At 59.9% G+C, this 57671-nt stretch carries 51 protein-coding genes; 22 read left to right on the top strand and 29 right to left on the bottom strand.

All coding sequences use genetic code 11. From position 1 onward, the window contains the following. Nucleotides 1-181: 181 nt before the first annotated feature. Nucleotides 182-1072, top strand: a complete 891-nt coding sequence (locus ACIPLA_RS10560; protein ID WP_123499372.1) for a DMT family transporter — start codon at nt 182-184, stop codon at nt 1070-1072. 118 nt (nt 1073-1190) lie between these two features. On the opposite strand, the gene ACIPLA_RS10555 is transcribed toward ACIPLA_RS10560, so the two are convergent. The 4 genes from ACIPLA_RS10555 to ACIPLA_RS10540 form a co-directional block, all read right to left on the bottom strand. Further along, a complete protein-coding gene (locus ACIPLA_RS10555) occupies nt 1191-2405 on the bottom strand; it encodes an SAM-dependent methyltransferase (RefSeq protein WP_218398250.1) in 1215 nt (404 codons plus the stop codon). Nucleotides 2406-2667: 262 nt separating this feature from the next. Beyond that, entirely contained in the window at nt 2668-3285 is a 618-nt protein-coding gene (locus ACIPLA_RS10550; protein WP_218398252.1) for a TPM domain-containing protein, read from the bottom strand. 46 nt (nt 3286-3331) lie between these two features. Continuing rightward, nucleotides 3332-4081 carry a YgcG family protein gene (locus ACIPLA_RS10545; RefSeq protein ID WP_218398254.1) on the bottom strand — a complete coding sequence of 250 codons (750 nt, stop codon included), beginning with the start codon at nt 4079-4081 and terminating at the stop codon, nt 3332-3334. Between the two features lie 43 nt (nt 4082-4124). Then, nucleotides 4125-4736, bottom strand: coding sequence for a LemA family protein (locus ACIPLA_RS10540; RefSeq protein WP_218398256.1), 612 nt, complete (start codon nt 4734-4736; stop codon nt 4125-4127). A 232-nt stretch (nt 4737-4968) separates the two neighbouring features. On the opposite strand from ACIPLA_RS10540, the gene bglX reads away from it, so the two are divergent. Next, nucleotides 4969-7260: a beta-glucosidase BglX gene (bglX, locus tag ACIPLA_RS10535; RefSeq protein WP_401173085.1), complete on the top strand. Its 2292-nt coding sequence runs from the start codon at nt 4969-4971 to the stop codon at nt 7258-7260. Nucleotides 7261-7402: 142 nt separating this feature from the next. Here bglX and ACIPLA_RS10530 read toward each other — a convergent pair whose 3' ends face one another. The 5 genes from ACIPLA_RS10530 to ACIPLA_RS10510 all read right to left on the bottom strand — a co-directional run bounded on the left by ACIPLA_RS10530 (nt 7403) and on the right by ACIPLA_RS10510 (nt 11875). Further along, a complete protein-coding gene (locus ACIPLA_RS10530) occupies nt 7403-8560 on the bottom strand; it encodes a phosphatidylserine/phosphatidylglycerophosphate/cardiolipin synthase family protein (RefSeq protein WP_401173084.1) in 1158 nt (385 codons plus the stop codon). A gap of 1 nt (nt 8561) precedes the next feature. Beyond that, on the bottom strand, nt 8562-9152 hold the full coding sequence (locus tag ACIPLA_RS10525; protein ID WP_008074532.1) for a YceI family protein: 591 nt from the start codon (nt 9150-9152) through the stop codon (nt 8562-8564). Between the two features lie 233 nt (nt 9153-9385). Further along, a complete protein-coding gene (locus ACIPLA_RS10520; RefSeq protein WP_401173083.1) occupies nt 9386-9715 on the bottom strand; it encodes an amidase in 330 nt (109 codons plus the stop codon). Continuing rightward, nucleotides 9712-10803 (bottom strand): serine hydrolase domain-containing protein, encoded by a 1092-nt coding sequence (locus ACIPLA_RS10515; RefSeq protein WP_401173082.1) that lies wholly within the window; start codon nt 10801-10803, stop codon nt 9712-9714. Before ACIPLA_RS10515 ends, ACIPLA_RS10520 begins: the two co-directional genes overlap by 4 nt. A 190-nt stretch (nt 10804-10993) precedes the next feature. Next, nucleotides 10994-11875 (bottom strand): acyl-CoA dehydrogenase family protein, encoded by an 882-nt coding sequence (locus tag ACIPLA_RS10510; RefSeq protein ID WP_218398266.1) that lies wholly within the window; start codon nt 11873-11875, stop codon nt 10994-10996. Nucleotides 11876-12029: 154 nt separating this feature from the next. Here ACIPLA_RS10510 and olsB point away from each other — a divergent pair, with 154 nt between their 5' ends. Together olsB and ACIPLA_RS10500 are read left to right on the top strand one after the other, a co-directional pair. Further along, nucleotides 12030-12785 carry an L-ornithine N(alpha)-acyltransferase gene (gene olsB, locus ACIPLA_RS10505; RefSeq protein ID WP_218398268.1) on the top strand — a complete coding sequence of 252 codons (756 nt, stop codon included), beginning with the start codon at nt 12030-12032 and terminating at the stop codon, nt 12783-12785. Next, nucleotides 12785-13576 carry a lysophospholipid acyltransferase family protein gene (locus ACIPLA_RS10500; protein WP_401173081.1) on the top strand — a complete coding sequence of 264 codons (792 nt, stop codon included), beginning with the start codon at nt 12785-12787 and terminating at the stop codon, nt 13574-13576. The genes olsB and ACIPLA_RS10500 overlap by 1 nt, the downstream gene beginning before the upstream one ends. 101 nt (nt 13577-13677) lie before the next feature. On the opposite strand, the gene ACIPLA_RS10495 is transcribed toward ACIPLA_RS10500, so the two are convergent. Further along, nucleotides 13678-14253: an ACP phosphodiesterase gene (locus ACIPLA_RS10495; protein ID WP_401173080.1), complete on the bottom strand. Its 576-nt coding sequence runs from the start codon at nt 14251-14253 to the stop codon at nt 13678-13680. Between the two features lie 154 nt (nt 14254-14407). On the opposite strand from ACIPLA_RS10495, the gene ACIPLA_RS10490 reads away from it, so the two are divergent. Genes ACIPLA_RS10490 through ACIPLA_RS10480 form a run of 3 tightly spaced genes read left to right on the top strand, consistent with a single transcriptional unit; the run spans nt 14408 to nt 16969 of the window. Continuing rightward, complete coding sequence (locus ACIPLA_RS10490; RefSeq protein WP_007903797.1) at nt 14408-14728, top strand: helix-turn-helix transcriptional regulator; 321 nt, start codon at nt 14408-14410, stop codon at nt 14726-14728. Nucleotides 14729-14730: 2 nt separating this feature from the next. Beyond that, nucleotides 14731-15897 (top strand): MFS transporter, encoded by a 1167-nt coding sequence (locus ACIPLA_RS10485; protein ID WP_008010859.1) that lies wholly within the window; start codon nt 14731-14733, stop codon nt 15895-15897. A 22-nt stretch (nt 15898-15919) separates the two neighbouring features. Then, nucleotides 15920-16969 carry an alkene reductase gene (locus tag ACIPLA_RS10480; RefSeq protein ID WP_192344313.1) on the top strand — a complete coding sequence of 350 codons (1050 nt, stop codon included), beginning with the start codon at nt 15920-15922 and terminating at the stop codon, nt 16967-16969. A gap of 109 nt (nt 16970-17078) precedes the next feature. Here ACIPLA_RS10480 and ACIPLA_RS10475 read toward each other — a convergent pair whose 3' ends face one another. Both ACIPLA_RS10475 and emhR read right to left on the bottom strand, forming a co-directional pair. Then, nucleotides 17079-17963, bottom strand: a complete 885-nt coding sequence (locus ACIPLA_RS10475; RefSeq protein WP_218398275.1) for a DMT family transporter — start codon at nt 17961-17963, stop codon at nt 17079-17081. A 162-nt stretch (nt 17964-18125) separates the two neighbouring features. Further along, nucleotides 18126-18758: an efflux system transcriptional repressor EmhR gene (emhR, locus tag ACIPLA_RS10470; protein ID WP_192344311.1), complete on the bottom strand. Its 633-nt coding sequence runs from the start codon at nt 18756-18758 to the stop codon at nt 18126-18128. 264 nt (nt 18759-19022) lie between these two features. On the opposite strand from emhR, the gene emhA reads away from it, so the two are divergent. From emhA to ACIPLA_RS10450, 4 genes are all read left to right on the top strand, one after another. After that, nucleotides 19023-20180 carry an efflux RND transporter periplasmic adaptor subunit EmhA gene (emhA, locus tag ACIPLA_RS10465; protein ID WP_192344310.1) on the top strand — a complete coding sequence of 386 codons (1158 nt, stop codon included), beginning with the start codon at nt 19023-19025 and terminating at the stop codon, nt 20178-20180. Between the two features lie 3 nt (nt 20181-20183). Further along, nucleotides 20184-23345, top strand: a complete 3162-nt coding sequence (gene emhB / locus ACIPLA_RS10460; protein ID WP_218398277.1) for an efflux RND transporter permease subunit EmhB — start codon at nt 20184-20186, stop codon at nt 23343-23345. Continuing rightward, the gene (gene emhC, locus ACIPLA_RS10455) at nt 23345-24805 is read left to right on the top strand and encodes an efflux RND transporter outer membrane subunit EmhC (protein WP_218398279.1); all 1461 of its coding nucleotides are present in this window, start codon (nt 23345-23347) and stop codon (nt 24803-24805) included. The genes emhB and emhC overlap by 1 nt, the downstream gene beginning before the upstream one ends. 310 nt (nt 24806-25115) lie before the next feature. Further along, the gene (locus ACIPLA_RS10450) at nt 25116-26375 is read left to right on the top strand and encodes an OprD family porin (protein WP_401173079.1); all 1260 of its coding nucleotides are present in this window, start codon (nt 25116-25118) and stop codon (nt 26373-26375) included. 111 nt (nt 26376-26486) lie between these two features. Here ACIPLA_RS10450 and pcaC read toward each other — a convergent pair whose 3' ends face one another. The 11 genes from pcaC to pcaR form a co-directional block, all read right to left on the bottom strand. Then, nucleotides 26487-26879, bottom strand: a complete 393-nt coding sequence (gene pcaC / locus ACIPLA_RS10445) for a 4-carboxymuconolactone decarboxylase (RefSeq protein WP_017336845.1) — start codon at nt 26877-26879, stop codon at nt 26487-26489. A gap of 10 nt (nt 26880-26889) precedes the next feature. Further along, nucleotides 26890-27681 carry a 3-oxoadipate enol-lactonase gene (pcaD, locus tag ACIPLA_RS10440; protein WP_401173078.1) on the bottom strand — a complete coding sequence of 264 codons (792 nt, stop codon included), beginning with the start codon at nt 27679-27681 and terminating at the stop codon, nt 26890-26892. A gap of 11 nt (nt 27682-27692) precedes the next feature. Beyond that, on the bottom strand, nt 27693-29057 hold the full coding sequence (locus tag ACIPLA_RS10435) for a 3-carboxy-cis,cis-muconate cycloisomerase (RefSeq protein ID WP_218398285.1): 1365 nt from the start codon (nt 29055-29057) through the stop codon (nt 27693-27695). A 45-nt stretch (nt 29058-29102) separates the two neighbouring features. Then, the gene (locus ACIPLA_RS10430) at nt 29103-30398 is read right to left on the bottom strand and encodes an MFS family transporter (RefSeq protein ID WP_008074560.1); all 1296 of its coding nucleotides are present in this window, start codon (nt 30396-30398) and stop codon (nt 29103-29105) included. 187 nt (nt 30399-30585) lie between these two features. Beyond that, nucleotides 30586-31152, bottom strand: coding sequence for a protocatechuate 3,4-dioxygenase subunit alpha (gene pcaG, locus ACIPLA_RS10425; RefSeq protein WP_008074562.1), 567 nt, complete (start codon nt 31150-31152; stop codon nt 30586-30588). 1 nt (nt 31153) lies between these two features. Further along, on the bottom strand, nt 31154-31858 hold the full coding sequence (pcaH, locus tag ACIPLA_RS10420; protein WP_401173077.1) for a protocatechuate 3,4-dioxygenase subunit beta: 705 nt from the start codon (nt 31856-31858) through the stop codon (nt 31154-31156). Between the two features lie 51 nt (nt 31859-31909). Further along, nucleotides 31910-33115 (bottom strand): 3-oxoadipyl-CoA thiolase, encoded by a 1206-nt coding sequence (pcaF, locus tag ACIPLA_RS10415; RefSeq protein WP_218398578.1) that lies wholly within the window; start codon nt 33113-33115, stop codon nt 31910-31912. Further along, the gene (locus ACIPLA_RS10410) at nt 33112-33891 is read right to left on the bottom strand and encodes a CoA-transferase subunit beta (protein ID WP_008005876.1); all 780 of its coding nucleotides are present in this window, start codon (nt 33889-33891) and stop codon (nt 33112-33114) included. Before ACIPLA_RS10410 ends, pcaF begins: the two co-directional genes overlap by 4 nt. After that, a complete protein-coding gene (locus ACIPLA_RS10405) occupies nt 33891-34748 on the bottom strand; it encodes a CoA transferase subunit A (protein WP_007903838.1) in 858 nt (285 codons plus the stop codon). The genes ACIPLA_RS10410 and ACIPLA_RS10405 overlap by 1 nt, the downstream gene beginning before the upstream one ends. Before the next feature lie 287 nt (nt 34749-35035). Further along, entirely contained in the window at nt 35036-36382 is a 1347-nt protein-coding gene (locus ACIPLA_RS10400) for an MFS transporter (protein WP_123499215.1), read from the bottom strand. A gap of 287 nt (nt 36383-36669) precedes the next feature. Next, nucleotides 36670-37512, bottom strand: coding sequence for a pca regulon transcriptional regulator PcaR (gene pcaR, locus ACIPLA_RS10395; RefSeq protein WP_008074568.1), 843 nt, complete (start codon nt 37510-37512; stop codon nt 36670-36672). A gap of 666 nt (nt 37513-38178) precedes the next feature. Here pcaR and ACIPLA_RS10390 point away from each other — a divergent pair. After that, nucleotides 38179-38379: a hypothetical protein gene (locus ACIPLA_RS10390; protein WP_007903846.1), complete on the top strand. Its 201-nt coding sequence runs from the start codon at nt 38179-38181 to the stop codon at nt 38377-38379. A 377-nt stretch (nt 38380-38756) separates the two neighbouring features. Beyond that, entirely contained in the window at nt 38757-40232 is a 1476-nt protein-coding gene (locus ACIPLA_RS10385; protein ID WP_063342708.1) for an inorganic phosphate transporter, read from the top strand. Between the two features lie 269 nt (nt 40233-40501). Here the strand turns inward: ACIPLA_RS10385 and ccoM are convergent, their stop codons facing one another. From ccoM to ACIPLA_RS10370, 3 genes are all read right to left on the bottom strand, one after another. Continuing rightward, nucleotides 40502-40618 carry a cytochrome c oxidase subunit CcoM gene (gene ccoM, locus ACIPLA_RS10380; protein ID WP_007906619.1) on the bottom strand — a complete coding sequence of 39 codons (117 nt, stop codon included), beginning with the start codon at nt 40616-40618 and terminating at the stop codon, nt 40502-40504. Between the two features lie 144 nt (nt 40619-40762). After that, on the bottom strand, nt 40763-40924 hold the full coding sequence (locus tag ACIPLA_RS10375; RefSeq protein WP_007906621.1) for a hypothetical protein: 162 nt from the start codon (nt 40922-40924) through the stop codon (nt 40763-40765). 103 nt (nt 40925-41027) lie between these two features. Beyond that, nucleotides 41028-41369: a hypothetical protein gene (locus ACIPLA_RS10370; protein WP_052966937.1), complete on the bottom strand. Its 342-nt coding sequence runs from the start codon at nt 41367-41369 to the stop codon at nt 41028-41030. Between the two features lie 229 nt (nt 41370-41598). Between ACIPLA_RS10370 and rapA the strand changes: the two genes are divergently transcribed. Next, the gene (gene rapA / locus ACIPLA_RS10365) at nt 41599-44445 is read left to right on the top strand and encodes an RNA polymerase-associated protein RapA (protein ID WP_218398289.1); all 2847 of its coding nucleotides are present in this window, start codon (nt 41599-41601) and stop codon (nt 44443-44445) included. Nucleotides 44446-44620: 175 nt separating this feature from the next. Here the strand turns inward: rapA and ACIPLA_RS10360 are convergent, their stop codons facing one another. After that, nucleotides 44621-45970: an MFS transporter gene (locus ACIPLA_RS10360; RefSeq protein WP_192344298.1), complete on the bottom strand. Its 1350-nt coding sequence runs from the start codon at nt 45968-45970 to the stop codon at nt 44621-44623. 370 nt (nt 45971-46340) lie between these two features. On the opposite strand from ACIPLA_RS10360, the gene ACIPLA_RS10355 reads away from it, so the two are divergent. Together ACIPLA_RS10355 and ACIPLA_RS10350 are read left to right on the top strand one after the other, a co-directional pair. Further along, the gene (locus ACIPLA_RS10355; protein ID WP_033036882.1) at nt 46341-46706 is read left to right on the top strand and encodes a YkgJ family cysteine cluster protein; all 366 of its coding nucleotides are present in this window, start codon (nt 46341-46343) and stop codon (nt 46704-46706) included. A gap of 148 nt (nt 46707-46854) precedes the next feature. After that, nucleotides 46855-49137 (top strand): bifunctional diguanylate cyclase/phosphodiesterase, encoded by a 2283-nt coding sequence (locus tag ACIPLA_RS10350; protein ID WP_218398580.1) that lies wholly within the window; start codon nt 46855-46857, stop codon nt 49135-49137. Here the strand turns inward: ACIPLA_RS10350 and ACIPLA_RS10345 are convergent. Next, nucleotides 49028-49924 (bottom strand): NAD(P)-dependent oxidoreductase, encoded by an 897-nt coding sequence (locus ACIPLA_RS10345; protein ID WP_218398293.1) that lies wholly within the window; start codon nt 49922-49924, stop codon nt 49028-49030. The two genes, ACIPLA_RS10350 and ACIPLA_RS10345, sit on opposite strands and share 110 nt — an antisense overlap. 197 nt (nt 49925-50121) lie before the next feature. Between ACIPLA_RS10345 and ACIPLA_RS10340 the strand changes: the two genes are divergently transcribed. Then, on the top strand, nt 50122-52317 hold the full coding sequence (locus tag ACIPLA_RS10340; RefSeq protein WP_401173076.1) for a hypothetical protein: 2196 nt from the start codon (nt 50122-50124) through the stop codon (nt 52315-52317). A 308-nt stretch (nt 52318-52625) separates the two neighbouring features. Here ACIPLA_RS10340 and ACIPLA_RS10335 read toward each other — a convergent pair whose 3' ends face one another. After that, on the bottom strand, nt 52626-52931 hold the full coding sequence (locus tag ACIPLA_RS10335; RefSeq protein ID WP_218398299.1) for a DUF2288 domain-containing protein: 306 nt from the start codon (nt 52929-52931) through the stop codon (nt 52626-52628). A 27-nt stretch (nt 52932-52958) separates the two neighbouring features. Between ACIPLA_RS10335 and ACIPLA_RS10330 the strand changes: the two genes are divergently transcribed. The 5 genes from ACIPLA_RS10330 (at nt 52959) to livG (ending at nt 57584) form a co-directional block, all read left to right on the top strand. Further along, nucleotides 52959-53105, top strand: coding sequence for a hypothetical protein (locus ACIPLA_RS10330; protein ID WP_157173008.1), 147 nt, complete (start codon nt 52959-52961; stop codon nt 53103-53105). A gap of 177 nt (nt 53106-53282) precedes the next feature. Next, complete coding sequence (locus tag ACIPLA_RS10325) at nt 53283-54410, top strand: branched-chain amino acid ABC transporter substrate-binding protein (RefSeq protein WP_218398302.1); 1128 nt, start codon at nt 53283-53285, stop codon at nt 54408-54410. A gap of 233 nt (nt 54411-54643) precedes the next feature. Next, nucleotides 54644-55567: a high-affinity branched-chain amino acid ABC transporter permease LivH gene (gene livH / locus ACIPLA_RS10320; protein ID WP_008074580.1), complete on the top strand. Its 924-nt coding sequence runs from the start codon at nt 54644-54646 to the stop codon at nt 55565-55567. After that, nucleotides 55564-56820 (top strand): high-affinity branched-chain amino acid ABC transporter permease LivM, encoded by a 1257-nt coding sequence (locus tag ACIPLA_RS10315; protein WP_123499229.1) that lies wholly within the window; start codon nt 55564-55566, stop codon nt 56818-56820. Before livH ends, ACIPLA_RS10315 begins: the two co-directional genes overlap by 4 nt. Then, nucleotides 56817-57584, top strand: a complete 768-nt coding sequence (livG, locus tag ACIPLA_RS10310; RefSeq protein WP_401173075.1) for a high-affinity branched-chain amino acid ABC transporter ATP-binding protein LivG — start codon at nt 56817-56819, stop codon at nt 57582-57584. The genes ACIPLA_RS10315 and livG overlap by 4 nt, the downstream gene beginning before the upstream one ends. Nucleotides 57585-57671 lie beyond the last annotated feature (87 nt).

Below are 57671 nucleotides of genomic sequence, written 5' to 3'. Positions count from 1 at the left end.
TCGCTCCTACAGGTCTTGTGCCGTTCTTGCGGCCGATGCAAAACCTGTAGGAGCGAGGCTTGCCCGCGAAGGCGTCCGCAAACTGTACGGATAACTCTGCGCCTATCTGTAACAGAGCAGCGCCTGCGGTTTATGGCTAGATAAAGAAACTTCCCCGCCATTCTTAATTCTGGTTGCCATCATGTCCTCGCGCGAAAACACCGGCATGGCCCTCGGCCTGCTCGGCGTCGTTATCTTCAGCCTGACCCTGCCCTTCACCCGGATCGTCGTGCAGGAACTTCATCCGCTGCTCAACGGCCTGGGCCGTGCGTTGTTCGCGGCGATTCCGGCAGCGCTGTTATTGCTGTGGCACCGGGAGAAGTGGCCCACCTGGAAACAAGTCAAAGGCCTGACGCTGGTGATCGCGGGGGTCATCCTTGGTTTCCCGGTGCTGTCGGCCTGGGCCATGCAGACCTTGCCCGCCTCCCATGGGGCACTGGTCAACGGCCTGCAACCGCTGTGCGTGGCGCTGTATGCCGCGTGGCTGTCCCATGAACGTCCGTCGAAAGCCTTCTGGGCCTGCGCCGCGTTGGGCAGTGCGTTGGTGCTCGGTTATGCGCTGATCAGCGGCGCGGGCAGTATTCAGGCCGGTGATTTGCTGATGCTCGGCGCGATTGCCGTGGGTGGGTTGGGTTATGCCGAAGGCGGCCGGTTGGCCAGGGAGATGGGTGGCTGGCAGGTGATCTGCTGGGCGCTGGTGCTGTCGACGCCGCTGCTGATCGGGCCGGTGGTGTATCTGGCGCTGCAACATCAGGGCGAGATCTCAGCCAAAACCTGGTGGGCGTTTGGTTACGTCTCGCTGTTTTCGCAGTTCATCGGGTTCTTTGCCTGGTACGCCGGCCTGGCCATGGGCGGCATTGCCCGGGTCAGTCAGATCCAGTTGCTGCAGATCTTCTTCACCATCGCGTTTTCGGCGCTGTTCTTCGGTGAACACGTCGAGCCGATTACCTGGCTGTTTGCCGCCGGGGTGATCGTGACGGTGATGTTGGGGCGCAAGACGGCGGTGCAACCCGCGCGTGTTGCCACGGCCTAACCCTGTAGGAGCCAGGCTTACCGGCGAAGGCGTCCTCGCAATCGCCTTCGCCGGCAAGCCTGGCTCCTACAGAATTAGCGGCGACCGTCATCCCGCAACTGCCGTCCCATAGCAGCGATCAGAGGTAACCATCAGCCCGCAGCAGGGTTTCCAGGCAATGTTCGCTGATGTGGTAGAAATCCTTCAGTTCCTGGATCTTCACCAACAGCTGAGCCGGGTCCACCGGTTCAGCGCGTTTGACCGCCAGGATCATCTTGTTCTTGTTGGTGTGGTCCAGTGAAATGAACTCAAAAACCTTGGTCTCATAACCGCAGGCTTCCAGGAACAGTGCACGCAAACTGTCGGTGACCATTTCCGCCTGCTGGCCCAGGTGCAGGCCGTATTGCAACATCGGCTTGAGCAGCGTCGGGCTCTGGATCTGCAGGCGGATCTGCTTGTGGCAGCACGGTGAGCACATGATGATCGAAGCGCCGGAACGAATACCGGTGTGAATCGCATAGTCGGTGGCGATGTCGCAGGCATGCAACGCGATCATCACGTCCAGCTCGCTCGGCGCGACGCTGCGCACGTCACCGCATTTGAACACCAGCCCCGGATGCTCCAGCTTCGCCGCCGCGCTGTTGCACAGGTTGACCATGTCTTCGCGCAGCTCGACGCCGGTCACCTCGCCCTCGGCCTTCAACGTGTTGCGCAGGTAGTCGTGGATCGCGAACGTCAGGTAGCCCTTGCCCGAACCGAAATCCGCCACCCGCACGGGTTTGTCCAGCGCCAGCGGCGACGAGGTCAGCGCATGGCTGAAGACTTCGATGAACTTGTTGATCTGCTTCCACTTGCGCGACATCGCCGGGATCAGCTCATGCTGCGCGTTGGTCACGCCGAGGTCTTTGAGAAACGGCCGGCTCAGGTCGAGGAAACGGTTCTTCTCGCGGTTGTGCTCGGCGGACGGCACTTCGCGCAATTGCTGAGGTTTGCTCTTGAACAGCGAAGATTTGCCCTTTTTGCTGTATTCGAGCTGGGCTTCGTCAGTCAATGACAGTAAATGCGCATTCTTGAACGATGCGGGCAACAGCGCAGCAATGGTCGCCACGCCCTCGGCAATTGGCAGGTTCTTGGTGATGTCGCGGGTTTTGTAGCGGTAGACGAAGGACAGGCACGGCTGATCCTTGACCGTCAGTTGCTTGATGATCAGCCGCTGCAAGTCCGCTTCGCCACCGACGTATTTGGCCAGCACCAGTTTGATGAAGGCGTTCTGGTCGAGGCTGGTTTGCAGCAAGTCGATGAACTGGGCGTGATGATCCGGCGCGAGGCTGGCGGGAGTGGCGGTGACAGACATGGGAAAAAACGGCCTCGGGCGGTGCGGATCGGGGAATGGTGGGTATTTTAGGGGGGATGGCCGTTCGGGACACGCAGTTATTTGCCGAACGGTGCGATCCGTAGCAGCTGGCGCAGCCTGCGTTCGGCTGCGCAGCAGTCATAAAATCAAAATACGCGGTGTATCAGATAGACCGTGCCAAGCAAATTTACGACTGCTTCGCAGCCGAACGCAGGCTGCGCCAGCTGCTACAAGGAATGAGTCGCAGCCAAAATGCTGGTTGTCAGCTCAACACCACCAACCGATTCGGCAACTCATTGCGCACATGGGTCACCGGCACATGCACCTTGAGCAACTCGCCGCATGCCTCGATGCATGTCACAAACCCCTGCAACGTCTGCCCCTGTTTCACCTGTTGCGTAAACGCCGCCACAATCGCGTCCCAGTTTTTGTTGTCCAGCCGTTTGGAAATACCTTCATCCACCAGAATCTCCACATAGCGCTCGGCCTCGGAGACGAAAATCAGCATGCCGGTGCTGCCGACGGTATGGTGCAGGTTTTGCTCAAGGAACTGCCGACGCGCCAGGTTCGACGCCCGCCAGTGACGCACCGAGCGCGGGATCAGGCGCGTGGTGACTTTCGGAATCCGGAACACCAGGCACAACACGATGAAACTGAACCATTGCACCAGCAACAGGCTGTGCATGGTCAGCCAGCCCGTCAGGTAATGCACGATACCCGGCACCACCAGCGCCAGCAGACTGGCCCAGAGCAGCGGGATATACGCGTAATCGTCGGCGCGGGCCGCAAGCACCGTCACCAGTTCGGCATCGGTATCGCGCTCGACCCGGGCAATCGCCTCGGCGACTTTGCGTTGTTCGTGTTCAGTCAGTAATGCCATGTTTATGAATGCCTGCTCGCTATTGTTGTTTTTACCTGCAGTGTTATCACCAGCCGCCCGACGAACCGCCGCCCCCGAAACTGCCCCCGCCGCCGCTGAAGCCCCCGCCGCCACCGCCGCCGAAACCTCCGCCGCCGAAACCGCCTCCCGAGCCGCCACGGCCTCCTCCGCTTGGCAGAATACCGAACATCTGGCCGATGAAGATCGTCAGGATGAACAGCAACACCAGGAACACGAACAACCCCGGCGGCCGTTCAACGGAATCACTCTCCTGATCACCACGCGGTTCAAACACTGTCGACGGCTCGTCCAGTGGATTGCCGCCCAGCACCACCAGCATCGCCGCGACCCCGTCGCTGATGCCTTTGCTGAAGTTGCCGGCCTTGAACGCGGGCGTGATCACCTGATGGATGATCACCGAACTCTGCGCATCGGTCAGGCGCCCTTCCAGGCCATAACCGACTTCGATCCGCAACTTGCGCTCGTCACGCGCGACGATCAGCAGCGCGCCGTTGTTCTTGTCCTTCTGGCCGATGCCCCAATAGCGTCCCAGCTGATAACCGAAATCCGCGATGTCGGCGCCCTGCAAGTCCGGCAACGTGACCACCACCAACTGCTCGCCGGTGGTTTTTTCGTGGGCGTTGAGCTGTTGCGTCAGCTGCTCGCGCACCGCAGGCTCGATCATCTGGGCGTTGTCCACCACCCGCCCGGTCAATTCCGGGAACTTCAACTCGGCCTGGGCCGTCAGGGTAAACACCCAGAACACCAGCACCAGGCCCACTTTCAACACGCGCATTGGCAACCTCATCCTTGGTGACGCTTCAAGCCCGTTCCGGCGCTTACTGGAACTTCACTTCAGGCGCTTTCTCGGCATCGGGGCTGGTAGCCTCGAAGGTTTCGCGGATCGGCAGATCGCTATACAACACGGTGTGCCACAGGCGACCGGGAAAGGTGCGGATCTCGGTATTGTATTTCTGCACCGCCAGGATGAAGTCGCGACGCGCCACGGCGATGCGGTTCTCGGTGCCTTCAAGTTGCGATTGCAGCGCCAGGAAGTTCTGGTTGGCCTTGAGGTCCGGGTAGCGTTCGGACACCACCATCAACCGACTCAGGGCGCCAGTCAGCTGATTCTGCGCCTGCTCGTACTGTTTTAGCTTTTCCGGATTGTCCAGCGTGCTGGCATCCACCTGAATCGAGGTGGCCTTGGCGCGGGCTTCGATCACCGCGGTCAGGGTTTCTTGCTCATGTCGGGCATAACCCTTGACGGTTTCCACCAGGTTGGGAATCAGGTCGGCGCGACGCTGGTACTGGTTCTGCACCTGGCCCCAGGCGCCCTTGGCTTGTTCGTCGAGGGTCGGGATATTGTTGATGCCGCAGCCGGTCAGCAGTGTTGTCAGCCACATCAAGGCTGCAACCTGCAGGCTCGACCGATAGTGAAGTCGTACATTCATCTGGTTGATGCTCCCTTGCACATTCCGTTGATGAAACAACCTGCGAACTTTGAACCCGGCTCTTGGGGCATAATCTGCGCCGCTACTGGATTGCAACGAGCCAATGGGCTAAAAGATGCCCCGGCGCTAACACATAAGTGTGCTGCATTCACCTGAACAACAATAGTCGCTCCCAAAATTTTGGCTGACCGGCGTGTATTCACTGCCGTTTAGGCTTTTGAGAAAACCATTCATGAAGAAGCTGTGTTTGCTGGGCCTGTTCGTCAGCCTGGCCAGTCATACCGTATTGGCCGCCACGACGCCCGCACCTATAGAGAACAAGGACGCTTTCATCAGCCACCTGATGAAGCAAATGACCCTCGATGAAAAGATCGGCCAGTTGCGCCTGATCAGCATCGGCCCGGAAATGCCGCGGGAGATGATCCGCAAGGAGATCGCTGCCGGCAATATCGGCGGCACGTTCAACTCGATCACCCGCGCAGAAAACCGCCCGATGCAGGACGCGGCCATGCGCAGCCGGTTGAAGATCCCGATGTTCTTCGCCTATGACGTAATTCACGGCCACCGCACCATTTTCCCGATTCCACTGGCCCTGGCCTCGAGCTGGGACATGGACGCCATTGGTCGCTCCGGGCGCATCGCCGCCCAGGAAGCGGCGGCTGACAGCCTCGACATCACCTTCGCGCCGATGGTCGACATCTCCCGCGACCCACGCTGGGGCCGCACGTCCGAAGGCTTCGGCGAAGATACCTATCTGGTTTCGCGGATCGCCGGCGTCATGGTCAAGGCGTTCCAGGGCACCGGCGCGAACGCGGCCGACAGCATCATGGCCAGCGTCAAGCATTTTGCCTTGTACGGCGCGGTCGAGGGTGGTCGCGACTACAACGTCGTCGACATGAGCCCGGTCAAGATGTACCAGGATTACCTGCCACCGTACCGCGCCGCCATCGACGCCGGTGCCGGCGGGGTGATGGTTGCTCTGAACTCGATCAACGGCGTGCCGGCCACCGCCAACACCTGGCTGATGAACGACCTGCTGCGCAAGGAATGGGGCTTCAAGGGCCTGGCGGTCAGCGACCACGGCGCGATTTTCGAGCTGATCAAGCACGGCGTCGCCGCTGACGGGCGCGAAGCCGCGAAGCTGGCGATCAAGGCCGGCATCGACATGAGCATGAACGACACCCTCTATGGCAAGGAATTGCCAGGGCTGTTGAAGGCCGGTGAGATCGAACAGAAAGACATCGACAACGCCGTGCGTGAAGTGCTCGCCGCCAAGTACGACATGGGCCTGTTCAAAGACCCGTACCTGCGCATCGGCAAGGCCGAGGATGACCCGGCCGACACCTACGCCGAAAGCCGTCTGCACCGCGCCGAGGCCCGTGATGTGGCGCGTCGCAGCCTGGTGTTGCTGAAGAACCAGGGCGACACCCTGCCGCTGAAGAAAACCGCGAAAATCGCGCTGGTCGGTCCACTGGCCAAGGCGCCGATCGACATGATGGGCAGTTGGGCTGCTGCTGGCCGTCCCGAGCAATCGGTGACGTTGTTCGACGGCATGACCAATGCGCTTGGCGCACAGTCGACTCTGATCTACGCCCGTGGCGCGAACATCACCAGCGACAAGAAGATCCTCGATTACCTGAACTTCCTCAACTTCGATGCGCCGGAAGTGGTGGATGATCCGCGTTCGGCCAATGTGTTGATCGATGAAGCGGTCAAGGCTGCCAAGCAAGCTGATGTGGTGGTGGCAGCGGTGGGCGAATCCCGTGGCATGTCCCACGAATCGTCAAGCCGTACCGACCTGAACATTCCGGCCAACCAGCGCGAGTTGATCAGGGCTTTGAAAGCCACCGGCAAACCGCTGGTGCTGGTATTGATGAACGGCCGTCCGCTGTCGATTCTCGAAGAGAACGAGCAAGCTGACGCGATTCTGGAAACCTGGTTCAGCGGCACCGAAGGCGGCAACGCCATCGCTGACGTGCTGTTCGGCGACTACAACCCGTCGGGCAAACTGCCGATCACCGTCCCGCGCTCGGTGGGTCAGATTCCGACCTACTACAACCACCTGAGCATTGGCCGGCCATTCACTCCGGGCAAACCGGGCAACTACACCTCGCAGTATTTCGAAGACACCACCGGGCCACTGTTCCCGTTCGGCTTCGGCCTGAGCTACACCCAATTCAGCCTGACCGACATGGCCCTGTCGTCGACCACACTGAACAAGACCGGCAAGCTCGACGCCAGCGTCGTGGTGAAGAACACCGGCAAGCGTGACGGCGAAACCGTGGTGCAGCTGTACATCCAGGACGTGACCGGTTCGATGATCCGCCCGGTCAAGGAACTGAAGAACTTCCAGAAAGTCATGGTCAAGGCCGGCGAACAGAAAGTCGTGCACTTCACCATCACCGAGGACGACCTGAAGTTCTACAACGCCCAGCTCAAGTACGCCGCGGAACCGGGCAAGTTCAACGTACAGATCGGCCTGGACTCCCAGGACGTGACGCAGCAGAGCTTTGAGTTGCTGTAATCCCCGACACACCGCAAAACAAATGTGGGAGCGGGCTTGCTCGCGAAGACGGCTTAGCATTCAACGAAGATGCTGAATGTCAGACCGCTTTCGCGAGCAAGCCCGCTCCCACATTAGGTTTAGGGTGTTGCGAAAATTGGGCTCAGCCCCGCCGATCCAGCAGATTCACCACCAGCCGATCCACCCATCCCCACACCCTCTGCTTGACCCGCCGCCACAACGGTCGGCGCTTCCATGCTTCGAGGCTGACTTCCTGGCTCAGGGCAAAGTCATTTTCGAAACTCGCCGCCACCGCCCGGGTCAGTTTGGGGTCCAGGGCTTCGAGGTTGGCTTCCAGATTGAAACGCAGATTCCAGTGATCGAAGTTGCAGGAGCCGATGCTCACCCAGTCATCGATCAACACCATCTTCAGATGCAGGAAACACGGCTGGTATTCGAAGATCTTCACCCCGGCCCGGAGCAGACGCGGGTAGTAGCGATGCCCGGCGTAGCGCACCGACGGATGATCGGTGCGTGGCCCGGTCAGCAGCAGACGTACATCGACGCCACGAGCCGCCGCCCGGCGCAGTGAGCGACGGACTTTCCAGGTCGGCAGGAAATACGGCGTGGCCAGCCAGATTCGGCGCTGGCCACTGTTCAGCGCGCGAGTCAGTGATTGCAGAATATCGCGGTGTTGGCGGGCGTCGGCATAAGCGACCCGGCCCATGCCCTCGCCCATGACTGGCACTCGCGGCAAGCGCGGCAAACCGAAGTGTGCAGTGGGTTTCCAGGCGCGCCGATAACGGTTGGCGATCCATTGGCGGTCGAACAGCAACTGCCAGTCGATGACCAAGGGACCGGTGATTTCCACCATCACTTCGTGCCATTCGCTGGTGTCTTCGCCCGGGGTCCAGAACTCATCGGTGACCCCGGTGCCGCCGACCACCGCCAGGCATTGATCCACCAGAAGCAGCTTGCGGTGATCGCGATAAAAGTTGCCCACCCAACGGCGCCAGCTCAGGCGATTGTAGAAACGCAACTCAACACCGGCGGCCATCAGGCGCTGACGCAAGGTCAGGGTAAAGGCCAGGCTGCCGTAGTCATCGAACAGGCAGCGCACCCGCACGCCGCGTTCGGCAGCCTGGACCAGCGCCTGAACCATGGCCTCGGCGCAGGCCCCCGCCTCCACCAGGTACAGTTCCAGTTCGACTTGTTCTTCGGCACGGGCAATCGCCACCAGCATTCGCGGAAAAAACTGCGGGCCATCGATCAGCAGTTCAAAGCGGTTGCCTTCGCGCCACGGGAAAATTGCGCCGCGCATCTCAGCGCGCCGTGAAAATCAGCACCGCACCCACCGGCACCGACAGACTGATGGCCGACAAACCGGCAACCTTGCGCAAGCTTTCCAGGCCCGGGGCCAGGTCGAAGTCTTCAGCGTTGATCACCAAAGGTTCAAGAGTCACCACTTGGAAGCGCCGGTCATCGAGACGGGTCGCCAGCAGTTCGGCGTTGTATTGGTGTTGTTTGCCATGCAGGTTGACGGTCAGCGGCAAGCGCAACTCCAGTTGCGCACCGGGCGCCAGGTCGTTGATCGGCCGTAGATCGATTTGCGTGCTGATCAGCGCTTCAGGGAACGTCTGGATATCGAACAGCTCCTTGCGCATGCGTTCGTCGCGCAACGGAATGCCGCTGTTGACCGACTCCAGCTCGACCTCCACCTGCGCGAGGCCCTTGGGATCGACCTTGCCGTGCAGCACCAGAAAGCGCTGCACTTCGGAGATGTTGGCGTTTTTAGTGCTGATGAACGACAGCCGCGAGGACTCGCCGTCCAGGTACCAATTGGCCTGGGCCGACACGGTGACACCGGCCAGCAGCAGGGAGGCGAGGGTTTTGCAGACAAAGCGGTTGAACATAGAGACTCATGGGCAGATAAACCTGAGCGAACCTTAACTGGCCTGAGGCAGGTTGCAAACTTTCTGTTGCTCCGACCCAACCTTTGTGGCGAGGGAGCTTGCTCCCGCTGGAGTGCGAAGCGCTCCCAAAATCAGACAATGAGTTCTTCCAGTAAGACCTCGGCCGCTGGCATTACGACTGCTTCGCAGCCGAGCGGGAGCAAGCTCCCTCGCCACAAAAAAACTGACCGCTTTCACGGTTGCAGGCGACATCCCTGCCGTTCACCACCCCAAACAGCGCTATGGCTGCGCCCCATACCACCCACCGTCACGCGCTTGTTCGCGGCGTCATCGACGAACCCGCTGGTGGGCAAATACTGCTTCACATAGCCCTGGCAATACTCGGCCGGATTGTTCATCACATAGCGGCACGAGCAGTATTCCTTGGCGGTGTAGGCGCTGATGATGTCCGGGAAAGCCCATAGCGTCACCCGCTCCTGCCAGCCCCAGCCAAGCAAGGCGATCAGCAGCACCAGCAACAGCGTGCTGAACGGCCGACGGCGAATAAAGCTGCGGCGGCTCATGGCTGCACCTGCATGGCAAACGCCTTGAGCGCGAGTCTGAGCAATTCGTTGTGCCGATAACTCCCATCGCGATCATCGCCGTAGCGCACGATCACCAAGTTTTCGCTGGGAATCACGTACATCGCCTGACCCCAATGGCCCAGCGCGGCAAAGGTTTCGACAGGGGCGTCGGGCCAGGGTTGCGTCGCGCCATCCACGGCGCGATTGAGCCACCAGTGACCGCCGGGCACCGCTTCATCCTGGTTGGCCTGATAGCGGGCGAAAGGTTCACGACTGAAATCGACCCAATCCTTGGGCAGCAATTGCTGCTCACGCCAACGACCGTCGCGCGCCATCAACAGGCCGACCCGCGCCAGGTCCCGGGCAGTGAGATAGGCGTAGGACGATGCGACAAACGTGCCCGTGGCATCCGCTTCCCACACCGCACTACGAATCCCCAAGGGTTCGAACAGCGCGGTCCATGGATAATCCGGATAACGGGCCGGGCCGACGATGGTTTTCAGCGCGGCGGACAGCAGGTTGCTGTCGCCGCTGGAATAGCGGAATGCCTGACCGGGTTTGGCGTACTCGTCGTGCTCAACAGTGAACGCGGCCATGTCGCGGTGTCCACGGGTGTAGAGCATGGCCACCACCGAGGACTTCAATGGGGCATATTCGTAGTCTTCCTGCCAGTCCAGGCCCGAGGCCCAGTGCAACAGATCGGCCATGGTCATGGCCGAGTGTTTTTCCAGCGCAGGATAGAATTTCTGCACCGGATCCTGGAGTTTGAACAGCCCTTCGCCATAGGCCACACCGAGCACCGCGCCCATCAGGCTTTTGCTGATCGACCAGGTCAGGTGCGGCGTTTGCGCAGTGGTCGGGCCGGCGTAGCGTTCGTAGATCAGTTGGCCGTCGCGGATCACCAGCAAGGCATCGGTGCGAATGCCTTGGTGAGTGGCATCGTCGCGGGATGGGAAAGCGTAGTTTTCCAGAACCTGAAGTGCCGGGCCGGTGACTTTCGGGCCGGGCGACCATTGCTCGGCCGGCCAGTTTTCGGCCTGGGCTGTGAGGCTGAGCAGCATGAGAATCAGGGACAAGCCTTTGAACATGAGGGGCGCTCGGAGGGATGAACCTGCAGAGCCTAGTCGAGCTTGATGACAGTTTTGGAATTTGCGTCGTCCAAGAGATCGCCTTCGCGAGCAAGCCCGCTCCCACAGTTGATCTGCGGTGTTCACACATTTTGTGCTCACCACAAATCCCCTGTGGGAGCGGGCTTGCTCGCGAAGGGTCCCTTCAGCCTTACAACAATCCCGCCAACGCCTTGGCCAACCGCTTGCCCCGCGCCCCTGCCGCCAAATCCATCACGGTCTGATCGCGCTGCCACATCGCCGCCCATTGTGGCGGGCCATCGGCCAGGGCCTGATTCACTTCAGCCTTGAGCCCGTCGAACTGCGCAAACAACCCGCCCAGCAACACATGCCCGGCCGGATTGTTCGGCGCCTGGCGGCTGACTTCCGCGCACCCGGCCAGCAGCGCCAGCAAGCGCAGTTGCAAGGTTTGCGGCCAGTCGCTGTCTTGGCCAACGCCAAACAGCCACGCAATCATGGCGCTCAGCACATAGATGTCTTCCAGGGTTCGGAACGGTTTGACGTAAGCGTCCCAGCCATCCCCTGCGAGCAATTCACACAGCGCGTTGTCGAGAAACAAGCGGCCGTGGCTGATGTCCGGCATCAGCGGCATGGGCGCGAGCTTTTCCAGACGCACACCCGGTTCGCCGGGGTAAACCACCGCAAGGTTCAAGCGCGGCACTTCGCCGGGTTCTTCACTGCGAGCAGCGACCAATAGCCAGTCGGCGGCATCGCCAGCGGTGACGAAATCCTTGCGCCCGCTCAGACGTAAATCGCGCAGCCGGGTCTGCATGTCCGCCACCCGCAAACTGCGCTGTTCGGTCGCGCACAACGCGCCGAGGCTCAGTGGCGCGCTCGGCCAGAGCATGCGCAACGCCGCCTGATAGCCCACCAGAAACGCCAGCCCCGGCGTCGCCATCAGCCGTCCGCCGGCCACCGCCAATTCGAACGGCGACACCGCGCCCAACTGTTGCAACAAGGTTGCAAAGCCTTCACCCAGGTCAGGGTCGGCGGGCAGGCGATCGCGGCGTTTCAACAGGGTTTGCCAGGGCATAAGAGGCTCCTCATGGGCTGTCATATAAGCATCACCAAAGCTTCATGGCGATGACACCGGGGCTACATAGCCTGACTTTGCACAACACGGCTGCATAAAGAAAGTCGATCGGCTGCAACCCAAGACGGGTGGCCAGCCCGCACGGAGACTCACAATGACTCAGATCGCCCGCATCAGCGACACCGGCAATGAACGCCGCCTGCAAGCCGAACGCCTGGTGGGCGCCGAGGCCTTGCAGGAAGCCCAGGCCTTGCGCTTCAACGTGTTCAGCGGCGAATTCAACGCCAAGCTGAAAGGCGCGGAGCTGGGTCTGGACATGGATGACTATGATGTTCACTGCGCCCACATCGGCGTGCGTGACTTGAACACCGGGCGCCTGGTGGCGACCACCCGCTTGCTCGACCACACAGCGGCCAGCAGCCTGGGCAAGTTCTACAGCGAAGAAGAATTCCGCCTGCACGGTCTGGTCCATTTGAAAGGCCCGATCCTGGAAATCGGTCGCACCTGCGTCGACCCGGCCTACCGCAACGGCGGCACTATCGCCGTGCTTTGGGGTGAACTGGCCGAAGTGCTGAACCAGGGCGGCTACAGCTATTTGATGGGTTGCGCGAGCATTCCAATGCAGGACGGTGGCATCCAGGCCCACGCGATCATGCAGCGCCTGCGCGAACGCTACCTGTGCACCGAACACCTGCGAGCCGAGCCGAAGAAGCCATTGCCGACGCTCGATATTCCGTCCAACGTCATCGCCGAAATGCCGCCGCTGCTCAAGGCCTACATGCGCCTGGGCGCGAAAATCTGCGGCGAGCCGTGCTGGGACGAAGACTTCCAGGTGGCCGACGTGTTCATCCTGCTCAAGCGCGACGAGCTCTGCCCGCGCTACGCCAAGCACTTCAAGGCGGCTGTGTAATGAGCCGCTTGCGGGTGTACGCGCGAATTGCGCGAGTGCTTTTGGTGGTGGCGCTGGGTTTGAGCATGGCCAGTGTGTTCGGGTTGTTCGAGCGACTGGGAATTGCCCACTCGATGGTCCGTCGCCAGCGCTGGTCGCGGTTTTTCATGGCTCGGTTGAGCAATGCCCTGCCCTTTCGCGTCACCGTCCATGGTGAATTACCAAAGGCGCCAATGCTCTGGGTGAGCAATCACGTGTCCTGGACCGACATTCCGCTGCTGGGCATGCTCACGCCGCTGTCGTTCCTGTCCAAGGCCGAAGTGCGCACCTGGCCGGTGGCGGGCTGGTTGGCAGCCAAGGCCGGCAGCTTGTTCATTCGCCGTGGTTCAGGTGACAGTCAGTTGATCCGCAAACAGATGACCCGCCATCTGGAGCAGGAACATCCACTGCTGATGTTCCCGGAAGGCACCACCACCGATGGCCGCTCGCTGCGTACGTTTCATGGCCGCTTGCTGTCCGCGGCGATCGATTCCGAAGTGGCGTTGCAACCGGTGGCGATTCGTTATCTGCGCGATGGCGAGCTCGATACCCTGGCACCGTTCATTGGCGATGATGATTTGCTCTCGCACCTGATGCGCTTGTTCGCCAATGATCGGGGTGAGGTGGAGATTCATCTGCTCAAACCGATCGAGTGCCAGGACCGGGAACGTGCGGCGCTGGCGTTCGAGGCGCAGCAGGCGGTGCAGAAGGCGTTGTTCGGGGCGATTGCGCAGACACAACAGGAGCCGCTACGCCCTGCGATCGCGGCCTGACACAAATCCCCTGTGGGAGCGGGCTTGCTCGCGAAAGCGGTTTGACAGTCAGCACATGTGTTGAATGTGAAGCAGCTTTCGCGAGCAAGCCCGCTCCCACATTAGATTCGCGGTGTCGCAGCGAATGCCTGCAACTCGGGATAGAACAACCGGAAATCCTCGCTCAACGGTTCATACAACCCCCGCAACTCCCGCATCGCCCCCGCCAATTCCTCCGGCCGGGTCAACCTGCGCGAAATCCCCCGTAATACCTGCTCAAGCACTTCGAATTCCTGATATGAACCCAGCCAATCATTGGCCACCATGTGCGGTGCAATCCGCGCCAGGCGCTCCGGCAGCTGCGGTTCGGCGGACAGCACCCGATAAACGTGCGCGGTGAACTGCTCAAGCGGTTGATCTGCGTAAAGCGTCCAGTCCCGCGCCAGGCAGTGGTCGAAAAACACATCGAGCACAATCCCGGCGTAACGCCGGCGCGTGATGGAAAACCGCGACAAGGCGATGTCCACCCGCGGATGGCGATCGGTAAACACGTCGATGCTGCGGTGCAACTGAATGGCCGCTTCGATCTCCGGATCGAACTGCCCTTGCAGCCGTCCTTTGACGAAATCGCCATACAGACTGCCGAGCATTTGACCGGGGCGCTGGCCACCGAGGTGCAGATGTGCGAGATAGTTCATGCGCGCAGCTTAACACTGCGCCATCCATATCGTTATAACCCGATATACCGATTCACGCGGTCATCAGACCAAAATCATATTGGTATATCGCGAAGTACCGATTTAAAGTTCGCCTCATCGCGATATAGCGTTTTACTCATCACGAGCCCAAACCATGACCATCGACCTCGACGAAATAATAAAAGCGCTGGCACACCCAGTACGCCGAGACATCCTCATCTGGCTGAAAGACCCCAAGGTCCAGTTCCCGGAACAACTCCACAACCACGAGTACGGCATTTGCGCCGGACAGATCGATCAACGCTGCGGCCTGTCGCAGTCGACCGTGTCCGCCCATTTGGCGACCTTGCAACGGGCGGGACTGATCAGCAGCCAGAAAGCCGGTCAATGGCACTTCTTCAAACGCAACGAGGACGTGATTCAGGCGTTCCTCGACGCCATCGACAAGGAGCTCCGCGCTCCGACAAGGAACTGACAATGCCCCTCTCGCTACTCATTCTGGCCTTGAGCGCCTTCGCCATCGGCACCACCGAGTTCGTCATCATGGGCCTGTTGCCCGAGGTGGCGGCCGATCTCGGTGTGTCGATCCCCGGCGCCGGCTGGCTGGTGACCGGTTACGCCTTGGGCGTGGCCATCGGTGCACCGTTCATGGCACTGGCCACCGCCAGGCTGCCGCGCAAGGCCGCTTTGGTAGCGTTGATGGGCATTTTCATTATCGGCAACCTGCTCTGCGCCCTGGCCAGTGACTACAACGTTTTGATGTTTGCCCGTGTGGTCACCGCGCTGTGTCACGGTGCCTTCTTCGGCATCGGTTCGGTGGTGGCGGCAGGTCTGGTGCCGGCCAACAAACGTGCATCGGCCGTGGCCCTGATGTTCACCGGCCTGACTCTGGCCAACGTTCTCGGCGTGCCGCTGGGCACCGCGCTCGGTCAGGAAGCCGGCTGGCGTTCGACCTTCTGGGCGGTGACCGTGATCGGTGTGATTGCACTGATCGGCCTGATCCGCTTCCTGCCGGCCAAGCGCGATGAAGAGAAACTCGATATGCGCGCCGAACTGCGCGCCCTCAAGGGCGCCGGCATCTGGCTGTCCTTGAGCATGACTGCGCTATTCGCTGCCTCGGTCTTCACCTTGTTCACCTATGTCGCCCCGCTGTTGGGCGAGGTCACCGGAGTCTCGCCACGCGGCGTGACCTGGACCTTGATGCTCATCGGCCTGGGCCTGACGGTCGGCAACATCATCGGCGGCAAGTTGGCTGACAAAAGCCTGGCCGCGACGCTGATCGGTGTGTTCATCACCATGGCGGTCGTGTCCACCGTGCTGACCTGGACCAGCATTGCCGTGATCCCGACCGAAATCACTCTATTCCTCTGGGCCACCGCGTGCTTCGCCGCCGTACCCGCGCTGCAAGTGAATGTTGTGACCTACGGCAAGGCGGCACCGAATCTGGTGTCGACCCTGAACATCGGCGCTTTCAACGTCGGCAACGCACTCGGTGCCTGGGTCGGCGGCAGCGTCATCGCCCACGGCTTCGGTCTCACCCGCGTGCCGCTCGCGGCAGCCGCACTGGCTGTACTTGCCCTGCTGGTGACCCTGATTACTTTCCGTCAGAGCGGCAATGCCGAACTGGCCCCTGTTACTAACTGATCTTTAACGAGGGTTGTATTAAATGACGACTATTTTCGATCCGATCAAACTGGGCGACCTCGAGTTGGCCAACCGTATCATCATGGCACCGCTGACCCGCTGCCGCGCCGACGAAGGCCGTGTGCCGAATGCGCTGATGGCCGAGTACTACGTGCAGCGCGCCTCTGCCGGTCTGATCCTCAGCGAAGCCACGTCGGTCACGCCAATCGGCGTGGGTTACCCGGACACTCCCGGTATCTGGTCCAACGACCAGGTGCGCGGCTGGAGCAACGTGACCAAAGCGATCCACGGCGCTGGCGGCAAAATCTTCCTGCAACTGTGGCACGTGGGCCGGATTTCCCACCCCTTGTACCTGAACGGCGAAGCACCGGTCGCGCCGAGTGCCATCCAGCCCAAGGGTCATGTCAGCCTGGTGCGTCCATTGGCCGACTTCCCTACCCCGCGCGCCCTGGAAACCGCGGAAATCGCCGACATCATCGACGCTTACCGCGTGGGTGCCGAGAACGCCAAGGCGGCCGGTTTCGACGGTGTGGAAATCCACGGCGCCAACGGTTACCTGCTCGACCAATTCCTGCAAAGCAGCACCAACCAGCGCACCGACAACTATGGCGGCTCCCTGGAAAACCGTGCGCGCCTGTTGCTGGAAGTGACCGATGCCGCCATCGAAATCTGGGGCGCGGGCCGCGTGGGTGTGCACCTGTCACCACGTGCCGATCTCCATGACATGGGCGACGACAACCTGTCCGAGACCTTCACTTATGTCGCTCGCGAATTGGGCAAGCGTGGCATCGCCTTCATTTGCTCGCGCGAAAAAGAAGCCGGCGACAGCCTCGGCCCACAACTGAAAGAAGCCTTCGGCGGCCCGTACATCGCCAACGAACGCTTCACCAAGGACAGCGCCAACGAGTGGCTGGCCAGTGGCAAGGCCGATGCGGTGGCGTTCGGTGTACCGTTTATCGCCAACCCGGACCTGCCGGCGCGTTTGAAGGCCGATGCGCCGTTGAATGAAGCACGTCCGGAACTGTTCTATGCGAAGGGGCCGGTCGGTTACATCGACTACCCGGTGCTGTAAACATCCGCCGTTGAAATGCAAAAGCCCCGACTCGAAAGAGCCGGGGCTTTTGCATTTTGCATAGAGAAGATCAAAAGATCGCAGCCTTCGGCAGCTCCTACAGATCTTGTCAGCGCTTGCGCTGTCCCCAGGCGACCGCAAGACCGCTGAGGCAAATCACCGTGATCCCGATCACGCCGAAGCTGTCCGGGGTATGGTCGAAGATCAAATACCCGTACATCCCCGCAAACAGGATCTGCCCATAACTGAACGGTGCCAACATCGCCGGCGCTGCATGGCGGAAGGCCTGGGTCAACAACATGTGACCGAGCATGCCGCAAGTGCCCAGCCCGATCATGAACAGGCCGTGCAGCAACGTTGGCGTGCTCCAGAAAAACGGCAACAACGCAGTCATGATCAGGCTGTTGAGAATACCGGTCAGAAAGTTGCTGGTGGTCGGGCTGTCGATACCGCTGAGCATGCGGGTGAGCAATTGATAGAAGCCAAAACACAGCGCCGAACACAGCGGCAGCAGAATCGCCGGGGTGAACAGCGCCCCACCAGGCCGCACGACGATCAACACGCCAACAAACCCACCCAGCACCGCCAGCCATTGGTTACGCGTCACCCGCTCATGCAGCAACGGCACAGACAGCGCCGTCACTAATAGTGGAGCAAGGAAGTTAACGGCCGTGGCTTCGGCCAAGGGGATGTAACGCAGGCCGGTGGTAAAAAACAGGCTGGTGCCGATCAGGCACAGGGCCCGCAGAAACTGCAACCCGGGCCGTTTGGTACGCACCACCGCTGAAAAACCAGTGCGCGGCACGAAAATCACCAGCATCAACAAGGTGTGCACCACGTAGCGTGCCCACACCACCATCACGATCGGGTAAAACCCGGACAGGTATTTGGACAACGTATCGTGACTGGCGAATAACAACACCGCCAGGCAAATCAGTGCGATACCCTTTATCGGCTGCTCGGCGCCCTTGTAGCCCGGGTTGTTAACATTCATTCACAGACTCGACACAAAATTCCTACAAAATACGTAGCTCGCTACCTATCAACTCGGCGAACGTACCTATATAAAAGCACCCCATTACAAAAAGGCGAGTGAAGCGAGGGCGTCTTCTCGCTTCAAGTCTTGACACAAATGGATCCAATTACGCATTTTGTTTCATTTGCGCAGACTGGGACTCAAGCGCAGCATATCCAACCCTGTATCGACACAGCGCTCGGCTTCGGTGTGCAGTTGAAAACTGTCGGGAGCCAATAGCCACTGATACAGAATGCCATCGACGTACGCATGCAGGCTGATGGCCGCGCGAGCAGTGTCAAGGTCTTCCGGCAACTGCCCGCGATTCACCGCATTACTCAGGGCCAGCGCGATTCGCACATTGCAATCGAGACTGACCGTTCGGCGCTGCTGGCGCAGGTCGCACATTTCATCAGTGAATTCGCACTTATGAAACAGAATCTCATTGATGCGTCGGGTTTTCGGGTCCAGGGCAACTTGATGAAACAAATGAATCAGCAGCTTGCGCATGCAGCCCAGCGGATCGAGTTCATCTTCGCTTTCACTGGCCTTGGCCATTTCATCCAGCGGCTCATGCAAGGTATCGAGCATCGCCTGCACCAGATCCGCCTTATTACTGAAATGCCAGTAGATGGCCCCGCGAGTCACGCCGGCCAGGGTAGCGATATCCGCCAGCGTCGTGCGGGCCACGCCCCGCTCGTAGAAGGCTTTTTCTGCCGCTTCGAGTATCTGGCTTCGGGTTTCTTGAGCTTCCTCTTTGGTACGACGGACCATGGCAGTAAAACCTCAATCAGGGGTGCTTCAGCGACGTCTGAATATCAGCTGAAGAAAAGTGGGGCGAGCGCTCTCGGGCTTCGTCTGCGGCCTACAATTCAAACCTTTGGATGGCTTTTGTAACCGTGTGGATACTCCGCCAAGCCTTTACAAACAACCATGAACGTAAGTATATTCCTTAGCAAGCTACTTATCCACCCGGCAAAAAATTTTTAACCTTCCACATTTCTTGTGCGCAATTGCGCGCCTGACCCGAGGATCTTCATGCAATTCAAGCCAGCTGTTACCGCTCTGGTTACTGCCGTCGCCCTGGCATCGCTGCTCAGCGGATGTAAAAAGGAAGAGGCGGCACCTGCCGCACCAGCCCCTCAGGTCGGCGTCGTAACCCTGCAACCTCAAGCCTTCACCCTGACGTCCGAACTTCCGGGGCGCACCAGCGCGTTCCGCATCGCCGAAGTTCGCCCACAGGTCAACGGCATCATTCTCAAGCGACTGTTCAAGGAAGGCGGCGACGTCAAGGCCGGTCAGCAGCTTTATCAGATCGACCCATCGGTCTATGACGCGACCCTGAAAAGCGCCGAAGCCAACCTGCGTTCGACCAAGTCGATCTCCGACCGCTACAAGCAACTGGTCGACGAACAGGCTGTCAGCCGTCAGGAATACGACACCGCGCTGGCCAACCGCCTGCAATCGGAAGCGTCCCTGCAAAGCGCCCAGATCAACGTGCGCTACACCAAGGTTTACGCACCGATCTCCGGTCGCATCGGCCGTTCGTCGGTGACTGAAGGCGCGCTGGTCAGCAATGGCCAAACCGACGCCATGGCCGTCATCCAGCAACTGGACCCGATCTATGTCGACGTCACCCAGTCTTCGGTGGAGCTGCTTGAGCTGCGTCGCGAACTGGAAAGCGGTCGCCTGCAAAAGGCTGGCGATAATGCCGCCGCGGTCAAGCTGACGCTCGAAGACGGCAGCCAGTACCAGCTGGACGGCAAACTCGAGTTCTCCGAAGTGTCGGTTGACCAGACCACCGGCTCCGTGACCCTGCGTGCCGTGTTCCCGAACCCTGATCACACCCTGCTGCCTGGCATGTTCGTTCACGCTCAGTTGCAGGCTGGTGTGGACAGCGCGGCGATTCTGGCCCCGCAACAAGGCGTGACCCGCGACCTCAAAGGCTCTCCGACCGCGCTGGTCGTCGGTCCGGACAACAAGGTCGAACTGCGTCAGCTCAAGGCCAGCCGCACTGTCGGTAACCAATGGCTGATTGAAGACGGGCTGAAGGCAGGCGATCGCGTGATCACCGAAGGGCTGCAATTCGTCAGACCTGGCGTTGAAGTGAAAGCCACTGAAGCCACTAACGTTGGCGCAAAGAGCCCGGCCACCGCACAGGCAGCTAACACTGCTGCCGGCGGCAAAGGGGAGTAAACCATGTCGAAATTTTTTATCGACCGTCCGATTTTCGCCTGGGTAATTGCCCTGGTGATTATGCTGGTCGGGGCTCTATCGATTCTCAAACTGCCGATCAACCAATACCCGAGCATTGCGCCTCCAGCTATTGCGATCTCGGTGACCTACCCGGGCGCATCTGCACAAACCGTGCAGGACACCGTGGTGCAAGTGATCGAGCAACAGCTCAACGGTATCGATAACCTGCGTTATGTCTCCTCGGAAAGTAACTCCGACGGCAACATGACCATTACCGCGACCTTCGAGCAGGGCACCAACTCCGATACCGCGCAGGTTCAGGTCCAGAACAAGCTGAACCTGGCCACCCCACTGCTGCCGCAAGAAGTGCAGCAACAGGGCATCCGCGTGACCAAGTCGGTGAAAAACTTCCTGATGGTCATCGGCGTGGTATCGCGCGACGGCAGCATGACCAAGGACGACCTGTCCAACTACATCGTGTCGAACATGCAAGACCCGATTTCGCGCACCGCCGGTGTCGGTGACTTCCAGGTCTTCGGTGCCCAGTACGCGATGCGGATCTGGCTGGACCCGGCCAAGCTGAACAACTACAACCTGACCCCGGTGGACGTGAAAACCGCCATCGCGGCGCAGAACGTCCAGGTCTCGTCCGGTCAACTCGGCGGCTTGCCTGCCTTGCCCGGCCAACAGCTGAACGCGACGATCATCGGCAAGACCCGTCTGCAGACCGCCGAGCAGTTCAAGGCGATCCTGCTGAAGGTCAACAAGGACGGCTCGCAAGTACGTGTCGGCGACGTTGCGGAAGTCGGTCTGGGTGGCGAAAACTACTCGATCAGCGCCCAGTTCAACGGCGCCCCGGCTTCCGGTCTGGCGGTGAAACTGGCCAACGGCGCCAACGCCCTCGACACCGCAAAAGCCCTGCGCAATACCATCGACACCCTCAAGCCTTTCTTCCCGGAAGGGATGGAAGTGGTGTTCCCGTACGACACCACCCCGGTGGTGACCGAGTCGATCAAAGGCGTGGTTGAAACCCTGGTCGAAGCGATCGTGCTGGTGTTCCTGGTGATGTTCCTGTTCCTGCAAAACTTCCGCGCCACCGTCATCACCACGATGACCGTGCCGGTGGTATTGCTGGGTACGTTCGGGATTCTCGCGGCGTTCGGCTTCAGCATCAACACCCTGACCATGTTCGGTATGGTATTGGCCATCGGCTTGCTGGTGGACGATGCCATCGTCGTGGTGGAAAACGTCGAACGGGTCATGAGCGAAGAAGGCCTGTCACCCAAGGAGGCCACCAAGAAATCCATGGGGCAGATCCAGGGTGCCCTGGTCGGTATCGCCCTGGTGCTGTCGGCGGTACTGCTGCCGATGGCGTTCTTCAGTGGCTCCACCGGTGTGATCTACAAGCAGTTCTCGATCACCATCGTTTCGGCCATGGCCTTGTCGGTATTGGTGGCATTGATCTTCACCCCGGCGCTCTGCGCAACCATGCTCAAGGCGATTCCGAAAGGTGAGCACGGCACGCCGAAACGCGGCTTCTTCGGCTGGTTCAACCGCAGCTTCGACCGTGGCGTCAAAAGCTACGAGCGCGGCGTGGGCAACATGCTCGCGCACAAGGCTCCATACCTGCTGGCGTACCTGATCATTGTGGTCGGCATGATCTGGCTGTTCACCCGTATTCCAACGGCGTTCCTGCCGGAAGAAGACCAGGGTGTACTGTTTGCGCAAGTGCAGACACCGGCCGGTTCCAGCTCCCAGCGTACGCAAGTGGTCGTGGACGAAATGCGCGAATTCCTGCTGCGTCCGAGCTCGGAGGGCGGTGAAGGCGATGCAGTGGCCTCGGTGTTTACCGTGACCGGCTTCAACTTCGCTGGCCGTGGTCAGAGTTCGGGTATGGCGTTCATCATGCTCAAACCGTGGGAAGAACGTAACGCCGACAACAGCGTGTTCAAACTCGCGGCCCGTGCCCAACAGCACTTCTTTACCTTCCGCGACGCCATGGTGTTTGCCTTCGCACCACCGGCTGTACTGGAACTGGGTAACGCCACCGGTTTCGACGTGTTCCTCCAGGACCGCGCCGGTATCGGTCACGCAAAGCTGATGGAAGCCCGTAACCAGTTCCTCGGCATGGCGGCGCAAAGCAAGGTCCTGTCGCAAGTCCGTCCTAACGGCCTGAACGACGAGCCGCAATACCAGCTGGAAATCGACGATGAGAAGGCCAGCGCTCTGGGCGTGACCCTCACCGACATCAACAACACCCTGTCGATTGCCCTGGGCAGTAGCTATGTGAACGACTTCATCGACCGCGGTCGCGTGAAAAAGGTTTACATCCAAGGCCTGCCTGGTGCTCGCATGAGCCCCGAAGACCTGAAGAAGTGGTACGTACGCAACAGCGCCGGCACCATGGTTCCGTTCTCGTCGTTCGCCAAGGGTGAGTGGATCTACGGTTCGCCGAAACTGGCCCGTTACAACGGCGTAGAAGCGATGGAAATCCTCGGTGCCCCGGCGCCAGGCCATTCCACTGGTGAAGCGATGGCCGAAGTCGAAGCCCTGGCCAAGAAGCTGCCGGCCGGTGTCGGTATTTCCTGGACGGGCCTGTCGTACGAGGAACGTCTGTCCGGCTCGCAAGCGCCAGCGTTGTACGCCTTGTCGCTGCTGATGGTGTTCCTGTGTCTGGCGGCGCTGTATGAAAGCTGGTCGATCCCGATCGCGGTGATGCTGGTGGTACCGCTGGGGATTATCGGTGCGCTGATGGCCACCAGCATGCGTGGCCTGTCCAACGACGTGTACTTCCAGGTGGGGCTGTTGACCACGATCGGTCTGGCGGCGAAAAACGCCATTCTGATCGTCGAGTTCGCCAAGGAACTGCATGAGCAAGGACGTAGCTTGCGCGATGCCGCGATCGAAGCCTGCCGGATGCGTCTGCGACCGATCATCATGACCTCGCTCGCGTTCGTGCTCGGTGTAGTTCCGCTGGCCATTTCCACGGGCGCAGGTTCGGGTAGCCAGCATGCGATCGGTACCGGGGTGATTGGCGGTATGATCACAGCCACTGTGCTGGCGATCTTCTGGGTCCCCTTGTTCTTTGTCACCGTGTCGTCCATGGGCCAGCGCAAAGTCGCCGATCAGGATGACGCTATTGAACCTTCTAAAGAGGCTGGCTAATGAGCAAGTCGCTACTCTCCATCGCAGTCGCCGCCTTCGTGCTGAGCGGCTGCTCGCTGATACCCGATTATCAGCAGCCTGAAGCACCGGTGGCGGGCCAATACCCGCAAGGCCCGGCCTATTCGCCGGCCCAGGCGCCTAACCAGGCCGCTGCCGAACAAGGCTGGAAGCAGTTTTTCCACGACCCGGCGCTGCAACAGCTGATTCAGACCGCGCTGGAGAACAACCGTGACCTGCGCGTCGCGGCGCTGAACATCGACGCTTATGCGGCTCAATACCGCATTCAGCGTGCCGATCTGTTCCCGGCCGTTTCGGCCACCGGCAGCGGCAGCCGTCAGCGAGTTCCGGCACGGGCCTCGCAGACCGGTGAAGCAGCCATCAGCAGTTCCTACTCGGCCACCGTCGGCATCAGCGCCTATGAACTCGACCTGTTCGGTCGGGTTCGCAGCCTGAGCGAAGAAGCCTTGCAGAAGTACTTCGCCACAGAAGAAGCGCGCCGCAGCACGCAGATCAGCCTGGTGGCCAGTGTGGCCAATGCCTACCTGACCTGGCAGGCTGATAAAGAGCTGCTGAAACTGACCCAGGAAACCCTCGGTGCGTTCGAGGAGAGCTACAAGCTCACCTCGCGCAGCAACGAAGTGGGTGTAGCCTCGGCGCTGGATCTGGCCCAGTCGCGTACCTCGGTGGAAAACGCCCGTGCACAACAGGCCAAATACACCCGTCAGGTCGCACAGGATGAAAACAGCCTGGTGTTGCTGCTCGGCACCGGTATCCCGGCCAATCTGCAAGCGGCCAAGCCACTGTCGGACGACGTGCTGAGCGAAGTGCCGGCCGGCCTGCCATCGGACTTGCTGCAACGTCGTCCGGACATCCTTCAGGCCGAGTACAACCTCAAGGCTGCCAACGCCAACATCGGCGCGGCACGGGCTGCGTTCTTCCCGAGCATCAGCCTGACCGCCAATGCCGGCTCCCTGAGCCCGGACCTGTCCGGTCTGTTCAAGGGCGGTTCGGGCACCTGGTTGTTCCAGCCGCAGATCAACTTGCCGATCTTCAACGCCGGCTCCCTGCGCGCCAGTCTGGATTACTCCAAAATCCAGAAAGACATCGGCGTGGCGAACTACGAGAAGTCCATTCAAACGGCCTTCCAGGAAGTCGCCGATGGCCTGGCCGCACGCCAGACCTACACCGAGCAGTTGCAGGCTCAGCGTGATTTCGTCAGCGCCAACCAGGACTACTACCGTCTGGCCGAGCGTCGCTACCGCATCGGTGTCGACAGCAACCTGACCTTCCTCGATGCCCAGCGCCAGTTGTTCAGTGCCCAACAGGCGCTGATCACCGACCGTCTGGCGCAGCTGACCAGCGCAGTCAATCTGTACAAGGCGTTGGGTGGTGGCTGGAATGAACAGACGGCGAAGAACGAGCCGTTGAAAGAAGAAGCGCCGAAGATGAAGTTGTTCTGATAGCGCGGTAAAAACACGAAGCCCACCGATTGGTGGGCTTTTTGTTGGCGGTGGGAAAAGCCAGATAAAAAGATCTTTTGCCGTTCGATAATCGCCCAGAACCCGCCCTCGCCGATTGAACCGTTTAGTCCCTTTCCCTCACCATCTGTCGCACAAAACCAATAACAACAGGTTCGACACCATGTCCCCGCGCCCTGCCCTGTCCGGCTGACTTCGCCCCCACTTTTCTGAATTCGAAATCTTATGTCTGCAACCCAAACGTTGCGGCACCGCCCCGTTTCATCCCCAAGAATTAGAGAGACCCGAGCCCATGACCCCTTCCACCGCGCAGTATTTCTTTCCCAGCCTCATCGCCGTTGCACTGGCCAATACGGCCCTGCCCGCCATGGCCGAGGAAGCCGGTTTTGTCGAAGGCGCCAAGGTCAACCTGAACCTGCGCAATTTCTACATCAATCGTAACTTCACCAACCCGACCAAAAGCCAGGGCAAGGCTGAAGAGTGGACGCAAAGCTTCATCCTCGACGCCAAGTCCGGGTTCACCCAGGGCACCGTCGGGTTTGGCATGGACGTGCTGGGTTTGTACTCGGTCAAGCTCGACGGCGGCAAAGGCACCGGCGGTACGCAGTTGTTGCCGCTGGATCACGATGGTCGCCCGGCGGATAACTTCGGTCGCACCAACGTGGCGTTCAAGGCGAAGCTGTCCCAGACCGAAGTGAAGGTCGGCGAGTGGATGCCGGTGCTGCCGATCCTGCGTTCGGACGACGGTCGCTCGCTGCCGCAAACCTTCCGTGGCGGCCAGATCACCTCGAAGGAAATCGACGGTCTGACCCTCTACGGCGGCCAGTTCCGCGCCAACAGCCCGCGCGACGACAGCAGCATGAATGACATGTCGATGACTGGCAAAACGGCGTTCACCTCAGACCGCTTCAACTTCCAGGGCGGTGAATATGCCTTCAACGGCAAGCGCACCCAGATCGGCCTGTGGAACGCTGAACTCAAGGACATCTACAGCCAGCAATACGTCAACCTGGTCCACACCCAACCGCTGGGCGACTGGACATTTGGCGCCAATTTGGGGTTCTTCTACGGCAAGGATGACGGCAGCGCCCGGGCCGGCGAGCTGGACAACAAGACCTGGTCGGGCCTGTTCTCGGCCAAATATGGCGGCAACACCTTCTACGTCGGCCTGCAAAAACTGACCGGTGACAGCGCCTGGATGCGGGTCAACGGCACCAGCGGCGGCACCTTGGCCAACGACAGCTACAACGCCAGCTATGACAATGCGAAGGAAAGATCCTGGCAATTGCGCCACGACTACAACTTCGCCGCCCTCGGCGTGCCGGGCCTGACGTTGATGAACCGCTACATCAGCGGCGACAACGTACACACCGCAACCACCAGCGACGGCAAGGAATGGGGCCGTGAAAGCGAACTGGGCTATACCGTGCAGAGCGGTACACTCAAAGACCTCAACGTCAAATGGCGCAACTCCACCATCCGCCGCGACTTCAGCAACAACGAGTTCGACGAGAACCGGTTGATCGTCAGCTATCCGATCAGTTTGTTGTGAGACTCCAGGACGCCTTCGCGGGCAAGCCTCGCTCCTACAAGGTCATGGTTAACCTGTAGGAGCGAGGCTTGCCCGCGAAGGCGTCAGCTCAGACAACACAACTTTCGCGAATCACTCCCGCGATTCAACCCCCAACTCATCCCACACCGATTCAGCCAAGTGGAAGGTCGCGTTGGCCGCCGGGATGCCGCAGTAGATCGCGCTCTGCATGATCACTTCCTTGATCTCGCCGCGGGTCACGCCGTTGTTGGCGGCGGCGCGCAGATGCAGTTTGAGTTCTTCGTTGCGGTTCATGCCGATCAGCATCGCGAGGGTGATCAGGCTACGGGTATGGCGCGGCAGGCCCGGGCGGGTCCAGATGTCGCCCCAGGCGTGGCGGGTGATCATCTCCTGGAACTCCGAGTTGAACTCGGTCAGCGCATTCAGGCTGCGGTCGACATGGGCGTCGCCCAGTACTGCGCGGCGAACGTTCAGGCCCTCGTCGTAACGTTGTTTCTCGTCCACAACAATCCCCTCAATGAGCTGACAAAAACGCCAGTACTCGGTCGCTGAATACAGCGCCGGCCTGGACGTTGGACAGGTGCGCGGCGTAGAACTCGGCGTACTCCGCGCCCCGCACATGTGCCTGAATGAAATGCCCGCCGGACGGTGGCGTCACCGCATCTTCGCTGCCGGAAATCACCAGCAACGGCACCTGAATCGACGACAGCTGATCACGGAAATCGGCATCGCGCACCGCCGCGCAATTGGCCGCGTAACCTTCAGGCGACGTGGCCGCGAGCATGTCGGTAATCCGCTTCACCGCTGCCGGATTGGCCTCGGCAAAATCCGCAGTGAACCAACGCGCAATCGACGCATCACGCAATGCGACCATAGCTGCCGCTCCGTCACGCAACACGGTTTCGATCCGTGGATTCCACACCGTCGGGTCGCCGATTTTCGCCGCGGTGTTGCACACGATCAGTTTGTTCAATCGCTGACCGGCATTGATCCCCAGCCACTGGCCGATCAACCCGCCCATGGACAAACCACAGAAATGCGCGCGCTCGATGTGCAGCGCATCCAGCAGCGCCAGCACGTCGCGGCCCAGTTGCTCGATGCTGTACGGCCCCGGCGTCACCAATGATTGGCCGTGACCACGGGTATCGAAACGCAGCACGCGAAAATGCTCGGTGAACGCAGGAATTTGCGCGTCCCACATGTGCAGGTCGGTGCCTAGCGAGTTGGACAGCACCAACACCGGCGCCTCGTTAGGGCCCTCGATTTGGTAATGCAGTTCGCCCTCGGCGAGTTGTACGAATGCCACGGCAGTCTCCTTCAAGCTATCAACGCAAAATGTTCAGCCACCGCTCGCTCGACCCAGGTATGGGCCTGACCGAGGTAATGGGCAGGGTCCAGCAGATGATCGAGTTCAGCGTCCGACAGTTCGGCAGTCACCTGCGGTTCGTCGCCGAGCACCGCGCGCAAATGACGTTGCTCGGCCACTGCGCGTTTGCAGCACTGCTCCAATAGATGGTGCGCAGTGTCGCGACCAACCCGTTGTGCCAGCACAATGCTCACGGCTTCGGCCAGCACCAGGCCTTGGGTCAGGTCGAGGTTGCGTGTCATGCGGTCGGCATCCACTTCCAGTCCGTCGGCCACCAACAGCGCTTGCTGCAGGCTGCCTGACACCAAACAGCAAATCTCCGGCAGGGTTTCCCATTCGGCATGCCACAGGCCCAGGCTGCGTTCGTGTTCCTGCGGCATCGCGCTGAACAAGGTCGAGAGCAAACCCGGCACCCGCGTCGCCGCACCGATCAGCACCGCCGCGCCCACCGGGTTGCGTTTGTGCGGCATGGTCGAAGAACCGCCCTTGCCCGGCGCCGACGGTTCAAACACTTCGCCGGCCTCGGTCTGCATCAACAGGCTGATGTCACGACCGAGTTTGCCGAGGCTGCCAGCGATCAGTCCGAGCACCGCGCCAAACTCCACCAGACGATCACGCTGGGTGTGCCACGGTTGTTCCGGCAAGGTCAGTTGCAGGTCTGCGGCCAAGGCTTCGGCAATCGGCATCGCCTGCTCGCCGAGGGCCGCGAGGGTGCCGGAGGCACCACCGAATTGCAGCACCAACAGGCGCGGTTTGAGTTCCAGCAGACGCTGACGGCTACGCGTCACCGCCCCCAGCCAACCGGCGATTTTCATCCCGAGGGTGACCGGCGTCGCATGCTGCAGCCAAGTGCGTCCGGCCATTGGCGTGGCGACGTAACGCCTGGCCTGGGTCGCGAGGGTTTCCCCCAGTTGCGCCAGATCAGCTTCGATCAATTCCAGCGCGCGGCGCAGTTGCAACACCAGGCCGGTGTCCATTACATCCTGGCTGGTCGCGCCCAGATGCACGTAACGCTCGGCTTCGGCATTGTTCTTTGCGATCTGTTTGCCCAACGCCTTGACCAGCGGAATCGCCGAATTGCCCGCCGTGGCAATCGCCTCACCCAGCGCGGCGAAGTCGTAATGCTCGGCCCGACATGCCGCGTCGATAGATGCGACAGCCGCCTGCGGAATCAGCCCGACCCGCGCCTCGGCCCGGGCCAGTGCCGCTTCGAAATCAAGCATGGCCTGAACCCGGCCCTGATCGCAGAACACCTCACGCATGTCGCGTGCCGTGAAGTAGGCATCGAACAATTGATTGCCCGGTCGCTGATTCATAAACAGTCCTTGCAGGCGAGGGCCGGTCAGGCCCTCGCGTAAAGATCAAAGGTCGTTTTGCAAATACTTCGCCTGTTTTGGCAGACGCAGGCTGAACAGGAACGCGACCGCCATCATCACCGTCACGTACCAGTAGAACGAGTTTTCCATGCCGCCGGCTTTAAGGCTCAGCGCCACATACTCCGCCGAACCGCCGAAGATTGCATTGGCCACCGCATACGCCAGGCCGACGCCCAAGGCGCGTACCTCTGGCGGGAACATTTCGGCTTTCACCAGACCGCTGATCGAGGTGTAGAAACTCACGATTGCCAGCGCCAGGGTAATCAGGACAAAGGCCAGGAACGGACTGCTGACACTTTTCAGGCTCAACAGAATCGGTACGGTGCACAACGTCCCGAGGGCGCCGAACCACAGCATCGAATTGCGCCGGCCGATCTTGTCGGCGAGCATGCCGAAGAACGGTTGCATGCACATATAAAGGAACAGCGCGCCGGTCATGATGTAGCTCGCGGTCTTGGCGTGCATGCCGGCGGTATTCACCAGGTACTTCTGCATGTACGTGGTGAAGGTGTAGAAAATCAGCGAACCGCCGGCGGTGTAACCCAGCACGGTGATGAACGCAGCCTTGTGATCGCGGAACAGTGCACGGATGCTGCCGGCGTCCTTGTTTTCGCGCATTTCCTTGCTGGTGGTTTCCTTGAGCGCACGACGCAGGAACAACGAAATCAATGCCGCAGCCGCACCGACCACGAACGGAATTCGCCAGCCATAGGCACGCAATTCATCCTCGCTGAGGAACTGCTGCAGGACCACTACCAGCGACACCGCCAGCAACTGCCCGCCAATCAGCGTCACATACTGGAATGAGGCAAAGAAACCGCGCTGGCCCTTGAGGGCGACTTCGCTCATGTAGGTCGCGGTGGTGCCGTACTCACCGCCCACCGACAAACCCTGCAGCAAGCGCGCGAACAACAGCATGATCGGCGCCCAGACCCCGATGCTGTTGTAGGTCGGCAGGCAGGCGATGAGCAACGAACCGAAGCACATCATCAGAATCGAGATCAACATCGAATTCTTGCGCCCGTGTTTGTCCGCCACCCGACCGAAGATCCAACCGCCGATAGGCCGCATCAGAAACCCGGCAGCGAATACGCCCGCGGTGTTTACCAGCTGTACCGTGGGGTTGTCGGACGGGAAAAACGCCGGGGCGAAATAGATTGCGCAGAAGGCGTAGACGTAAAAGTCGAACCATTCAACCAGGTTGCCGGACGAGGCGCCGACAATCGCAAAGATCCTTTTGTTGCGTTCTTCACTGGTGTAGAGAGCTGTGAGGGTTGTCATCGTTCTTCACTCTTTTGGGGACCGTGAGAGTCTAGACACACCTCGCAACAATCCCGTTCCACAATTGGCAATGCTATCCCTGTGGGAGCGGGCTTGCTCGCGAAGACGGCGGCACAGCCAACATTGATGTCGCCTGACACACCGCCTTCGCGAGCAAGCCCGCTCCCACAGGTTTTGCGGCGCTCAATCAATAATCAAAAAACACCGTCTCGGCATCCGTCCCCTGCAGAACCACATTCCACTGATAAACACCCGCAGCATCCCGCTTCGCCAGCAAGGTGCTGCGGCGCTCTGCTGGCACGCACTCCAGCAACGGGTCCGCCACGTTGGCCGGTTCGCCATCAAAGTAAATCCGCGTCAGCAAGTGCTTTACCAACCCGCGAGCAAACACCAGTACCACCAAATGCGGCGCCTGGGTCGTGCCCTTCAGGCCTTCCACTGTGCCCGGTTTGATCGTGGTAAATCGAAAGCGCCCTTCTGCATCCACCGGCACCCGGCCAAACCCTTCGAAATTCGGGTCCAAGGGTTTGTCCTGATCGTCTTCGGGATGGTCGTACTTGCCGGCGGCGTTGGCCTGCCAGACTTCGAGCATCGCGTCGTTGACGAAGTCGCCGTTGCCATCGACGACTTGCCCGGTGATCGCCACGCGCTCGCCGAGGGTCTGTGCAACGGTCAGGTCTTCACGGTTCAGCCAGGTCAGGCCGATGTGGTAATACGGCCCGACGGTGTGGGACGTGGTCGCGTTCAGCGTCATCTTATTTCTCCATCGGCGTGGCTTCGCGGCCGCGCAAGACGATGTCCCAGCGATAACCGAGGGCGTAGGAAGGGATGGTTTTTTCCAGGTCGAAACGGGCGATCAGGCGCTCTTTGGCACTCGTATCAGGCACACAGTTGTAGATCGGGTCGTAAGCCAGCAACGGGTCGCCCGGGAAATACATCTGCGTCACCAGGCGCGTCAGAATGCTCGGCCCGAACAGTGAGAAATGGATGTGCGCCGGGCGCCAGGCGTTGTGATGGTTACCCCACGGATAGGCGCCAGGCTTGATGGTCTGGAACTGATACCAGCCATCGGCGTCGGTCACGGTGCGGCCGGTGCCGGTGAAGTTCGGGTCCAGCGGTGCGTCGTGCAGGTCGCGCGCATGGTTGTAGCGACCGGCGGCGTTAGCCTGCCAGATCTCCACCAGAATCCCCGGCACCGGCAGACCGTTTTCATCCAGCACACGGCCGTGAATGATGATCCGTTCACCCAGTGGTTCACCCTGATGCTGCGCGGTCAGGTCGTTGTCCTGCGCTTGAATGCGCTCGGCGCCGATGGTCGGCCCGGTGATTTCCGACAGCGAATGAGGCAAAAACACCAACGGTTTGGAGGGCGAGCGAAGGTTGGTGGATTGATAAGGAGGGTGCAGGTATTCCGGCTGAGTGCCCGTCTGCGGGCGACGGTAACCAGGCTTGTCAGTCATTACGCTTTCCTCAGTTCTTATTAGTCGACGCTTTATTCACAGCCAAGGGTGTCAGACCCGTTCGATCGCCAAGGCCAGACCCTGGCCGACACCGACGCACATGGTCGCCAGACCTTTCTTGCCACCGGTCTTTTCCAGCTGATGCAGCGCGGTCAGTACCAGACGCGCGCCGCTCATGCCCAGCGGATGGCCCAAGGCAATGGCGCCACCGTTCGGGTTGACCTGGGCGGCGTCATCCGCCAGCCCCAGTTCACGCAACACCGCCAAACCTTGGCTGGCGAACGCTTCGTTGAGCTCGATCACGTCGAAATCACTGACCGCCAGGCCCAGGCGCTCAGTCAATTTACGCACCGCCGGCACCGGGCCAATGCCCATCACCCTGGGTGCGACACCGGCACTCGACATGCCCAGCACTTTGGCGCGAGCAGTCAGGCCATGTTTCTTCACCGCGTCGCCAGAAGCCAGAATCAACGCCGCCGCACCGTCGTTCACCCCGGAGGCATTGCCAGCGGTGACGGTTTTGTCCGGGCCATTGACCGGTTTGAGTTTGGCCAGGGTTTCCAGTGTCGTGTCAGCACGGGGATGCTCGTCCTGCATGACCACGCTTTCACCCTTCTTGTGGGCAATGCGCACTTCGACGATTTCTTCGGCGAAAAATCCGGCGGCTTGCGCGGCGGCCGTGCGTTGCTGACTGCGCAGGGCGAACGCATCCTGATCGGCGCGGGAAATCCGGTAATCGTCGGCCACGTTATCGGCGGTCTGCGGCATCGCATCCACACCGTATTGGGCTTTCATCAACGGGTTGATGAAACGCCAGCCGATGGTGGTGTCTTCCAGTTTCATGTTGCGCGAGAACGCCGCATCGGCCTTGCCCATCACGAACGGTGCGCGAGACATCGACTCGACGCCGCCGGCAATCGCCAGCTCCATCTCGCCGCTGGCGATGGCCCGGAATGCGGTGCCGATCGCATCCATGCCCGAAGCGCACAGGCGATTGAGGGTGACCCCGGGAATGGTTTCCGGCAGGCCCGCCAACAACAACGCCATGCGTGCCACGTTACGGTTGTCTTCGCCGGCCTGGTTGGCGCAACCGAGGAACACCTCATCCACCGCGCTCCAGTCCACCGAGGGGTTGCGCGCCATCAGTGCCTTGATCGGCACGGCGGCCAGATCATCGGCGCGAACCGCCGACAGGCCGCCGCCGAAACGGCCGATGGGGGTGCGAATGGCGTCGCAGATATAAACGTCACGCATCAGGCTTCTCCGGGTGCTTGGCCGTGGGCGGCAGCGGTGCGGGCTTCCAGATCGCGCAGCGCCGTCAACTCGACATCGGTGGGCTCGGCGGTGTTTTCCACCTGATCGGCAAAACGAATCGCCCAGCCGGTGGCGGCAATCACTTGCTCGCGAGTCACGCCTGGGTGCAGCGCGGTTACCACGAATTCATGAGTATCCGCTTCGGGTTCCATGATGCACAGGTCGGTAATAATGCCGACAGGACCGGCGCCCGGCAGGCCGAGACGCTTGCGTGAATCACCGCCCTCGCCATGGCCGACCGAGGTGATGAAGTCGAGCTTGTCGACAAAGGAGCGCGCCGACTGCTTGAGGATGATCAGTACGCTTTTGGCGGAACCGGCGATCTCCGGTGCGCCACCGGCGCCCGGCAGGCGAACTTTCGGCTGATGGTAGTCGCCCACCACCGTGGTGTTGATGTTGCCGAAACGGTCGACTTGCGCAGCACCGAGGAAACCGACGTCGATGCGCCCGCCCTGCAACCAGTAGCGAAAAATCTCACCGGTCGGGACGACAGTGTCGGCGGTTTCCGCCAGTTCACCGTCGCCGATCGACAACGGCAGTACGCTGGGCTTGGCACCGATCGGACCCGATTCATAGATCAGGACGACATCTGGCGAGGAAGTCAGACGTGCCAGGTTGGCGGCTTTCGACGGCAGGCCGATGCCGACGAAGCATACCGAACCGTTTTTCAGACGGCGGGCGGCGGCGACGGTCATCATTTCATTGGTGGTGTAAGTCATTACTTGGCCTCCGAAGCAGCGGCCAGCTTGGCCTGGAACTCACTGAAGTCAGCGCAACCGTGGATGTACTCGTTGATCCACGCGGTGAAGGTTTCACGGTCGCGGGCAATCGGGTCCCAGGCTTGATAGAAGCGGTTGTCGCGTTCGGTGTAACCGTGGGCGTAGGACGGATGCGCGCCACCCGGCACATGGCAGACCGCGCTCAAGGCCCAGGTCGGCAGCACGCAAGCGTTCATCGGTGCGTTGAGGTCGTCGACGATTTCTTCAACAGTGACGATGCAGCGCTTGGCGGCCAGCGCCGCTTCTTTCTGCACACCGAGAATGCCCCAGAGCAGCACGTTGCCTTTGCGGTCGGCTTTCTGCGCGTGAATCACGGTGATGTCCGGTCGCACCGACGGCACCGCCGCCAACACTTCGCCGGTGAACGGGCACGTGACGGTTTTGATCAGCGGGTTGACCTTCGGCAGGTCGGAACCGGCGTAGGCGCGCAGCACCGCGAACGGTAAGCCCGAAGCGCCCGCGACGTAGGCATTGGCCAGGTCGGCGTGACTGTGCTCTTCGATTTCCAGCGCATGCGGCCACTGCCTTTCGACCGCGTCACGCAGACGGTGCAGCGAGCCCACACCTGGGTTACCGCCCCAGGAGAAAATCAGCTTGCGAGCACAACCGGCACCGATCAATTGGTCGTAGATCAAGTCGGGCGTCATCCGCACCAGGGTCAGATCTTTCTTGCCCTGGCGGATGATTTCGTGACCCGCCGCCGTAGGAATCAGGTGAGTAAAGCCTTCGAGCGCGACGGTATCGCCGTCGTTGACGAACTGCTTTACCGCGTCATGCAGCGAAAGGATTTCAGCCATGGGGCAGGCTCCCGTTTTCTTATGAACCGACAGTGGTAGAAAAAGGCGCGAGGTTCGGCGCCGGAATGACTGAAGGTTAAGCCCCTGAAAAACGCTAAACAATCCGATAATCGACTGAGTGTTCGTTTATCGAACAGATTGTTGTCTCGCTACCGATCCCTAAAAGCTTCGCGGGCAAGCCTCGCTCCTACGGGATGCGCGTGATATCCGCGACCATACATTTCCGTAGGAGCGAGGCTTGCCCGCGAAGAGGCCATCAGCCTCGCTGAAGAATCTGAAACTTGCCCTCAGGTCGCATCCGCATGGCTGACCATGCCCTTGATCACCACCGCCGTGGTCGCCAATGCGGCCGGAATCACCAGCGCCGTCAGCACCTGTTCGAAGTTCCAGCCCAGGCCCAGCAACGTTGCGCCCATCCACGCACCGAGGATCGCGCCGAAGCGGCCAATCCCGAGCATCCATGACACACCGGTTGCCCGCCCTTGAGTCGGGTAAAACCGCGCCGCCAGCGACGGCATCGCCGATTGCGCGCCGTTGACACACATCCCGGCTACCAGCACCAGGGTTGCCAGCAATGTGATGCTGCCCAGGCTCTGCCCTACCGCGTAGGCAAATACCCCGGCGAATAAGTAGAAAATGCCGATGACCTTGTGCGGATTGAACCGGTCCATCGCCCAGCCCACACCCACTGCGCTCAACACCCCACCGAACTGGAACAGCGCACCAATGAACGCCGCCTGCTCCATGCTCGCGCCGCTGTCACGCATCAGCGTCGGCAACCAACTGGTCAGCAGGTAAACGATCACCAGGCCCATGAAGTACGTCAGCCACAGCAACAACGTGCCAGTGCTGTAAGTCCCGGAGAAGATCACCGCAAACACATTGCGCGCCTTCACGGTTTTCTGTTCCGGCACGCTGAAGCTCGAAGCCTGAGCCACCACCGTCGGGTCGATCGGCGCCAAGGCCTTGCGCACTTTGTCCGTGCCACGATTGCGCACCACCAGGTAACGTGCCGATTCCGGCAACCAGAACAGCAAGACGACAGCGAGGATCAACGGCAGAATCCCGCCGATCATCAACAGACTGTGCCAGCCGAAGGCCGGGATCAGTTTGGCCGAGATGAACCCGCCCCCGGCCATGCCAAGGTTGAAGCCGCAGAACATGCTGGTCACCAGCAGGGATTTTTTGCGCTCCGGGGTGTATTCGGACAGCAGCGTGGTGGCGTTCGGCATGCCGGCGCCCAGGCCCAGGCCGGTGAGGAATCGCAGTACCAGCAGTTGATCGACGTTGGTGCTATAGGCCGACGCCAGGCTGAAAGCGCCGAACACCAACACCGCGCCCACCAGTACGACTTTTCGCCCGAAGCGGTCAGCCAATGGCCCGGAACCCAAAGCGCCGAAGACCATCCCGATCAACGCCGCACTCATCACCGGGCCGAGACTGGCGCGATCGATGCCCCAGTCCTGGGACAGTGCCGGCGCGATAAAACCCATGGCCGCGGTGTCGAGGCCATCGAGGAAAACAATCAGGAAACATAGAATCACCACCCGCCATTGGTAGCGCGAAATGGGTTGAGTGTTGATGAAGGACTGTACGTCGAGGCAGTTTCCTACAGCAGACTGAGGCTGGTTCATTATTTTTATTCCACGCAAAGAACGCAGTCGAACAGGTGCCAGCCGGGGCTGACGCTATGACAAGAAAGGAGGTCGGGATCAGGCAATCCGGTTTCGGCAGCTAAACCGATGGAAACAGCGACAGTCGGGAAACGTGCGCATGACGATGCCTCTTCTCATTATTATTGGGGCGTGATCCGGCGACTGACTGAAGACCCATAGTGCCGGATGACGCTGCCGCGACATTAATGATCCAAGGGAAAGAGCGTCAATTCGATAAACGCGACTCTGTGCGTTTATCGAACAGCTTAGGCAAAGAGTTGCGCGCTCAGGTCACGACTGGCACTTAACAGGCCTGGCAAGAAACGTTGCTCCAACTCGTTGCGACTGACCCGGCCGGCGTGGGTGCTGACGTTTAAGGCCGCCACCACTTGGCCGGACGCGTCGTACACCGGCACGGCAATTGAGCGCAGGCCCTGCTCCAATTCCTGATCAACGATGCACCAGCCTTGCTGCCGTACCTCTTGCAGGCATTCGAGCAATGCCTCGGGGGTATGCAACGTGCGACTGGTCTTGGCTTGCAGCTCTGCATGGTCGAGGTATTCACGCAGTGACGTGTCGTCCAGCGCGGCGAGAAGAATCCTGCCCATGGACGTGCAATAGGCCGGCAATCGCCCGCCCACCGAAAGGTCGACGGAAATCAGCCGCTGGGTGGTCGCCGAGCGTGCAATGTACAAAATGTCATCGCCCTCCAGCGTGGCCATGTTGCAGGCCTCATGCAGTTGCTCGCTCATGCGGTCCAGATACGGCTGGGCAGAAACCGCCAATGGCGTCGACGACAAATAGGCATGGCCCAGGGTCAGTACTTTGGGCAACAGCGAATAGGTGCGTCCGTCGGTGGTGGCGTAGCCGAGCTTGATCAGGGTATGCAGGCAACGTCGCACAGCGGCGCGGGGAATTTCCGTGCGATGGCTGATCTGCGCAATGGTCAGGTGCCGCTTGCGCTCCTGGAACGCTTGCACCACCGCCAAGCCACGGGCCAGGGAGGTCATGAAATCCGGGTCACCGGTCAGCGCCTGGATTCGCTTGGCGGGCGAGGCAACGATCGGCGGTGCCACTGAAGCGAAGGAATTGCGCATTTGATCGTTCATATCGGTTGTTTCCCACACGGATCAGCGACTATTACAAGCGGCTCCCGGTCTGATACACAAGCCACCGGCCACCAAGATTGGGCGATTATCGAACCATGGGCCGATAATCGCAATCAGTGGTTGCTTATAGTGAGCCCTACTGCTTTCATCCCCCTGCAATATGTTTGTTATTTTCGGTCACGTTTTAAAGGAGCTTCGGTGTACTAATTCGTTCGGCTTAATGGCGCCAGAAAGTCACCGCTGTAACTGGCATCACGGCACCGTAGTTACCGGTAAAAGTTTGCGAGTAACAAAACAATCACACACGAGGAACTACTTTTAACTCTCAAGAGATAGTGTTCTTCGGATCGACCGCTATAATGCATCTCAGTGGCGACCGGTTTTTTACGTGCCGATTTCGCCAACCGGCAGCGCAATATCCATTGCCGCTGTCCGCAGCAAGCGCCTGACGCTCATTTCATATGCTCCGCCAACGCGCTCGCTGAAACAGGAGACTGATGCTACGTCAGCTGTTTTTCTCTGGTGCCGTGGCCGCCTGCAACAAGGACGAATTGATTGCTCCGAGGGAACGATGCCGTGTCAGGCATTGTCCCTTCAACGAGCGTGGTCAATAAATCGATGCAGCGCGTTTCACCAGAATTAATCTCAACTCAATCAGGTAGCACTGTGACGAAAGACGAACTGCGCGCGGAACTTGAGCGCCAGGAACAACGTTACAAGGAAGTTTACGGCGGGGAAGTCACCACCTACGCCGCTCAGCCCGAACCCGAACGCAAACCCTGGCGCAAACGCGCCACCGTTCAGGACCAGGCCTTCTCCCAGGAATTGCAGAAGATGGAAAAGGAACTCAAAGCCGAAGAGCCATGACTGCCTCGGTTTGAATTCTTTCAAGAGCCTGCATCTACACCTGTTAAAAGCGGGCTGTATCGATGATGCTTTTCGCGCCCGCTACAAGCGGGCGGCGGTCCCCTCATCCATTGGATGAGGTAAATGGCTCCTGTCCGACCTTCTTCTCAGATATTTCATACACGCGTTCAAGCCTCTCGCCCTGCCGGGAGAAATCCTTGTGGCTACAGCCTTTGCAAGCGAATTCAATGACTTGTAAAACCCTGAAAAAACCTGGGGACTGGGGGATTGCCACAAAATAATTCGTTGAAGAATGTAACCGATGAGCAGCTAGTGCATCGATTACCCATCTTTTCTGGCATAATCGCGCCCCCTTACGACCGGGTCAGAAAACCTTCATGATCGATTTATTCAGCGGACTGGATGCTTGGGTGCTTGTGAGCCTCTTGCTCGCCCTGGCCTTTGTCCTCGCCTTCGAGTTCATCAACGGCTTTCATGACACCGCAAACGCGGTGGCCACTGTTATCTACACCAAAGCCATGCCGCCTCATCTGGCGGTGTTCTTTTCCGGTGTGTTCAACTTCCTCGGCGTGCTGCTGGGCGGTGTGGGCGTGGCGTATGCCATCGTCCATTTGCTGCCGGTAGAACTGCTGATCAATGTGAACACCGGTCACGGACTGGCCATGGTGTTCTCGTTGCTCGCCGCCGCCATCACCTGGAACCTGGGCACCTGGTATTTCGGTATCCCCGCCTCCAGCTCTCATACGCTGATCGGTTCGATCCTCGGTGTCGGCCTGGCCAACGCCCTGATCAACGATATTCCGTTGGCCGATGGCGTGAACTGGCAGAAGGCGATCGATATCGGTGCCTCCCTGGTGTTCTCGCCAATGGCCGGTTTCCTGATCGCAGCCCTGGTGCTGATCAGTCTTAAATGGTGGCGTCCGCTGTCCAAGATGCACAAGACACCGGAACAGCGCCGCAAGATCGACGACAAGAAACACCCGCCATTCTGGAACCGTCTGGTGCTGGTGATTTCGGCGATGGCTGTCAGCTTCGTACACGGCTCGAACGATGGCCAGAAAGGTATCGGCCTGATCATGCTGGTGCTGATCGGCATCGTGCCGGCGCAGTTCGTTCTCGACCTGAATAGCACCACCTACCAGATCGAACGTACTCGCGATGCGACCCTGCACCTGAGCCAGTTCTACGAGCGCAACCGCGAATCCCTGGGTGAGTTCCTGGCACTGGGCAAAAGCGTGAAAGGCGATCTGCCGGAGAAATTCCGTTGCAACCCGCAACAGACCGAACCGACCATTTCAGCGCTGCTGGGCACCCTTAAAGGTGTAGCCGACTACCATTCGTTGCCGTCGGAAAGCCGCATCGAAGTACGTCGCTACCTGCTCTGCCTGGACGACACCGCGAAGAAAGTCGCCAAGCTGCCAGGCCTCGCTGCCCGTGAAAAGGCTGACCTGGACAAACTGCGCAAGGACCTGACCACCACCACCGAATATGCCCCGTTCTGGGTGATTCTGGCGGTCGCCCTGGCCCTCGGCCTAGGTACCATGGTCGGTTGGAAACGCGTGGTCCTGACCATCGGCGAGAAAATCGGCAAGCAAGGCATGACCTATGCCCAAGGCATGTCGGCGCAGATCACCACAGCGTGCATGATCGGCGCGGCGAACATCTTCAGCCTGCCGGTTTCCACCACCCACGTCCTGTCTTCAGGCGTAGCCGGTACCATGGTCGCGAACAAAAGCGGCCTGCAAGGCGGCACCGTCAGAACCATCCTGCTGGCCTGGGTCCTGACCCTGCCAGCTACCGTGGCCCTGTCGGCCGGCCTGTTCTGGCTGGCGTCGAAAGCACTGGGTAGCTGATACGCAGTGGCACAAAAAAGGCGCGTTCCGTGAGGTTCGCGCCTTTTTTATTGCAATCTTCCAAAAAGACACCACAAATCAAATGTGGGAGCGGGCTTGCTCGCGAAAGCGGTGTGTCATTCAACATTGATGTTGGCTGACCTGACGCCTTCGCGAGCAAGCCCGCTCCCACAGTAGCTCTATGTACATCCGACAGATTTTTGCAGGCAAAAAAAAGGGCGACCGAAGTCGCCCAAAATGCCTTGCGTGCTCATTGCTCCAGAAAGACCCTACGGTTTTTTCCGCTTATGCGAATCCTTCCAGATAAAAAATCCAAACCCTGCAAAAAACAGAACCATGAGGCCGACAGTCAGCACTCCGGCGATCACCACGTTGTCAAAAAACATGACTGGCCTCCTGCACTTGCCCTGTTGCGATGGGGCTAAGTTAACCAATTGGGCAGGAGAGAAAATTGACCGGGATCAATGCCGCCCGAGACGGGCGTAAAAGGAAGGGAAATAACTGACCTGCATCAACCGATGCAGGGTGTTTCAACGCTTTTTCGGTTTGTTCTTCGGCTTTTTCTTCGCTTTGCCCAACGGCATCGCCTGCTCGAACGCCTGGCGTACTTCATTCAAGCGCTTTTCATTAAGGTCATGAACCCGCTTGGCGCGTTCGGTGTTGAGGTCGATCAGCTTGTCATCTTGGCTCATGGCGTTCAGTGCATCGCTTGGAAATGAATTCAACTGCCGGTAAAGGCGACAGGATTACGCCAATAATGCGGTCTGGCGCGGGCGCTGACCAGTGATCCGACATTCAGATTTCGATATCGACCCACAACCCCTGACGCGGCTGATCCTCCATCAACGGCACCACCGGTACGGTGTTGTCGGCATTGAGCTCATTGCCGGGAATTGCCAGATGTTCTTCAGGGTCCTCATCGGCCTCACGACGGCGGCGCTCCCGCTCCTGTTGCCGACGCTGTTCCTCGCGCAGCTGCAGGCCTGCCTCTTCCGGATCGCGTTTTTGCAGGTCGATGGTGCTTTCGTTGGAGCTTTCCTGCACCGGCACCACGGGCGGAATATCCGGGCGCTGGCGAATCGGATCCTGCTGTGACGTGATCGGTACGGCGCTCAAGGGGAGCATCGGTGGCAGCATATTGTTAGTCTCCTGTCTGCAGGCTGTCGGCTGCGGGAATGGCGACTTGAGCCATCGGTCGCAAACTTGTGACCCGCCTGGCACCGTAGGAGTTGGCGCAGCCTGCGATCTTTTGATCTTCATCTCCCGAAAAGTTCGCCTCCTCCATCAGCGCGCGCATGTAATCCTTTGGTCCTGAAGGCTCATTCCGTTAAGATAGCCCGCTTTTTCAAGGTGGGAGTCAGGCAGCATGGCGCAGCAGTATCAACCGGGGCAACGCTGGATCAGTGACAGCGAAGCCGAGCTGGGTTTGGGCACCGTTCTGGCACAGGACGGCCGCTTGTTGACCGTGCTCTACCCGGCCACTGGCGAGACTCGCCAGTACGCGCTACGGAATGCGCCCCTCACCCGCGTGCGGTTTTCGCCGGGTGACAGCATCACTCACTTCGAAGGCTGGAAGCTGACCGTCCAGGAGGTCGACGACGTCGATGGCCTGCTGGTCTACCACGGCCTCAACGCGCAGAACGAAGTGGTCACGCTTCCGGAAACCCAGCTATCGAACTTCATTCAGTTCCGTCTGGCCAGCGACCGTCTGTTCGCCGGACAGATCGACCCGCTCGCCTGGTTCTCCCTGCGATACAACACCCTGGAACACACCAGCCGCCAATTGCAGTCCTCGCTCTGGGGCCTGGGCGGCGTGCGTGCGCAACCGATCGCGCACCAGTTGCACATTGCCCGTGAAGTCGCCGACCGCATCGCGCCGCGGGTTCTGCTGGCAGACGAAGTGGGCCTGGGCAAGACCATCGAAGCCGGTCTGGTGATCCATCGCCAACTGCTTTCGGGCCGCGCCAGTCGCGTATTGATCCTGGTGCCGGAAAACCTCCAGCACCAGTGGCTGGTGGAGATGCGCCGCCGTTTCAACCTGCAAGTCGCGCTGTTCGACGAAGAACGCTTCATCGAAAGCGATGCCGCCAACCCGTTCGAAGACACCCAGCTCGCACTGGTTGCACTCGAATGGCTGGTAGATGACGAGAAGGCCCAGGACGCGTTGTTCGCGGCCGGCTGGGATTTGCTGGTGGTCGACGAAGCGCACCACCTGGTGTGGCACGAAGATCAGGTCAGCCCTCAGTATTCGCTGGTGGAGCAACTGGCCGAAGTCATTCCCGGCGTCTTGCTGCTGACCGCGACTCCGGAACAACTGGGTCAGGACAGTCACTTCGCGCGTCTGCGCCTGCTCGACCCGAACCGTTTCCATGACCTGCACGCCTTCCGCGCCGAGAGCGAAAACTATCGCCCGGTGGCCGAAGCCGTTCAGGAGCTGCTGGACAAAGGGCGTCTGTCGCCTGAAGCGCACAAGACTATCCACGGTTTCCTCGGCAACGAAGGCGAAGCCCTGCTGACCGCCGTCAATGATGGCGACACCGAAGCCAGCGCCCGTCTGGTCCGCGAACTGCTGGACCGTCATGGCACCGGCCGCGTGCTGTTCCGTAATACCCGCGCCGCCGTGCAGGGTTTCCCGGAGCGCAAACTGCACCCGTACCCGCTGCCGTGCCCGGCCGAATACCTCGAACTGCCATTGGGCGATCACGCCGAGCTGTACCCGGAAGTCAGCTTCCAGGCCCAGCCGGACGCCAACGAAGAAGAGCGCTGGTGGAAATTTGACCCGCGTGTCGAGTGGCTGATCGACACCCTGAAAATGCTCAAGCGCACCAAAGTGCTGGTGATCTGCGCCCACGCCGAAACCGCCATGGACCTGGAAGACGCCTTGCGCGTACGTTCCGGCATTCCGGCCACGGTCTTCCACGAAGGCATGAACATCCTCGAGCGTGACCGCGCCGCCGCCTACTTCGCCGACGAAGAATTTGGTGCGCAGGTGCTGATCTGCTCGGAAATCGGCAGTGAAGGTCGCAACTTCCAGTTCTCGCACCATCTGGTGCTGTTCGATCTGCCGTCGCACCCGGACCTGCTGGAGCAGCGTATCGGTCGCCTCGACCGGATCGGTCAGAAGCACATCATCGAGCTGCACGTGCCGTACCTGGAAACCAGCCCGCAAGAGCGGCTGTACCAGTGGTATCACGAGGCGCTGAACGCGTTCCTCAACACCTGCCCGACCGGCAACGCCTTGCAGCATCAGTTCGGCCCGCGCCTGCTGCCGCTGCTGGAAAACGCCGACGATGGCGAGTGGCAGGCGCTGATCGACGAAGCCCGCACCGAACGTGAGCGTCTGGAAGCCGAACTGCACACCGGTCGCGACCGCTTGCTGGAACTCAACTCCGGCGGCGCTGGCGAAGGTGATGCGCTGGTCGAGGACATCCTCGAACAAGACGATCAGTTCGCCCTGCCGATCTACATGGAAACCCTGTTTGACGCCTTTGGCATCGACAGCGAAGACCATTCGGAAAACGCGCTGATCCTCAAGCCAAGCGAAAAAATGCTCGACGCCAGCTTCCCGCTGGGCGACGACGAAGGCGTGACCATCACCTACGACCGCAACCAGGCGCTGTCTCGCGAAGACATGCAATTCATCACCTGGGAACACCCGATGGTTCAAGGCGGCATGGACCTGGTCCTTTCCGGCTCGATGGGCAACACCGCCGTGGCGCTGATCAAGAACAAGGCGCTGAAACCGGGCACCGTGTTGCTGGAACTGCTCTACGTCAGCGAAGTGGTTGCTCCGCGCTCGCTGCAACTGGGCCGTTACCTGCCGCCGGCCGCCCTGCGCTGCCTGCTCGATGCCAACGGCAACGACCTGTCGACCCGGGTGTCGTTCGAAACCCTGAACGATCAACTGGAAAGCGTGCCCCGCGCCAGCGCCAACAAGTTCATCCAGGCCCAGCGCGACCAGCTGACACCACGGATCAACGCTGGCGAAGAGAAAATCACCCCGCGTCACGCCGAACGCGTGGCCGAGGCGCAACGTCGTCTGGCGGCGGATACCGACGAAGAACTGGCACGCCTGACCGCGTTGCAAGCGGTCAACCCGACCGTGCGCGACAGCGAACTGGTTGCCCTGCGCAAGCAACGTGAGCAAGGCCTGGCCATGCTCGACAAGGCTGCGCTGCGACTGGAAGCGATTCGGGTGTTGGTGGCGGGTTAATCTCCTGCTCCACCGCTGAAACAAGAAGGCCCGCAGCGATGCGGGCCTTTTTTTCTGCTTGATTGTTGTGGTGTTGCTGATGGCCTCTTCGCGAGCAAGCCCGCTCCCACATTCGAGTGCATTTTCCCTGGAAGAACTCGGTCGAATGTGGGAGCGGGCTTGCTCGCGAAGGCGATTAGGCAGTCACCGCAGAACCCGCAGGCTCAACCACCGCCTCCAACCCCTCCTTCATCCGCTTGGCATCCCTGACAAAACACCGCGAGGCCAAAAACAGAAACACCATGGTAAAGAACAGGGCCACTGGAATCAGGTACATCGCGTCATGCAGACCGACCGCTTTGTACGCCTCGGTCATCTGTTCGGCACCAGCCGAGAGCATCGCGCTGTGGGCGAAGTGATCCGACAATCCGCCAACCACCACCGGCCCCAATCCCCCACCCAGCAAATACAGACCGGCAAAGAACAGCGCCATCGCCGTGGCCCGCAAACGCGGTTCGACCACGTCCTGAATCGCCGTGTACACGCAGGTATAGAAGTTGTAAGCAAATAACCAACCCAGGCTGAACACCGCGACAAACACCCCGATCTCGATGCGTCCGGCGTGCAGGGCCCAAGCGGTACACACGGTCGAAATGATCAGGCTGAACGCCGCGAACAGCAGCCGCCCATTGGCCACGCGTTGGTGAATCTTGTCGGCGATCCAGCCGCCGAGCGTCAGGCCGAACAGCCCGGTCACCCCGACGATCACCCCGGTCGCCACCGCTGCCTCCTGCAACGGCATCAGGAAATATCGCTGCAGCATCGGCACCAGAAACGAGTTGCAGGCATAAGTCGCGAAGTTGAAACACAGCCCCGCCATGACCAGCCACAGGAAAGTCGGTACCGCCAGCACTCGACGGATCGGCCGGTCCACGCGCTCCTGAGACACTTGCACGCTTTCCGCCGCGCCGCGTTTTGGCTCTTTGATGAAGAACATGAACACCGCCAGGATCAGCCCCGGCACCGCCGCGATAAAGAACGGCGCGCGCCAGCTGTCGAACGTCTTGACCATCCAGCCGATGGTGAAGAACGCCAGCAGTAACCCCAGCGGAAGACCCAGCATGAAAATGCCCATGGCCCGAGCCCGACGATGAGCCGGGAACAAATCGCCGATCAGCGAGTTGGCGGCCGGCGCGTAACTGGCTTCACCGATGCCGATGCCCATGCGCACGATCAGGAAACTCCAGAAACTGCCCACCAGCCCGTTGACCGCAGTCAGCCCGCTCCATGTTGCCAGGCCCCAGCCCATCAGTTTGCTGCGCGAACCGGTATCGGCCAATCGCCCAAGGGGCAGGCCGGCAATGGCGTAAACGATGGTGAATGCGGTGCCGATGATCCCCAGTTGAAAGTCGCTGAGGTGCCATTCCATGCGGATCGGCTCGATGATGATGGCCGGGATGGTGCGATCGAAGAAGTTGAACAGGTTGGCCAGGAACAGCAGGAACAGAATGCGCCAGGCATTCGCCGCTTGGGTCGAGTTCTGCATGGGTCCGTCTCTTTTATTGTTATGAAGGCGTCGCTGCCCCCGGAAACTGCAATCTAGTCAGGCGCGCGCGGCGTGTCTGTCATCATTCGCCAGCCTGATATCAGCCCATGGCAACCGCCCCCTCCCAAACGCCACAATACCTTGTGGGAGCGGGCTTGCTCGCGAAGGCGGTGTACCGGCCTACGATGATGCCGACTGACACGCCGCCTTCGCGAGCAAGCCCGCTCCCACAGGGGAATGGCGGTGTTTTCCATGACCCGACCGACCATTGAAAAATACCTCTGTCCCCCCCTTCCCAAGCCCAAGGCAAAGCCTAGAATAGCGGCCTTGTCTGCCCACCGTGTCCCCCATCCCTCTTTGACTATCGCCCATGTCCGAAGCCAGTCCGTGTCTGAATTGCGGTGCCTGCTGTTCTCATTTTCGCGTGTCTTTTTTCTGGGGTGAATGCATCTCGGCAGGGGGGACGGTGCCCGATGAACTGGTCGCGCCCATCAGTCCCAGCCGGGTGGCCATGCTCGGCACAGACTGCAAACCGACCCGCTGCGTCGGGCTGGTGGGTGAGGTGGGCAGCACCGTGCAGTGCTCGATTTACGATCAGCGCTCCAGCACCTGCCGGGAGTTCGACGCCTCATGGGCCAATGGTGAGGTGAACGTGGATTGCGACGCGGCCCGGGCCGCGTTCGGGTTGCCAGCCCTGCAACCGGAGTTCGAAATGCCTTATGAACGGAGCGCTTGAGACTTAGCGCCAATCGCTATCACGCTAATACCAAAATTATTGGCGTCACCGTGCCATCACCTCTTGCGCTCCGTGCAAGGCCTCTATACTGCAAGCATTCGCCAGCGCGCATGGCGCAGGCCAGGATGATTCAGAGATGGGGCATGCTATGGAGTGGCTTGGTTTGCATTTCATGACCGGGCTGCCAGAGAGCGGACAGGTCATACTCGATTGCACCCATAACCCGTTTTTGGTGTTGCTGGCCTATCTAGTGGCTTGCGCGACCGGTTTCGCCACGCTGGGCATGACCGAGCGAGTCGGCCATGTGGAAAAACCTGCCTCCCAACGACTCTGGCGCTGGGTCGGTGCCGGGTGTCTGGCGGGCGGTATCTGGGCCATGCATTTCATCAGCATGCTGGCGTTCCAGGCGCCGATCGAAATCCATTACCACTTGCCCACTACCCTGCTCTCGCTGTTGTTCGCCCTGACCGCCTCGTGGCTGGCCATGCACACCCTCAGTCATCCGCAGCTGAATTTCTGGCAATACCTGCGGGCCGCAGTGTGGATTGGCCTGGGCATCGCAACCATGCATTACGTGGGCATGGCCGCCCTGCGCTCGAATGCGATGGCCTACTACCAACCCGTGCTGTTCGTGCTTTCCATTGTAATCGCCATCGGGGCCAGCCTGGCCGCCCTGTTGATTTCCAGTCACCTGCGCGATGGCGCCGGCGTGTTTCATCAATTGCTCAAATACACCGCCAGCCTGGTGCTCGGAGCCGGCATCGTGAGCATGCATTTCACCGGCATGGCGGCATTCAGCCTGGTGCTGCCCGTTGGCAGCCTTGAGCCCCTGCCCAGCGACAACAACCACCTGCAACTGGGGCTGACGGTAGCGGTAATGACGCTGCTGATCATCGGCAGCGGCATCAGCGCTGCATGGGCGGACAAGAAACTGCAACACAAAGAGCATGACCTGCAACGGGTCAACGCCCTGCTCAGCCAACTGGATCAGGCACGCATGTCGCTGCAACAGGTGGCGCATTACGACCCCTTGACCAACCTGATCAACCGACGAGGCTTCAACCAGATCTTCGCCGAGAAACTCATTGAGAAAACCAATGAAGGCGGCATGCTGGCGGTGATGTTCCTCGACATCGACCATTTCAAGCGGATCAATGACAGCCTCGGCCATGACGCCGGTGACGAATTGCTTAAAGTTCTGGCCAGCCACATCAAGGCTGCAGTGCGCAGCCATGAAGACGTGGTGGCGCGCTTCGGAGGCGACGAATTCTGCATCCTGATCACCCTGTATGACCGTGAAGAAGCGCGGCAAATGGCCCAGCGCATCATGCTGAAAATGAAGGAGCCCATCGAGTTGTCCGGACGGCGCATGGTCATGACCACCAGCATCGGCATCAGCCTGTTTCCCGAAGACGGCAAGACCTGCGAAGAACTGCTGAAAAACGCCGACCTGGCGCTCTACCAGTCCAAGGATTGCGGTCGTAATGCCCTGCATTTTTTCAGTTCAAACCTGAAAACCCGAGCCACCCTGGAGTTGCAACTCGAAGAAGAACTGCGTCACGCCCTGCGCGAAGACACCGGGTTGATGCTGTATTACCAACCGATTTATGACCTGAGAATCGGCCAGGTCACCAAACTTGAAGCGCTGATTCGCTGGCAACATCCGGTTCACGGATTGCTCACGCCCGATCGGTTCATCGCCATTGCCGAAGCGAACGGCCTGATCGCCGAGCTGGACAACTGGGTGCTGCGCAAGGCCTGCGAGGACTTGGGCGAGCTGTCCCGCCACGATTGCGAAGAACTCAAAATCGCGGTGAATTGCTCGCCCCTGAACCTGGCGCGAGAAGAACTGGCCAATGAAATCGAACACGCCCTGCACGCCTTCGGGGTGGCACCACACCGGCTGGAACTGGAAGTCACCGAGAATGCGCTGATGGGCAATATCAGCAACACCCTGGTGTTGCTGCGCCAGATTCGCGCCCTCGGGGTCTCGTTGTCGATCGATGACTTCGGCACCGGCTATTCATCCCTGGCCTACCTCAGGCGCCTGCCATTAAATACGTTGAAGATCGACCGCTCGTTTATTCAGGACATTCCCAAGGCCACCCAGGACATGGAAATCGTCCAGGCCATTATCGTCATGGCCCATACCCTGCATTTGCAGGTCGTCACCGAAGGCGTCGAAACCTTCGAGCAATACGACTTTCTCGAACGCCATGGCTGCGATTTCGTTCAGGGCTACCTGCTCAGCCATCCGGTACCGCTGGCCGAGCTGCGTCCAGTGCTGGCCGAAATCAATCAGCGCAAGCACATGCACACCTTCAATCCTTTGAGTCTGGCTCGCGGTATAACTGCACTAGCGTCGACGGATCCTTTTCAAGGAAGCCCTGCCCCCCATGGAGGCGCATCAGTTGTGCGGCCAATCCGCTGATCGGTGTGGCCGAACCCTGTTCGCGGGAAAATTTCACGGCGGTGTCCAGATCCTTGAGCAGCGTGCGTACGTGCCACTTCACCGGTTCGAAACGGCTGTCGGCCATTTGCGGCGCAAGAATCTGCAGCGGTTTTGAATCGGCGAAGCCACCGGCGAGCGCCTCGGCGATCAAGCGGGCGTCGACCCCGGAACGCTCGGCCAAGGCCACCACTTCGGCAATGACCAGGGCATTGCACGCCACGATCATCTGATTGCAGGCCTTGGTCACCTGCCCCGCACCGACGGCGCCCATGTGGGTCACACGCTGGCCAAGGGTCAACAACACCGGCCGCACGCGCTCAAGGTCTGCCGCCTCGCCACCGACCATGATCGCCAGGCTGCCGGCCTCGGCGCCGACCACCCCGCCGGAGACCGGCGCATCGAGCCAACTCATACCAGTTTTACTGGCCAATGAGTTCGCCATTTCCCGCGTCGCGGTGGGCTCCAGGCTGGAAAAATCCACCAGTAGCTGGCCGCTTTTCGCCCCCTCGGCAACGCCTGCCGCGCCAAACACCACCTCACGTACAACAACTGTGTCGGCCAAGCACAACATCACCAGGTCCGCGTGTCGGCACAGTTCGGCCGGTGTCGCCACTTGCCGCGCGCCGGCCTCGACCAGCACTGCGCACTTGTCAGGGTTACGGTTCCACACCGTCAGCGGATAACCCGCCGCCAACAGGCGTCGGCACATTGGCAAGCCCATCAAACCGATTCCGGCAAACCCCAGCGCTGGCAACGTTGCCATCATTTAGCCTCCTTTTGATTAAAGATCATCGAATATTGGCCGATTCATCATGATTAAGGAAAGGATTCCCCCGAGCGACGCACAGGCCAAGACCCTGACGCTTGGGCTACATTCGCGCTGCAAAAAGACGCGAGATCTCATTCCGTGATGACTCGATGACACTTGTCGCCGAGCCGACCAGTCCAGGTATATGGCGCACAATGACTTCTAAAAATAATCCGGCCACCGCGGTATCCGACCTGACCCTGAGCCCCGCGGCGAACAGCCCCTCAGCGTCGAAGCCATTGACCCCGTCGCGTCCGCTGGCGACTCAGCAATACCTGTACTTCACCGAAACCAATACCGACCGCATCCTCGACAACCTCGACGGCCTGCGCGACTTGGTGTTCCCGCGCCCGCCCCATCTGGAAGGCGACAACGAACAGCACAGCGATCAGGAATTCCCTTCGGTGTGCCTGATCGGCCTGGGCCGCTGTGGTTCGAACATCGCACTGGACGTCGCGGAGCTGGTGTACAACGCCCGCAAGTTCTACCTCAACGAATTCAACAACGAAGACCGTCTGTCGCCGGACAAACGCTACGCCGAAAAGGGCTACAGCCCGGCGCAATGGATCCGCAACAACCTGCGCCTGGGGACGAACAAGGCCAGCAAACCGGTGTTTCTGGTCGAGCCGCTGGTGATGCTCGGCGACCTGGACAAGGACATCGCCGGTCGCATCCGTTTCTCGCGCAAGGGCGAAAAAAGCGGCTTTTTGCGCGACTACAGCAAAATGAAAATCATGGACTTGTCGGAAGTCCACGCCGGTGGCGCCGGTAACGCGCCGATCCTCGGCCAGTACCTGGCCAAGATCATCCTGAACAAGGACACCCAGCGCTTCTCCAGCCCTGACTGGAAGATGATTCACTCGTACCTGATCGACAGTTGCGGCATCAAGGCCAACCAGTCGCGCCTGTATTTCTCGATCTTCAGTGCCGGCGGCGGTACCGGTTCGCGCATGGCCTCGGAGTTCGGCCTGGCCCAGCAGCACTCGTACATGAACAAGACATTCGACACCAAGCCGATGGACGAGCACGACAGCAAGAGCGGTCATTCCTTCGTCTTCGAACCGATCTTCACCAGCGGCATTTGCGTACTGCCCAATATTTCCGATCACCGCAGCGAAATGTCCGAGGCGCTGCACATCAACGCCGGTCGCTTGTTGTGCAAATACCTGTCGGAAGAGTGGGACTTCTCCTACAACTTCGCCAACGAAGACAGTAGCGAAGCCAGCGTCATGGGCCGTATCCGCCCATGGAACGCGATGATGCTGATCTCCAACGACATCATGCGTTACGCCGAAGAAAGCGATGACGGCAACATCCAGAACATTGATGTCAATGCCATGGAAAAGCACGCCAACCAGTACATCTCACAGCAGATCTTCAACATTCTGACAGCGCAGGCGGTAACCACCGACTACGACCAGAACTATTTCCGTCGCGCCGGCATCGACATCGGCGAAACCATTCGCCTGGACGCCAACGACCTGTTCATGAGCCTGGCCGGCCCCGTGGCGATTGCCTACGCCGAGTCCGTGGTGCCGGAAACCCCGCCACCGAGCAGCGACAAGTTCAAGGTGTTCGAAAAAGAGCCGCAACGCCTGAACATCGACGACCTGTTCTTCCGCTCCATCGACCTGCCGCACTTCAACAAGGTCACGCAGGCAATCGAAGGCATCAGCCTGTTGCCGATCGAGTCCAAGCGCTATCGCGCCTCGCTTGAGCAGTACAAGAACTCGGGCTATGACGCGGCCGCGTTGCACGACCTGCACTTCTTCAAGAACTGCTCGTCGGTGGTGTCGATTGTGTCCTTGCCCAAGGACTACAAGCTGTCCTACATGGACCTGAACAGGCTGAAGACCCACCTCAACAGCCTGTTCCCCAACACCACGCTCAAGCGTTATGCGCTGGTAATCGGCGCCTCGGCCAACTTGTCGCTGACCACCCTCATCGCCAAGAGCCCGTGCCTGTCGGACGACTTTTTGACCCTGATCGTGGCCTTCATCAAGCGCTGCTTCGCGAAAAACCCCTACCGCTTCGACGAGACGCTGGACAACTCGATCCTGGACTTCATCATCAACGAAGACTTCGACGAAGACCGGATCGATGAACTGCTCAACGAATTCGAAAACCCGGCGAAAATCCTCGATACCAACTGGTACGCGATCAAACCGATGTACGAGAAAAAGTACCGTGAGCTGATCAACGACAAGGACAAGTTTGTCTCGATCAATGACATTCGTTTGTCTCGGGATTGCGTGAAGAAGGCGATCAAGTATCTGCGAGAGATTTACCGTCACCGGATTGGCAAGACCAAGGTTATTTCTTTGAATAACCATACCGGTAAAACCGCTTAATCGGCGGCGCCGCCATTCGCGAGCAAGCCCGCTCCCACATTTGATCGCATTCCTTCTGGAGGAACACGGTTAAATGTGGGAGCGCGCTGCTCGCGAAAGCGGCCTGACATTCACCGCATCAGCCACTGACTTACCAACATCCAGAAACAATTAAGCAGCCAATCGGCTGCTCAATAAACTGTTCCCGTTACGTTTACGTCACCCTCGCCAAGACCCTTCTGTGGCCTTTCTCTACGGCAACATGCCATCACGCTACTCGGCTACACACTTTTAACCGGCAGCGCAGCGCACCAATTAAGTGCAAGCGTTCAGCTCGTCGCCCTTTCCTGGATCAGAATCCACGGTGAAACCACCACGGCCCACAGCTCGGGATCGCGCTCGAAAAGATCCAGCGCCCGCGTTTCAGACAGCTTGGCGACCTTGTCGGCGGCCAGCCAGGCAGCGACTTTCTCGCCTTCATCGGTTGCCACCGCTTCTGCCACAGCGATCAAATCCAGGCCTGGATCGACCCACAATAGGGCACCCCTGGCAAAGAACGGCTCCAACTCTTTCCAGGTAATAGATGCGGTCTCACCAAGCAGCTTGGCATAGAGGGTGCTAGGTTCTTGAGTCATGGGTTTCTGTCCGCAATGAAAATCGACGTGAATGATAACGTCGGTATTGCGCCAGAAAAACCCGGATGCAATTGCGTTACCGATCGAGAAATGCAGGAAAGCCAGGGAATGCTGCTGAATCCAAGTATTAGCCAGCTAACATCCCGCCGTGATTCTGTCTTTTTCTTTCAATAAAGCGACACCCTCAGGTTTTGCCCCCCGGCGCTGCCTTCCCAGGCTAACAATCGGCGCTCTACACTGTACCGGTACAGTTGCCGGGGGCATTTTCCGGAGGATATCAACGATATCTGACCCGGTTCTGCTGCTACGGCGCCAGGACTATAAAAACTACAACAGTAAGAGTGGAGCACTATGACTAAGGCTACTAAGCAGATTTCAAAACTGTTTGCCGCTATGGTTCTGGCCGGGGTTGCCAGCCATTCGTTCGCCGCTGACACCATCAAGATCGGCATCGCCGGCCCTAAAACCGGCCCTGTAGCCCAATACGGCGACATGCAGTTCAGTGGCTCCAAAATGGCCATCGAACAAATCAACGCCAAGGGCGGCGTCGACGGCAAGAAGCTCGAAGCCGTTGAATACGATGACGCCTGCGATCCAAAACAAGCGGTTGCTGTTGCGAACAAAGTCGTCAACGACGGCGTCAAGTTCGTGGTGGGTCACCTGTGCTCAAGCTCCACTCAACCGGCTTCGGACATTTACGAAGACGAAGGCGTGATCATGATCACTCCGGCTGCCACCAGCCCGGACATCACCGCTCGCGGCTACAAAATGATCTTCCGCACCATCGGTCTGGACAGCGCCCAGGGCCCTGCCGCCGGTAACTACATTGCCGATCACGTCAAACCGAAAATCGTTGCTGTGCTGCACGACAAACAGCAATACGGTGAAGGCATCGCCAGCGCCGTGAAGAAAACCCTCGAAGGCAAAGGCGTCAAGGTTGCCGTGTTCGAAGGCATCAACGCTGGCGACAAAGACTTCTCTTCGATGGTCTCCAAGCTCAAGCAAGCCAACGTCGACTTCGTCTACTACGGCGGTTACCACCCGGAGCTGGGTCTGCTCCTGCGTCAATCCCAGGAAAAAGGCCTGAAAGCCAAGTTCATGGGTCCGGAAGGCGTGGGTAACGACTCCATTTCGCAGATCGCCAAGGAAGCTTCCGAAGGGCTGCTGGTGACCCTGCCGAAATCCTTCGACCAGGATCCGGCCAACATCGCCCTGGCTGACGCGTTCAAAGCCAAGAAAGAAGACCCGAGCGGTCCGTTCGTGTTCCCGTCCTACTCGGCTGTGCAAGTCATCGCCGAAGGCATCAAGGCCGCCAAGAGCGAAGACACCGCAAAAGTGGCTGAAGCTATCCACAAGGGCACGTTCAAAACCCCGACCGGCGACCTGTCTTTCGACGAAAAGGGCGACCTGAAGGACTTCAAATTCGTGGTTTACCAGTGGCACTTCGGCAAACCTAAAACTGAAGTTTCGCCTCAGTAAGGCCTTGGCCTGACTGACTGCCAATAAAGCCCACGGCGTGCCGTGGGCTTTGTTTTACGAACGTATTGGGCCGCGCTGGCGTGATCCGCCAGTCTCCCCACCTGAAAATCTCAAAACCGTCATCAGCGGTTCGCTGGCAAACCTCGAATTCGAAGTGGATGCAGATCCACGGGGCTCGAGCGGGAAAATGACTCCACCAGTGAAATGCGTATCAGGTTTTTAGGAGCGCTGTAATGCCTGACATCTATCACTTCTTCCAACAGCTGGTTAATGGTCTGACCATTGGCAGCACGTATGCCCTGATCGCCATCGGCTATACGATGGTTTACGGCATCATTGGAATGATCAACTTCGCCCACGGCGAGGTGTACATGATCGGCTCTTACGTGGCGTTCATCGCCATCGCCGGGCTGGCCATGCTGGGACTCGACAGTGTCCCTCTCTTGATGACCGCGGCTTTCCTCGCGACCATCGTCGTGACCAGTGCCTACGGTTACAGCATCGAACGGATCGCCTACCGCCCCCTGCGCGGCAGCAACCGTCTGATCCCGCTGATCTCCGCCATCGGCATGTCGATCTTCCTGCAGAACACGGTTCTGCTGGCGCAAGACTCCAAGGACAAATCCATCTCCAACCTGATCCCTGGCAACTTCGCCATCGGGCCAGGTGGCGCACATGAAGTGCTGATTTCCTACATGCAAATAGTGGTGTTCGTGGTGACCCTGGTCGCCATGCTCGGCCTGACGCTGTTCATCTCCCGTTCTCGCCTGGGCCGCGCCTGCCGCGCCTGTGCCGAAGACATCAAGATGGCCAACCTCTTGGGTATCAACACCAACAACATCATCGCCCTGACCTTCGTCATCGGTGCGGCACTGGCGGCCATCGCGGCCGTGCTGCTAAGCATGCAGTACGGCGTGATCAACCCGAACGCCGGTTTCCTGGTCGGCCTCAAAGCCTTCACCGCAGCAGTATTGGGCGGTATCGGCAGCATCCCCGGCGCGATGCTCGGCGGGCTGGTGCTTGGGGTGGCGGAAGCCTTTGGTGCCGATATCTTCGGCGACCAGTACAAGGACGTCGTGGCGTTCGGTCTACTGGTTCTGGTGTTGTTGTTCCGGCCAACCGGCCTGTTGGGCCGTCCGGAGGTTGAGAAAGTATGACTAGGAATCTTAAACAGGCGTTGTTCAGCGCCTTGCTGGTGTGGGCGGTTGCCTACCCGGTACTGGGTCTGAAACTGACCATTGTCGGCATCAACCTCGAAGTCCATGGCACCAGCACTGCAACGCTGATCACCATCGCCGTGTGCTCGGTGCTGATGTTCCTGCGGGTGCTGTTCGACCAGCAGATCAGCTCGGCCTGGAAAGCCTCGCCCAACCTGCCGGTGATGCCGGCCAAGGCCAGTCACTTCCTGACCCTGCCGACCACCCAGCGCTGGATCATCATCGCGTTGATCATCGGTTCTCTGGTCTGGCCGTTCTTCGGCTCCCGCGGGGCGGTGGACATCGCCACCCTGGTGCTGATCTACGTGATGCTCGGCCTGGGCTTGAACATCGTGGTCGGCCTGGCTGGCCTGCTCGATCTCGGTTATGTCGGCTTCTACGCCGTGGGCGCCTACAGCTACGCGCTGCTGTCGCACTACTACGGCCTGAGCTTCTGGATCTGCCTGCCGATCGCCGGGATGATGGCGGCCACGTTTGGCTTCCTGCTCGGTTTCCCGGTACTGCGTTTGCGCGGTGACTACCTGGCAATCGTGACCTTGGGTTTCGGTGAAATCATCCGTCTGTTCCTGCGTAACCTGACCGACCTCACCGGCGGCCCGAACGGCATCAGCAACATTCCCAAGCCCACGCTTTTCGGGCTGAGCTTTGATAGAACTGCCGCAGAAGGTCTGCAGACCTTCCACGAGTACTTCGGCCTGGAATACAACTCGATCAACAAGGTGATCTTCCTTTACCTGATCGCGGTGTTGTTGTCGTTGTTCGCGCTGTTCGTCATCAACCGCTTGCTGCGCATGCCCCTGGGCCGTGCCTGGGAAGCGCTGCGTGAAGACGAAATTGCCTGCCGTGCACTGGGTCTCAATCCAACGGTCATCAAGCTGTCGGCCTTCACCCTCGGTGCCTGCTTCGCCGGTTTCGCCGGTAGCTTCTTCGCCGCGCGCCAAGGCCTGGTGACACCGGAGTCCTTCACCTTCATCGAATCGGCGACCATCCTCGCCATCGTGGTGCTGGGCGGCATGGGCTCGCAACTGGGCGTCGTCCTCGCCGCCACGGTGATGATCCTGTTGCCGGAAATGATGCGTGAGTTCAGTGAATACCGCATGTTGATGTTCGGCGCCTTGATGGTGCTGATGATGATCTGGCGTCCACAAGGTCTGCTGCCGATGCAACGCCCCCACATGGAGCTGCGCAAATGAGCCGTGAGATCCTGAAAGTCACTGACCTGAGCATGCGCTTCGGCGGCCTGTTGGCGGTCAACAGCGTGGCCCTGACCGTTAAAGAGAAACAAGTGGTATCGATGATCGGCCCCAACGGCGCCGGCAAGACCACCGTGTTCAACTGCCTGACCGGTTTCTACCAGCCCACCGCCGGCAGCATCGTGCTGGACGGTGAGCAGATCCAAGGGTTGCCGGGCCACAAGATTGCTCTCAAAGGCGTGGTGCGCACCTTCCAGAACGTGCGGCTGTTCAAGGAAATGACAGCGGTCGAGAACCTCTTGATCGCGCAACACCGTCACCTGAACACCAATTTCCTGGCCGGTCTGTTCAAGACCCCCGCGTTCCGCAGAAGCGAACGCGAGGCCATGGAATACGCCGAGTACTGGCTGGAAAAGGTCAACCTCAAGGAGTTCGCCAACCGTCCGGCCGGCACCCTGGCCTACGGTCAGCAACGTCGCCTGGAAATCGCTCGCTGCATGATGACCCGCCCGCGGATCCTCATGCTCGACGAACCGGCTGCCGGTCTCAACCCGCGGGAAACCGAAGACCTCAAGGCACTGATCGGCATCCTGCGTGAAGAGCATGATGTGACCGTGCTGCTGATCGAACACGACATGAAACTGGTCATGAGCATTTCCGACCACATCTTCGTGATCAACCAGGGCACGCCCCTGGCCGACGGCACGCCGGAACAGATCCGCGACAATCCTGAAGTGATCAAAGCCTACCTGGGGGCCGCGTAAATGCTGCAGTTCGCAAACGTGTCCACCGTCGACGGCAAGATCCCGGCGCGGCGCCGCGTCACCGGCGACGGCCGTCAGGGCGCGAGC

The sequence above is a fragment of the Pseudomonas sp. NPDC086112 genome (assembly GCF_044746425.1).
In the GTDB taxonomy this organism is placed as follows: Bacteria; Pseudomonadota; Gammaproteobacteria; order Pseudomonadales; family Pseudomonadaceae; genus Aquipseudomonas.
This window is presented reverse-complemented; position numbering and strand designations above follow the sequence as displayed.

Coding starts and splice junctions, on each gene's coding strand:
- ACIPLA_RS10555 (WP_218398250.1), bottom strand. CDS start 2,405: ATGTCTGTCACCGCCACTCCCGCCAGCCTCGCGCCGGATCATCACGCC.
- ACIPLA_RS10355 (WP_033036882.1), top strand. CDS start 46,341: ATGTCCGAAGCCAGTCCGTGTCTGAATTGCGGTGCCTGCTGTTCTCAT.
- ACIPLA_RS10325 (WP_218398302.1), top strand. CDS start 53,283: ATGACTAAGGCTACTAAGCAGATTTCAAAACTGTTTGCCGCTATGGTT.
- ACIPLA_RS10475 (WP_218398275.1), bottom strand. CDS start 17,963: ATGAATGTTAACAACCCGGGCTACAAGGGCGCCGAGCAGCCGATAAAG.
- emhC (WP_218398279.1), top strand. CDS start 23,345: ATGAGCAAGTCGCTACTCTCCATCGCAGTCGCCGCCTTCGTGCTGAGC.
- ACIPLA_RS10430 (WP_008074560.1), bottom strand. CDS start 30,398: ATGACAACCCTCACAGCTCTCTACACCAGTGAAGAACGCAACAAAAGG.
- livG (WP_401173075.1), top strand. CDS start 56,817: ATGAGCCGTGAGATCCTGAAAGTCACTGACCTGAGCATGCGCTTCGGC.
- ACIPLA_RS10540 (WP_218398256.1), bottom strand. CDS start 4,736: ATGAATGTACGACTTCACTATCGGTCGAGCCTGCAGGTTGCAGCCTTG.
- ACIPLA_RS10490 (WP_007903797.1), top strand. CDS start 14,408: ATGACCATCGACCTCGACGAAATAATAAAAGCGCTGGCACACCCAGTA.
- ACIPLA_RS10495 (WP_401173080.1), bottom strand. CDS start 14,253: ATGAACTATCTCGCACATCTGCACCTCGGTGGCCAGCGCCCCGGTCAA.
- ACIPLA_RS10545 (WP_218398254.1), bottom strand. CDS start 4,081: ATGCGCGTGTTGAAAGTGGGCCTGGTGCTGGTGTTCTGGGTGTTTACC.
- ACIPLA_RS10375 (WP_007906621.1), bottom strand. CDS start 40,924: ATGAGCCAAGATGACAAGCTGATCGACCTCAACACCGAACGCGCCAAG.
- ACIPLA_RS10345 (WP_218398293.1), bottom strand. CDS start 49,924: ATGATGGCAACGTTGCCAGCGCTGGGGTTTGCCGGAATCGGTTTGATG.
- ACIPLA_RS10520 (WP_401173083.1), bottom strand. CDS start 9,715: ATGAGCCGCCGCAGCTTTATTCGCCGTCGGCCGTTCAGCACGCTGTTG.
- ACIPLA_RS10550 (WP_218398252.1), bottom strand. CDS start 3,285: ATGGCATTACTGACTGAACACGAACAACGCAAAGTCGCCGAGGCGATT.
- emhA (WP_192344310.1), top strand. CDS start 19,023: ATGCAATTCAAGCCAGCTGTTACCGCTCTGGTTACTGCCGTCGCCCTG.
- ACIPLA_RS10340 (WP_401173076.1), top strand. CDS start 50,122: ATGACTTCTAAAAATAATCCGGCCACCGCGGTATCCGACCTGACCCTG.
- ACIPLA_RS10335 (WP_218398299.1), bottom strand. CDS start 52,931: ATGACTCAAGAACCTAGCACCCTCTATGCCAAGCTGCTTGGTGAGACC.
- ccoM (WP_007906619.1), bottom strand. CDS start 40,618: ATGTTTTTTGACAACGTGGTGATCGCCGGAGTGCTGACTGTCGGCCTC.
- ACIPLA_RS10510 (WP_218398266.1), bottom strand. CDS start 11,875: ATGCCCTGGCAAACCCTGTTGAAACGCCGCGATCGCCTGCCCGCCGAC.
- olsB (WP_218398268.1), top strand. CDS start 12,030: ATGACTCAGATCGCCCGCATCAGCGACACCGGCAATGAACGCCGCCTG.
- ACIPLA_RS10525 (WP_008074532.1), bottom strand. CDS start 9,152: ATGTTCAACCGCTTTGTCTGCAAAACCCTCGCCTCCCTGCTGCTGGCC.
- ACIPLA_RS10560 (WP_123499372.1), top strand. CDS start 182: ATGTCCTCGCGCGAAAACACCGGCATGGCCCTCGGCCTGCTCGGCGTC.
- ACIPLA_RS10370 (WP_052966937.1), bottom strand. CDS start 41,369: ATGCTGCCACCGATGCTCCCCTTGAGCGCCGTACCGATCACGTCACAG.
- ACIPLA_RS10450 (WP_401173079.1), top strand. CDS start 25,116: ATGACCCCTTCCACCGCGCAGTATTTCTTTCCCAGCCTCATCGCCGTT.
- ACIPLA_RS10435 (WP_218398285.1), bottom strand. CDS start 29,057: ATGAATCAGCGACCGGGCAATCAATTGTTCGATGCCTACTTCACGGCA.
- emhR (WP_192344311.1), bottom strand. CDS start 18,758: ATGGTCCGTCGTACCAAAGAGGAAGCTCAAGAAACCCGAAGCCAGATA.
- rapA (WP_218398289.1), top strand. CDS start 41,599: ATGGCGCAGCAGTATCAACCGGGGCAACGCTGGATCAGTGACAGCGAA.
- ACIPLA_RS10530 (WP_401173084.1), bottom strand. CDS start 8,560: ATGCGCGGCGCAATTTTCCCGTGGCGCGAAGGCAACCGCTTTGAACTG.
- ACIPLA_RS10485 (WP_008010859.1), top strand. CDS start 14,731: ATGCCCCTCTCGCTACTCATTCTGGCCTTGAGCGCCTTCGCCATCGGC.
- ACIPLA_RS10480 (WP_192344313.1), top strand. CDS start 15,920: ATGACGACTATTTTCGATCCGATCAAACTGGGCGACCTCGAGTTGGCC.
- ACIPLA_RS10410 (WP_008005876.1), bottom strand. CDS start 33,891: ATGACTTACACCACCAATGAAATGATGACCGTCGCCGCCGCCCGCCGT.
- emhB (WP_218398277.1), top strand. CDS start 20,184: ATGTCGAAATTTTTTATCGACCGTCCGATTTTCGCCTGGGTAATTGCC.
- bglX (WP_401173085.1), top strand. CDS start 4,969: ATGAAGAAGCTGTGTTTGCTGGGCCTGTTCGTCAGCCTGGCCAGTCAT.
- ACIPLA_RS10315 (WP_123499229.1), top strand. CDS start 55,564: ATGACTAGGAATCTTAAACAGGCGTTGTTCAGCGCCTTGCTGGTGTGG.
- pcaR (WP_008074568.1), bottom strand. CDS start 37,512: ATGAACGATCAAATGCGCAATTCCTTCGCTTCAGTGGCACCGCCGATC.
- ACIPLA_RS10350 (WP_218398580.1), top strand. CDS start 46,855: ATGGAGTGGCTTGGTTTGCATTTCATGACCGGGCTGCCAGAGAGCGGA.
- ACIPLA_RS10400 (WP_123499215.1), bottom strand. CDS start 36,382: ATGAACCAGCCTCAGTCTGCTGTAGGAAACTGCCTCGACGTACAGTCC.
- ACIPLA_RS10360 (WP_192344298.1), bottom strand. CDS start 45,970: ATGCAGAACTCGACCCAAGCGGCGAATGCCTGGCGCATTCTGTTCCTG.
- pcaG (WP_008074562.1), bottom strand. CDS start 31,152: ATGACGCTGAACGCGACCACGTCCCACACCGTCGGGCCGTATTACCAC.
- ACIPLA_RS10500 (WP_401173081.1), top strand. CDS start 12,785: ATGAGCCGCTTGCGGGTGTACGCGCGAATTGCGCGAGTGCTTTTGGTG.
- ACIPLA_RS10515 (WP_401173082.1), bottom strand. CDS start 10,803: ATGTTCAAAGGCTTGTCCCTGATTCTCATGCTGCTCAGCCTCACAGCC.
- ACIPLA_RS10385 (WP_063342708.1), top strand. CDS start 38,757: ATGATCGATTTATTCAGCGGACTGGATGCTTGGGTGCTTGTGAGCCTC.
- livH (WP_008074580.1), top strand. CDS start 54,644: ATGCCTGACATCTATCACTTCTTCCAACAGCTGGTTAATGGTCTGACC.
- ACIPLA_RS10405 (WP_007903838.1), bottom strand. CDS start 34,748: ATGGCTGAAATCCTTTCGCTGCATGACGCGGTAAAGCAGTTCGTCAAC.
- pcaH (WP_401173077.1), bottom strand. CDS start 31,858: ATGACTGACAAGCCTGGTTACCGTCGCCCGCAGACGGGCACTCAGCCG.